The organism is Hydrogenophaga sp. FG152, assembly GCF_057809615.1.
The window spans coordinates 1-55,534 of record NZ_JBMDKH010000020.1 but is presented as its reverse complement, the minus strand read 5'-3'; the positions used below and the strand labels follow the sequence as shown (position 1 = coordinate 55,534).

The following is a 55,534-nucleotide window of genomic DNA, read 5'->3' as shown; positions in this document are numbered from 1 at the left end:
GCACCAGCGTCGGCGCACTCCACGGGTCCTGGTCGTCCATGATTTCATCCGCCCCCCACCGGGTGCGCATGCCTCAGGTTTCAAAGCCTAGGGAATTTCCGCCGAAATCGAGTCTTTCATGCGATCGCCCCAGTCCCATTTGGCTGCAAATGGCAAGCGCAACAGAGAGGCCTCGGCCAATGATTCTGTATGGTCGATGTGCGCGACCGTCAGGCGCGCTGCGAGGTCGACATTGCGATCGCGGATCGCCTCGTAGATGGCACGGTGCTGCTCCATAGATTCGCGCCGGTGCTGCCAATCGACGGCCACGAAGTACCGCTGCACGAGTTGCTCCAGCTTGGCAATGCTTTCACGCAAGAGGCTGTTGCCCGCCGCATCGGCCATCACGGAATGAATGCGCCGGTTGGCCTGGGTCACGGCAACCACGTCGATTGCCTCCAACGCCTTGTTGCTTTCGTCCAGCAAACGCTCCAGCTCCATCAGTTGGGCGTCGGTGCGGCGCAGGGCCGCCTGACCTGCGCTGTAAGGCTCCAGCAGCCGCCGCATTTCAAAGGTTTCCCGCAGTTCATCCAACGACAGTTCACGCACATAGGTGCCCTTGCGCGGCTGTGAGGTCACCCACCCGTCCACCTCCAGCGCCTTGAGCGCTTCGCGCACCGGAATCTTGCTCACGCCAAAGTGCTCGGCCACCTCATCCACCCACAACCGCTCACCCGGACGCAGCGTGCCGACAAGGATGCCCTCCAGCAATATCGACTGGACCTGTGAGGGCAAGTTCGACGCCCGCGGCGCGGTGGGAAGGCCCGAAAGACTGTCCAACACTTTGTTCATAGGCAAAAAATGGAACTCCCATGGGAAAACCCCAGTGTGTTGAGCGAATTTTGGCATGAACTTCGCAAAATTATTACGTATACTTGATACTTGATATCTGGCAAGAAGACTCCTTGAACTTGATGAAAGGTTGGCTCCCATGACACCCCTATGTAACTTGACCACTTCCTCGGTAGGCCGTCTGACACGCATCGTGGCGGGCCTGGCGATCTCCGCTTGCCTGACTCCGCTGGCGCACAGCCAAGCGTTCCCCAGCAAGCCCATCACCATCGTCGTGCCCTTTGCGGCGGGTGGTGCATCGGACGCCACGGCGCGCGCCATTGGCCAATCGATCTCCAAGACGCTCAACACGCCGGTGGTGGTGGACAACAAGCCTGGTGCCAACTCACAGATCGGCACCGCGCATGTGGTGCGGTCGGCGCCCGATGGGTACACGCTGCTGATGGGCACAACCTCGCTCATCAACAATGTGCACTTCTATCCCCAGATGCCCTACAGCGCCTCGCGGGACCTCATGCCCGTGGTGCACATCGTGGATGTGCCCGCCTTTCTGATGGTGGGGCCACGCGTCCAGGAAAAGACGGTCAAGGAATTCATAACGGCGGCCCGCAAGAACCCCATGCTGAACTACGCCTCTGCTGGCGCTGGCAGCACGCTGCATCTGGCCGCGGAGTGGTTCCAGTCAGCCACGGGCTTCAAGGCGCAGCACATCCCGATGCGAGGCAGCGGTCCAGCCGTCACTTCTGTCGCGGCCGGTGAGGTCGACTTCAGCTTTGAAAACCTGGGTCCGGCCCAGGCCCAGTTGGATGCGGGTCGCATGCGCGTGTTGGCCATTGCAGCGCCTCACCGCTTCCCCTCGTTGCCCAGCGTGCCGACCCTGAAAGAGGCCGGCCTGCCCGACAACGACCTATCGAGTTGGTTCGTGCTCATGGCGCCCACTGGCACGCCGGCCCCCGTCATCGCCACCCTCAACGGCGCCGTGAACAAAGCACTTAAAGAGAAAGACGTGAGCGATCGCCTCATCAGGCTGGGCCTGGTACCCGTCGGTGGCACGCCCGAAGAACTCGCAAAGCGCATGCAGCAGGACATGGGCAAGTGGGGTTCGATCATCCGCAGCGCCAACATCAAGCTCGACTGATTCAACGGATCGCAGCACGCGAAAAAGGCATCGCATGATGATCGGACAGCCGATTCCGCGCCTGGAGGATGCCCGTCACCTCCAGGGCCTCTCCCGCTACATCGCGGACACGACGGTGCCCGGTTGCGAGGAGGTTGTCTTCTTGCGCAGCCCGGTGGCGCATGGGCGCCTGCGTGGCGTGCGGCTCGCACCCAATGTCGCCCCCGACGTCGTGTGGGACTCCGCGCGCATTGCCCCGCTCACCCGGCCGATCGTGTCAAGCCTGCTCCGAAAAGGATTCAACGGCGCCCCTCTTCCGCTGCTCGCCGAGGAGCGCGTGCGTTTCGTCGGCGAGGCCATCGCCGCCATCACGGCGCGCACCCGCGCCGAAGCCGAAGACAAGCTCGAGCACTGTGTGCCGGACATCGAGGAGCTGCCTCCCGTCGTCGACGTGCTGAGCGAACTCACGCACCCGGGCATGCCCATTCATGGTCATCTGGACTCGAATGTGGTGCTGCACAGCGGGCGCACCATCGGCAACCCGGACGCATTCCAGGGGCGATCCGTCACGCGGCGCTTTTCCATGGCCCGCGTGATGGCATCGCCCATGGAAGGCCGGGGATGCCTCGCTTACATTGACGCATCCACGGGCGAGTTGGTGGTGCATGCCTCGCATCAGCGACCCCATCTGCTGCGCACCTTCCTGTCCGAACATCTGATCGGCATCGCAGAGGCGGACATCCGCGTCATCGTCCCGGACGTGGGTGGTGGTTTCGGCGCCAAGAGCAATCTCTACCCCGAAGAGCTGGTCATCGCTGCGATGGCGCTTGCAACGGGGCGCCCTCACCGCTGGATCGAGGACCGCTACGAGCATTTTGTGGCATCGAACCACAGTCGCCAGCACGAGCACGAGATCAGCGCATGGTTCGACGACAGCGGCCGCATCCATGCGGTAAATGCGCGAATTGTGGTGGATTCGGGCGCCTACTCGGCCAAGACTTCCACAGGGGCCATTGAGGCCAACATGGCGGCCAACGTGCTGCTCGGTCCTTACGACATCCCGAACTACCGCTTCGAAGCCACGGCGGTCTACACAAACAAGTCGCCCGTCGGTCCCTTCCGCGGCGTTGGCCGCCCGGCGGGCTGCTTTGCCATGGAGCGCATTCTGGACGAAGTCGCCCATGCGCTGGGCCAGGACCCGGTCGCTGTGCGCCGACGCAACTTGATCGGTGCCGAGCGTTTTCCCTTCACCACGGCCACAGGTCTTTACTATGATTCGGGCGACTACCACGCTTGCCTGAATGCGGCTGAGGCACATGCCAAAACCTGGCCCGCGCGAGCGAACGACGAACGCCATGTCCATGGCATCGGCTTCGCCATGTACGTGGAGCAGGCTGCCCACGGTTCTGTCGAATGGCATCGCCGTGGCTCAGCCTACATCTATGGACACGAAGCAGCGCGAGCAACGCTCACGCCTGGCGGCGAACTGATCTTTGACGTGGGCACGCTCAGCCACGGTCAGGGACACCACACCGCGCTGGCGCAGATTGCAGCCCAGATCACCGGGCTGCCACTGGACCAGATCCGCATCCGCCAGGGCGATACAGGGCGCGCGCCCTATGGCATGGGCAGCGTGGCCTCGCGCTCCATCGTCATGGCTGGCGGCGCCGTCACCCGTGCATCCAGAATGCTCCTGGAGAAGGCCCGCCGCGTGGCCTCAGCTGACCTGGGCTGCGAGCCCGATGAGTTGCGCCAGGACGGCACACACTTCATCGCCCCAGGCGGAAAGACGATCAGCTATGCCGAGATCGGCCGCCTGGCCGTGCTCGGCCTGCACCGCCTGCCACAGGACATTCCTCCAGGCATGTCGGTCGAGGGCATCTACCGGCCTCAGGTGGAGTCCGGCACCTTCTCATACGGTATCCACATGGCCCGCGTCTGCGTGGACACGGAAACCGGCTTCGTGCGCATCACAGACTACGCCGTGGTGGAGGACTGTGGCACTGTCGTCAACCCGCTGATCCTGGACGGCCAGATTCGTGGTGGCGTGGCCCAGGGCATCGGCCAGGCACTGCTGGAAGAAATGCGCTATGACAAAGACGGCCAGCCACTCACCGTGACTTTTGGCGACTACGCACTTCCCAGCGCGATGGAAGTGCCCCACGTCGACATCGTGCACCAGTGCACGCCCTCGCCTTTTTCCGAATTCGGGATCAAGGGCGCAGGCGAAGGCGGCTGCGTGGGTGGCCCCGCAGCCATCGGCAATGCCGTGCGCAATGCCCTGCTCGAGCGTGGTGTGGCCGTCGACCGCACACCCATCACGCCCGACTACCTGCTGGCCCAACTGCTTGGCGGCGGAGAGCACGCCGTCACCCAGCGCCCGCTCGCCCATCTGGAACTCGAATCATGAAACCGGCACCGTTTGAACTGCGCCGCCCGACAACACTTGACGAAGCGCTGGACCTGCTTGCAGCACTGGGCAGTGATGCCCAGGTGCTGGCCGGTGGCCAGAGCCTGCTGCCACTGCTGCGGTATCGCATGGCATCGCCTCACGCGCTGCTGGACATCAACCGCATCGAAGCGCTGGGACAGATGGAATGGCACCAGGGCCTTCGCATCGGCGCATTGGTGCGCCACTCGCAGCTCGCCGCCGTCCACTCCGCGCAGCATCCCGCAGCGGCGGCGCTGCTGGCCGCGCATGCCCGGCAGATTGCCTTTCCCGCCGTGCGCAACCGAGGCACGGCAGTTGGCAGCATCGTGCAGGCCGACCCCAAAGGCGACTGGCCATTGCTCTTTTGCGCATTGGGCGCACAAATTGAGCTGGTCAGCAAACGCGGCATGCGGCGCATGGCGGTCCACGACTTCATCCTGGGCCCACTCCACACAGCGCGCGCCGTGGACGAGCTGGCTGTGGCCCTGACGCTGGACACGGTCGACATCCAGCTGCACCGGTGGGGTCGCGCCAAGCTCATGCACCGGGCGGGTGAGTACGCCATGTGTTCGGCCATCGTCGTGCAACGCGCCGATGGTTGGCGCTGCTGGGTGGGCGCGCACGGCGAGCGTCCAGTGGCGCTGCCCACCCTTGCCGAAAGCCTGCAAACCTCAACCCGGATGCCGCGCGAACGGTGGATGGACCTGGCGCGTCAGGACATCGCCGCCGCGTGGCCGGAGTTGGGCCTTCTCGATGCGCATCGCCACGCCGTCAACGCCATCGATGCACTGCAACAAGCCCTCGCCCCGCAATCATGATGAATCTGGAAAAGAGCATTGTTCTCAACGGCCGCAAAGTGGCTCTGCACACGGAGCACCGCAGTTCGCTGGGCGACTTCGTGCGCGAATGCGGCACCCACTCGGTCCACCTCGCATGCGAGCACGGTGTCTGTGGCGCCTGCAACGTGATGGTCGGCAGCCGGTGCGTGCGCTCGTGCCTCACGTTGGCCCACAGCTGCGAAGGCGAAAGCATCACCACGCTGGAAGGATTGCAGGACGATCTGGCGCAGCGTCTTCGCACCGCCTTCAACGCCCATCACGCCCTGCAGTGCGGCTTCTGCACGCCCGGCATGTTCATGAGCGCCTACGAACTTCTCAACAGCGGCGAGGCGCTCGATGAGACCCGCGTGCGCGAGCACCTGGCGGGCAACATCTGCCGTTGCACCGGCTACCAAGGCATCGTCGAGGCCGTCCTCAGCGTTGCCCGGTCCCATCCCATCACCACGTCCTCCGGTTCGGGAGTCCAGCCTTGAACACCGTCTCCATCCACCACAAGCGCGCGGGTGTCGTCGCAGCAGCCGCCGTTCCTCACGCACCGCAATTGCTGTCACGCCCCGACACTGAAGACCTGGCCCAGGTCGATCGGGTTCACTTGCAATTGCGGGCCATTGGCCAAGTATTCCTGGCCAAGAAGGCGGACTGCGTGATCGTGATCTCCAACGACCATGGTGACCATTTCGTGACCCACAGCGTGCCTCCCTTCTGCGTGCACGCGGCCCGGCGCGCCGACGGTATGCACAAGCACCGGGGCGACTGGGCATTGGATGGCGACCTGGGCTACGCGCTCGTGCCAGAGATGGGCGCCCTGGGTTTCGATCTGGCCTTTACCCTCGACGCAAAACTGCAGACGGCCTTCACCATTCCCTACGAACAGATGGGCTTCACACGCGACATGCCGATGCTGGCCTTGTTCGTCAATGCCTACATGCCGCCCCAGCCCGCGCCCACACGCTGTTTCGCCTTCGGCCAGGCGCTGGAACGCGCGCTGTGCAAGCTGGGCAAGCGTGCCATCCTGATCGCCAGCGGCGGGTTGTCGCACTACCCCGGCACGCGCCACTACCCGAACCCCGACGTGGAAACCGACCGCGGACTCTACGACCGGCTGTGCGAAGGAGACCTGCAGCAACTGCTGGGTCTGAGCGAGCAATCGCTGGACCGCAGCGGCAACATCGAGCTGCGATCCACACTCATGCTCGCGGGCGCCATGGGCGACCGCAAACCGTTTGCGGCGCATTTTGAACCATCGTGGCACCACACCTACGCCACGCTGGCTTGGGATCTGGAAACCCCCAACCCGATCACCGAAGACCATGCCTTGATCTATCCCGCGCTGCCCAACGGGCGCGTGCCGCTGGTGCAGGCCCTGCTGCATTTGCGCACCTTGCCCGAGGAGGCTCGTCGCTTCATCGCCGACCCGCTGGCCTGGGCCGAGAACTATGCGCTGGCCGAAGACGAGCGCCAGGCGTTGGTCGCCTTCGACACTGAACGCCTGCGCGATGAGTTCCACATCCATGCACTGCTCACGGCGGGTGCAGCCACCCAGGTCAACCTACAGCGCAAGAAAAGCGCCTGAGCCGACGAAATCTTCACCAAGAGTCACTCTATGCCTCACATTAACTTTGACCTCACTTGTCCCACCACCACGCCGGCGACCAACCCGCGCAAGGAGGTGCAGGCATGAGCGCGCCACAACGCATGGCCGAGATCGCCGGCGGCGGCATTGGCGGCCTCGCAACCGCCGCCTTGCTGGCCCGCGATGGATGGAAGGTGCGTGTGCACGAACGCGGTGACCAGATCCGCGAAATCGGTGCCGGCATTTACATCAAGAACAACAGCATCGAGGTGTTGGAGCAATTGGGCGTCTTCGACGCCATGGCTCCACTTGGCCTGCAACTGCAACGTGCGGAGATCCGCTTCCCGGATGGCTCTTTGCGCCAGCAACGTTCGCTGGCAGGTCTGTCGCGCGTACATGTGTTCTCACGCCAGGCCGTGATTGAGGCTCTGCGCGACGTTGCCCTTGCCGAGGGTGCAGAAATCGTGACGGATTCCACCGTGACGGGCGTGACCGAGCAGGGCGGGCGCTACGCGCTGCGCACCCAGAAGGGTGCGGCTTCGACGGCCGACCTGGTTGTGGGCGCCGATGGCGTGAACTCGGCGGTCCGCAACTCCCTGCCCATGCGCAGCGGCTTTCGCGTGCTGCCCACCATCATCGACCGCTTCCTGATCCAGGGGCGCGAGTTCACGCCCGAGAACAAGACCGTGGAGCACTGGTCAGGCAACCGGCGCATTGGCGTGACCCCGGCAGGTCCTGATTCCACCTACGTGTACATGGTGGCCCCTGAGCGCGATGCCACAGCCAAGAAGCTGCCGCTGGACGCAGCCGACTGGTCCGCGCGCTTTCCCGAGCTTGCGGGCCTCATGCAGGCGTTGAGCCAGGCGCCGGCCACTCAATACAACTACGGTGTGGTCAACTGCCCGCACTGGGCCATGAAGAACGTCGCCATCCTGGGCGACGCGGCGCACGGTCTCCCTCCCACGCTCGGCCAAGGCGCGGGCCTCACACTGATCAACGCCTATGCCCTCGCGCATCACCTGCGACAGGAAGCCGACGTGGCGCGCGCCATCCGCCAATGGGAGCACAACGTCCGCTTTATCAGCGACCAGACCCAGACCTGGGCCTGCCGCTACGACTGGTTCTCGAGGCAATGGCCCACCAGCCTGGACGTGGCGCGGCCGCTGATCACCTGGGCCTTCGGGCGTTTTCGCTACCTCAACGACCGCATGCGCATCGCCGATCAAGGCCTGCGTCTGGCCGGCATCGACATGACACGGTAAGCACATGTTGATCGAAGGCACCAAAATTCTGGCCCGCCCCTTGGACGAGGTGTGGCAAGCCCTGAACAACACCGACTTCCTGGCCAGGGTGATCCCTGGCTGCAGCAAGGTGAGCGAGCCGGCACCCAACCAGCTCGCCCTCGTTCTGAGCGCGGCCGTGGGCCCCATCAAGGTCAGCTTCAGTGCGGAGGCGCAGCGCGAGGACGTGGTGCCCCCCACCTCCTTCGCCTTGTCAGGGCGCGGCTCCGCGGGCCCGGCCGGTGCGGCCAGCGGCCGCGTGAAAGTGCAATTGACGCGCGTGGAAGGCGGTACTCAGCTGGCCTACAGCGCCGACACCGAAATCACCGGCCGCATGGCACAGCTGGGTTCGCGCCTGATTGACAGCGCAGCCCGCAAATTTTCGGAGGAGTTTTTCGCCAATGTGGCGCGCGAGCTGGCGCAGCCCGCCCCAGCCCAGGCCACGACAGGACCTGCGGCGGCCCCCGCTGCGCCCCAGGGCGTGCCTGCCGCGACGGCCACCGTGCCAGACGTCATGGCCTGGCGCCTGGCGCTCGATGGTCTGGCCTGGCGCATGGCCGTGGGTTGCGCGGCCGGTTCGTTCATGGGCACGCTGGTGGCCATCCTCGCCTCGCGCGTCGCATGATCTGCAACGCAAGACCCAAAAGCGTTTTTGGGACGCAGGTGGCGCTGGCCAGCGGTCATCATCTGGCCTCGCAGCACGCCCTCCGTTGCCTGGCGGACGGCGGCTCATTGGTCGACGCCATGGTCAGCGCCTCGGCAACACTGGCCGTGGTGCTACCGCATGCCGGCTCGCTGGGTGGCTGCGGCATGATGATGTACTACGACGCGGCCACGGGCGAGGTGCATGCGCTCAACGCCAGCGGGCGCGCGCCGGGGTCGGCAAAGGTTGAACGGTTCACCAACGGCATGCCGCAACGTGGCACAAGCTCGGCGGTGGTACCCACACTGGTGCGCCTGTGGGCTCGCGCCCATGAGCGCTTTGGCCGCATCACGCTGCGCGAGCTTCTGGCTCCGGCCATTGCCTTGGCGCGCGATGGCTGCAACGTGGCCGAGGAACTGGCACGCAACCTCCGCCTGAGTGGACCACTTGTGCGAAGCCAGCCCGGCTTCGACACGCTCTTCATGCCCGGTGGCGCGCTGCTGGAAGCGGGTCAACGCATTCGGCAGCCCGCACTGGCGGAAGCTCTGAACGCCATTGCACATGAGGGAGAACGCGGCTTTTACGAAGGCGCCTCCATGCGAAGCCTGACGCGCTTCTCGCAGGGAACCAACGGGCTGCTGGATGCAATCGACTTCGCTCACGCGCAGGCGGACTGGGTTCAGTCCTGGACCTCGCCAACGGCCGGACACGCGGTGCATGTCATGCCGCCCAACTCGGTCGGCGTGCTCATGCTGCAACAACTGCAGCGCTGGGACCGCCATGGCTGCCAGCTCGGTGCCGAAGGCATGGCCCAAGACATCGAGCATGCCCTGGCCGTGATCGCCAAGGGCCGTACCCGCATCGGCGATCCGGCACAGGTGAGCGTTGCGGCCCTGGACGCCCGGTCCTTCGGCGTGGATACCGTTCGCGCCTCAGCAGAGTGGCGCGCCGCATTTGCCAACAGCCGGGCGGGCGTCGGCGACACCACGGGTTTCGTCGCCATGGATGCGCAGGGCAATGCCTTGGCCATGCTGCAAAGCGTGTTCCAGCCCTTCGGCAGCGGCGCAGTGGACCCTGGCACCGGCATCCTCCTGAACAACCGCATGTTTGATTTCGACACAGAACCAGGCAGCGTCAACTGCGTCGCCCCGCATCGCAGGCCCTCGCACACCCTGAACCCGTGGCTGCTGCTGCGCGACGGACGGGCCACGATGGCCGCAGTGTCACCGGGCGGCGTCAGCCAGACCACCACGGGCTTCCAGATCGCCACCGGTGCGCTGGGCGGCATGGTCACACTGGGCGAGCTGGTCGCACGGCCGCGCTGGAGCCTGGCGCGCGACGGCACCATCCTGCTGGAGCCCGGTCTTCCACAAGCCGTCGCCCATCTCCTGCGCGAACGCGGCCACTCCGTCGAAACCGACTCTCAACACGAGTTCTATTTCGGCTCGGTCAAGGCGGTGCGTCGCAACGCTTCGGGCAACCTTGAAGCCGCGGCCGATGCGCGGCGTCAGGCGGTGGCGCTCGGGTTCTGAAGAGTCAGGGACAGACACCCGGCACTCCACCTTCTCAATCAATTGTTCATCTCGTATGCGATTCACCACTTACCTCAGCCCCACCGGCCCCCGCCTGGGACTGGTCACCGACGACGGCTTGATCGACTTGGCCTCGGCCTGCCCTGAAGTGCCCAGCGACCTGCTCACGGCCCTCCGCCAGAACGTGAACCTGTCCGATGCGGCCGAGCGTGCCATCCATTCTTCTGCCCCGCGATTGCAGCCTGACGCGCAGCAATACGCGCCGGTCATTCCAGCGCCCGGCAAGATCATCTGCCTCGGCCTGAACTACTTCGACCATGCCAAGGAAGGCGGCCGGGACAAACCCGCGTACCCCTGGTTTTTCCTGCGCACAGCTTCGTCCCTGGTGGGCCACGGCCAGGATCTGTGGCTGCCGCGCGTCTCAGCACAGCTGGACTACGAAGCGGAGCTGGCGGTCGTCATTGGTCAACGCGTGCCCCGCCACATCGCTGCCGAGCATGCGCTTCCCTACGTGTTCGGCTACAGCTGTTTCAACGACGTCTCGGTGCGCGACTACCAAAAGAAGACGCCGCAGTGGACCATCGGCAAGAACTTCGATGCTTCCGGTGCACTCGGCCCCAACGTGGTGACCGCCAACGCGCTTCCTCCGGGCGCCACAAACCTGCGCATCCAGAGCCGCCTGAACGGCGCCGTGATGCAAGACGCAAACACCGCCGACATGATCTGGGGCGTGGCCGAAACCTTGGCGTTGCTGAGCACCGCCATGACGCTGGAACCTGGCGATGTCATTGCCATGGGCACACCTGCCGGCGTGGGCCAGTCGCGCCAGCCGCCCGTGTGGCTGCAGGCGGGCGACCACGTCGAAGTCGACATCGAAGGCGTTGGCCTGCTGAGCAACCCCGTACGACCTGAACCCTGAGTTTTCCCTTTGTATCCATCTTCGAGGAGTGATTCGATGACCCTTCCCGTTACCATCTTTGCACCTGGCGGCTACCGCTACATTCCTTCGGTCTTTCAGTACTCGGGCGGGGTGGCAGCTGAACCCGGATTTGCCCTGCAGCGCGTGCGCTTTATGCGCCAGCTTCCCATGAAGGAAGCTTTCGCGGCCGTCGAGGCACACCTGGCCAGCGTGGGCCGCCCCACCACAGCCATTGCCCAGTTCGAACTGCGCTCACCCGATCCGTTCAGCGATTCCGGCTTCAAGGAGTTCAACAGCCACTACGTGCAGACCCTGGAACGCTGGGGCCTGTACAAGGACGGCGTGAATCCTGTCGCGCGCACCAACGTCTGCCCGATGTACGACAAGCCGACAGAATCGCGCGTGTTCGGGTTTTGCTACACGGTGCCCGCCCAGCGTTCGCTGCCCAGCTTTCAGCTCTCGGGAAGCGCCGACGCGCGCACAGGCAACGAGCCCGCGCATGAGCGCAGCATCGCCTGGCAAGACACCTCTCCCGAAGGCCTGCGCACCAAGGTACGCTTTGTCGTTGACGAAATGGAGTTGCGCCTAAAGGCGCTGGGCGTGAGCTGGTCGGATGCCGTCTCGACACAGCTTTACACCGTGCAAAACATCGGCCACCTGGTCGGCGAGGAATTGGCCAAACGCGGCGCAGGCTCTGGTGGTTTGGTCTGGAACTACGCCCGTCCGCCAGTCGTCGGCCTTGAGTACGAAATGGACGTGCGCGGCCACGCTCATGAGATCGTTCTTTGAACTTGACAGAGGTGCCCCTCTCGGGTCGAAGATAACTGGAGTTCAATAGCAAGATCACAGGCTGTTCTGACCCAATAAAGTCGAAAACAGCCCCTAAGGATCCACGCGGGATCCAGAAGCAGCACTTGACGGGCGGCACCGAGCAAAGTCGAAAACTTCACACAAGTGCGAAGTCGACATAAGGCTCAATCGAGGATGGCAACCGCTCGCGTCCAGCCCGCAGAAGCAGCCTTGATCTTGACAGGGAAGCAGCAGACGGTGAATCCGTGCGCAGGCAGAGCTTCAAGGTTGTGCAGCTTCTCCAGATGGCAGTAGCCAATGTCTCTGCCCGCCTTGTGCCCCTCCCAAATGAGCGAGGTGTCCTTCGTCTCCTGCACCTTGCGCTGCGTGTACACGAATGGAGCATCCCAGCTCCACGCGTCAGTCCCGGTCAAGCGCACGCCTTGCTCGAGCAGGTACAAGGTGGCCTCGCGGCCCATGCCACAGCCTGCCTCGACGTAATCGTCATGGCCATAGCGCGATCCCGCTCGTGTGTTGACCACGACGATGTCGCCTGGCGCAATCTGATGCTCGATGCGGGCAAGCTCGTCGTGCACCTCTTGCTTCGTCACCACGTGGCCATCGGGTAGGTGTCTGAAATCCAGCTTGACCCCTGGCGCAAAGCACCATTCGAGTGGCACTTCGTCGATGGTCCACGCGCGCTGAGGCTCTCCCAAAGCATGATTCATCGTCGGGTGGAAATGGTACGGCGCATCCAGATGGGTGCCGTTGTGCGTGGTCAATTGCACTTTCTCCACCGCCCACCCGGCAGCATCCGGAAGGTCCTCCGGCTTGAGGTCGGGAAAGAAGGACTGCAGGCGCGGGATCGACTCCGTGTGCCCCAGGTAGTCAATCTTCGGCCGTGCAATGTCAGGATCGCTGCGCACGCCGTTCTCCAACGGCATGGAGATGTCAATGAAGATCTTCTTCATGCAATCACCATTCCAGTTTGATCGCGCGCTTCAACCCACCTCGCACGTGCAGTACCTGTATACCAGACAGGACCCGAGCTTGGGTCATGCGTGAAACTCGACATCATCGCTGGGCCTCATTCCACCTTGATATTGTTGGCACGGATCAGCGCCTCCCAGTCCTTGGATTCCTTCTCGATCCGGGCGGCCATCTGCTTGGGGCTGCTGGCGACCGGTGTACCCGATCGGCCCACGAGGCGTTCTTTGACCTCGGGGAGCTCATTGATCCGATTGATCTCGGCACTCACCTTTTCGATGATCGCGGCAGGCGTGCCCGCAGGTGCGTAAAAGCCGTGCCAGCCCTCAAGAACGACGCCGGGCACGGTCTCGGTGATCGTCGGCAGATTCGGAAATTCAGGGTGACGACGCGACCCGGAGTGAGCCAGGGCTTTTACCTTGCCGGCCCGGATCTGCGGGATGGCAGTCGCTGTTGGCTCTAGCAGAAACTGAATCCGACCCGTGATGAGGTCATTCATCGCGCCAGTGCGATATGGCACATGCAACATGTCGACGCCGGCTTTCTGCAAGAGCTGCACGAACACCAGGTGGGGATACCCCCCCACGCCGTAGGAGCCATACACCAGTTCGCCTTTGCGCGAGCGTGCAAGGTCGATCGCTTCTGCGACCGTGTTGGCGCCTACGTTATTGCTCGCCAACAGCATCGTCGTGGTGTTGACGGCCTCAGCCACCGGCACAAGATCCTTTCGAGGATCGAACGTGATACTGGTGTACAGGAACTGGTTCATCGTTGTCACGTTCGCGATCGCGTAGAGGAACGTGTAACCGTCTGGAGCCGACTTGGCTGCTGCGTCTGCACCGATGTTGCCGGCTGCGCCGCTGCGGTTGTCCACGACCACCGGAACCTTCAGCGCAGCGGCGAGCTGGTCGGCATAGATGCGCGCAAAGATATCGGGCTGCGTTCCCGCAGTGGCTGCCACGACGAGCTTGATCGGCCTGTCAGGCCACGTAGACGCTTTGGCGAAGAAAGGGACGGCGCCGAGTGCCAACATCGAACGGCGCGTGAGCAGGCTGAGGTCTTTCATGGTGTGGAGGGACTTGTCTCGTCGAGTTGTTGTCTTGAATCGGGCTGGTTGATGACGGTCGCCGGGCCGTGATGTCGGGCCCTGCAATTTGACATCGTAGTGCGCGCCCGCCCGAATTGCAACCATCGTTTCAAACGTGTGTTTGTTTTTTTGGCAACGAATGATGTAAACCCCGTCTGGCAGAATCTCCCACGCAACTCCTTTCCAACCATGGCATCAAGGCAAAACACCCCGAGCGAGGGCGCAACCCAGCAGAAGATCATCGATGCAGCCCTCGTGCTCTTTGCCGAGTACGGGATCGATGGCGTTCCCGTGCGGGCCCTCACCAGCCATGCCGGCGTGAACGTGGCGGCCATTCACTACCACTTCGGCGGCATGGAGGCGGTAGCGGAAGCGGTGTTCAACGAGCTCTCGGCTCGCATCAACAAGACCCGAACCAGCAAGCTCGAAGAAATCCTGGCCCGCGCGAAGGCCAAGCGCAGGAAGCCCAATGTGACCGAAATCGTCCTGGCCTTCATAGAGCCCTATGTGGACGACAACGCCACGACCGAGGGGCAACTGCTGGCCCAGCTGATCGTGAAGCACCGCCTGTCGCCCTCCCCGATGACGGAACAGGTGATCAAGAAACACTTCGACCCGATGGCCAAGCAGTTTGTGGCCGCGCTGCACGAGGCCGTTCCGTCGGTACCGTTGAGCCAGATGTACTGGCGTTACATGCTGCTCGTGAGCACCGTCGTGCTCTCCGTGAGCGCCCGTCGCGGCTCCAACCGGCTGCAGCGCCTGTCCAATGGCGAAGCGGATGGAGCCGACCTCAACGCCATGCGAGACGCACTGGTCGAATTCGTCATCGGTGGCATCCGCGCACCGCACCGCGTTACTTCGGCGCCCTAGCCTAGGCACCTCCACCTGCTTCTGCAGGACCGCTCCCGTCAGCTTGGTTTTCATTCGTTTCAAACAACTGTTTGGACGCGGCTATACTGCGACCTCCATCCCGCATGGCTGCACCCCCTTGTGAGGGCCTCGGGAAATACCGCATGCTGCTTGGCAAAAGGAGACAACTGTGATCTTCGAGAAGAACGTTGAGATCAAGGTGCGCGATGGCGCTGTTCTCAGGGCAAACGTGTTCCGCCCCGAAGGCGACGCACCCGTGCCGGTCCTCATGACCCATGGCCCATACGGAAAAGACGCGCACTTTGAGGACGCATTCAAGCCCCAATGGGATGAGCTCAAGCGCCTCTATCCCGGCATCGACACCGATGGCTCATCGGGCCACTATCTGCGATGGGAAGTGGCCGATCCCGAGCGCTGGATCCCCTTGGGCTACGCGATCGTCGTGGTCGACAGCCGTGGTGCCGGCGAGTCGCCGGGCAAGTTGCAGGTGTGGTCGCCGCAGGAAGTGGATGACTACCATGACTGCATCGAATGGGCTGGCACCCAAAGCTGGTGCAGCGGGAAAGTGGGCCTGCTGGGCATCTCCTACTACGCGATGAACCAGTGGCAGGTGGCTAAGCCCATTCGGCCCCCTCAATGTCCGCTTCCACCTAGGGCTTCTTCAAACTTGAATGCACGCGACAGTTCCACAACCCAGTTGAGCACGCCTGACTTCTCTATCTGAACTCCAACTCTTGGAAAGACTGCTTCGAAGTCTGTGGATTGCCTCCAAAGAGTAAGCGCAATGACCTGGCATTTTTCCAGGTCACCTCCAACATACCCGTCAACGAGGCCCTCCGATCCTTGAATGCTTTCAAGCACCGCCTGCATCGCTGTAACTGTTTCTTCGAAACGGTCTGACGAAGGATGATGGATAGCGAGGACTGAAAACATGTGTTCTTTCGTGGATATCAGGACTTATCCCGCAACATCTGGTTCAGCCGGTACAGGAAGCTGAACTCGCCTACAAACTGCTTGTCTAGATAGACCTGATTTCCGAACGGCGCACGAGCCTCTCTCCGAGCCACTGAAGCATCCTGCAGGGCCGTGACGCCCGCTTCAATTGGGTCGATACACGGTACACCCAGGTGACTAGACAGGACTTCACCATGAACACCCAGAGGGGCTCCTCCGGCCACCGAGGAGCTCAGACGGTTGACGCGGCGATTGAAGTCTCCGAACGTGACCGAGCGTCCATCCAGGGTCTGAAACGCTTCTCTTCCTGAGCGCACGGATGCGTTGGCGACCAGCACATCGCCAAGCGTGCGCACGTCTGCCAGCGTGTTCACAGGAAGAAGCGCGGCATGGCGGCAGAGAGCAAGCGGGCTAGATTGACTTTGGTCCGGTAGCCTGCAGCTTCGCGCCGAGCTCGCGCAAGACGCTTCTAGTCCACGAGATTGCGGGGTCGAGGGACTGATATCTGTGCCACTGCACCGCCGTGATGATGGGCGCAATAGGAATGGGACATGGCACGACCTTGACTGGCCATTGCTTGGTGAGCGATTTCGCCAGATGCGTCTGGAGAGTTCCGACTCGCTGGGTCCCAACTAGGTAGACAGGCATGGTGGTAAAGCTCGGGATTTGCACCTCTATGCGTCGAGTCAGGCCGAGTTCATCCATGGCAATTTGGTCCAGAGTGGGAACGCGACCGCGACCCAACAGAACGGCGACGTGTCCCGTTGCCAAGTACTGCGCTTTGCTCAAACGCCGTCCAATCTGCGTGTTTCCAGTCCATGCCAAACAAGAAAACGTGTCGCGAAAGACGATTTCGCTGGGATGCCGTTCGGAGACACCGGAGGCAAGCGAAACCACCAAGTCCACATCGCCCTGTTCGAGCTCTTCGCTGAGGTACCCGCTGATGGAACGAACCTCGAATCGAAGTCCAGGCGCCTCCCTTTCAGCGCGCTGGAAGAGAGGTGCCAACAGAACGTTCTGAATGTAGTCAGAGCCAACAATGGTTATCTGTCGCTCGATGCGCGAAGGCTCGATTTCTGGTCGTCGACGCGTCAAGGCCTGAACCTGCAAGAGCAAGTCCCGAACAGGTTCTGCGAGGCTATGCGCGAACGGAGTAAGAGTGAGTCGCCGCCCGTGCGGTACCAGAAGTTGGTCGCCAAAGTACTCGCGAAACTTCGCTAGCGCAGCACTCACGGCTGGCTGGCTCAGATGGACGAGGGTGGCAGCCTTACTGACGCTTGCCGTAGCCAGCATCGCATCCAACAGTACCAACTGGTTCAAATCCAGCTTGTTGACTCTCATCTTGGGTCTCCATGGAGCAACGGTGTGAGCCGCTGAACGACATATAAATGCGGCTGATAGGTTTCATCCGTAAGAATCATTTCTGAAGAATACCAAGTAGTGGCAGAGTCCGGTTGTAAGAGTGCCCGGAGTGCACTCACGGAGACGACATGAACGACCAAACCACACGCGAATGCCCACGGCTGCACCACTTCTCTAGCGAAGGCTTGCCACAAAGCGAGCAACGCGAGAGCGAATACAAGAGCACCGATGCGCTCCATCCAGCGACTTGAAACTTTCATCGCGCACCTCCTGCAGCTTCAACGCGTATCCGCCACAACTTCTGATTCGGTCTCCAAGGTTCAGGGCCAGCCGCGAAGAACGGCTGGCCCTTTTTTACTCAGCACAGCGCTTGAGATGCAATGGAAAACCTAGACCTCCATGTACTGAGAAGTCTTTTTCAATGGCGCCAATCAGGGAGATCTGCATTGCTCGCAACGGTCACGCGGACCTGGGGAAGATCGCCACGACCCGTCGGCTCCATCATGGCACTCAGTGAGAGCGGGTCGGTTGTCGGTTCAGTATCGGAAGGGTGCATCGCGGATGATCTGGTCTACCGATACCGAGACGGAATGTGCGATGGACCACCACAGCGCGTGAAATATGGCGTGTCCGCAGACGAGGCGCATCGTTTCGGCCTGCCTTGCGGAGGAACGCTCGAACTCTTGCTGGAGTTCAACCCGAGCGTCTTCGAACTGTCAGAGTTGGTGACGCGTCTCGCTTCAGGGGATTTGGTCCTGAGAAGAACGCACATCGGCTCTGGTCGGGTTGCTCTAGCGGACACTGATGCCGCCGCCGAGCTCGTCGAATCGGACGGATGGATGCCTGACGACGTGGTCAGCGCGTTTCGGGCAGACCAGCGCACTGCAATCGTCGCGCTTACACACGACCCGAAACTCGACGACCTCGCGTTGTTGGAGGCGCTCGACACCTCATCCTTCTATATCGGAGCTATCGGCTCGAGGCGCAACCAGAGCGCACGTCGCTCACGCCTGAAGGAACATTTTGAACAGACTGACGAGACTCTTGCGCGACTCCGAACAGGCGCCGCTGCGCCACCCCCTCACTCCACCGTCACACTCTTCGCCAGGTTGCGCGGCTTGTCCACGTCCGTGCCCTTGGCCAGTGCGGTGTGGTACGCCAGCATCTGCAGCGGCACCACGTGCAGCAAGGGGCTGAGCGCGCCGTAGTGCTCGGGCATGCGGATGACGTGGATGCCCTCGCTGCTGGCGATGCGGGTGTCGGCATCGGCCAGCACGTAGAGCACCCCGCCGCGCGCGCGCACTTCCTGCATGTTGCTCTTGAGCTTTTCCAGCAGCGCGTTGTTGGGCGCCACCGTCACCACGGGCATCGCCGCCGTCACCAGCGCCAGCGGGCCGTGCTTGAGCTCGCCGGCCGGATAGGCCTCGGCGTGGATGTAGCTGATCTCCTTGAGCTTGAGCGCGCCTTCGAGCGCGATGGGGTAATGCAGGCCCCGGCCCAGGAACAGCGCGTTGTCCATGCGCGCGAAGTCTTCGGCCCAGCTGATCACCTGCGGCTCGAGCGCGAGCACCGCCTGCAGGGCCACCGGCAGGTGGCGCATGGCCTTCAGGTGCTCGGCTTCGGCTTCTTCGCTCAGGTGCCCGCGCGATTGCGCCAGCGCCAGCGTGAGCAGGAACAGCCCGGCGAGCTGCGTGGTGAAGGCCTTGGTGGACGCGACACCGATCTCCACTCCCGCGCGGGTGATGTAGGCCAGCTCGCATTCGCGCACCATCGCCGAAGTGGCCACGTTGCACACCGTCAGTGTGTGCTTCATGCCCAGGCTCTGCGCGTGGCGCAGCGCGGCCAGCGTGTCCGCCGTCTCGCCGCTTTGCGTGATGGTCACCACCAGCGTGCGCGGGTTGGGCACGCTGGTGCGGTAGCGGTACTCGCTCGCCACTTCCACTTGCGTGGGAATCCTCGCAATCTCCTCCAGCCAGTACTTGGCGGTGCAGCCGCTGTAGTAGCTGGTGCCGCAGGCCAGGATGAGCACGTTGTCGATCTCTTTGAACACGCTGTACGCGCCGTCGCCGAACAGCTCGGGCGTGATGCCCTCCAGGCCTTCGAGCGTGTCGCCGATCGCGCGCGGCTGCTCGAAGATTTCCTTCTGCATGTAGTGGCGGTACGGGCCGAGTTCGGCCGCGCCGCTGTGGGCCTGCACGGTCTTCACCGGGCGCTGCGCGGCGCTCAAGGCGCGGCCTGCGCTGTCGAGCACCCAATAGCGGCCCAGCTGCAGGTCGACGAGGTCGCCTTCTTCGAGGTACACAATCTGGTCGGTCACGCCCGCCAGGGCCATGGCGTCGCTGGCGAGGAAGTGTTCCGCCCCGCCCTGCCCCACGCCGAGCACCAGGGGTGAGCCGGCGCGCGCGCCGACCACACGGTGCGGCTCGTCCTTGTGGAACACGGCCAGCGCATAGGCGCCGTGCAATTGCGCCACCGCGCCCTGCAGCGCGGCGAACACGTCGCCTTCGTAGAGTGAGTCGATCAGGTGGGCGATGACTTCGGTGTCGGTCTGGCTCTCGAACACGTAGCCCTTGGCCTGCAAAGCCGCGCGCAGTTCGTCGTGGTTTTCGATGATGCCGTTGTGCACCAGGGCCACGCGGCCGGCCGCGCCCGCGACGGCGCCAGGACCGTGGCTGAAATGGGGATGGGCGTTGTGCACCGCCGGGGCGCCGTGGGTGGCCCAGCGGGTGTGGGCGATGCCGGTGCCGCTGCCGATCGACTCCTGCTGCACCTGCTGCGCGAGTTCGGCCACGCGCGACGTGCTGCGCGCGCGCTGCAGGCCGCCGCTGTGCACGGCCACACCGCAGGAGTCGTAACCGCGGTACTCCAGCCGCTGCAGGCCCTGAACCAGCACGGGCACGATGTCACGCCCGGAAACCCCTGCCACGATGCCGCACATACGCTCTCCTGAAAAATGGAATGCGTGATGCTAAACACGGCCACAAGAAATTAATGATCAAACAATGATAAAAAGTGGCTGATAATTTCTCCACACTACAAAAACCGTCAAATATTTCACTGAACTCGATTTTATGGAACCGATCGACATCGACGAAGCCGATCTGCGGTTGCTGGAACTGCTGCAGGCGGATGCCTCGCGCAGCAACCAGGCGCTGGCCGAGCTGGCCCACCTCTCGCCGCCCACCAGCCTGCGGCGCGTCAAGCGGCTGCGCCAGCTCGGGCTGATCGAGCGCGAGGTGGCCTTGCTCAGCGCCGACCGGCTCGCCCCCCTGCTGGGCCACGGCCTCACGGCGCTGGTGGAAATCACCCTGGAGCGCCAGGGCGCGGAGCACCTGGACGCCTTCGAGGCCCGCGTGCTGCCCACGCCCGAGGTGCAGCAGTGTTACCGCGTGAGCCCGGGGCCCGATTTCATGCTGGTGGTGCACTGTGTGGACATGCCGGCCTACCTCGCGCTGGCCCAGCAGCTGTTCACCAGCGACGCCAACGTGCGCAACATCAAGGCCTTCTTCAGCCTCAAGCGCGCCAAGTTCGATCCCCGGCTGCCGCTGGGCCGGGTGCGCAGTGGCGGGGGCAATTGAATACCTTCGTAAACCACACCGGGCCGGATATTGATGCAAACCGCACAAAAAAGGACCTCGCATCTGTCCTGAGCGGTTGACGGCCCAGGGCACCTGTAACACGCTCCTAAAATCCCATCTCCCGATCCGCTCGGGTTCAAGGAGCTTGCATGGATGTTGTGACGATCGCGCTGCTGGTCGCCGCCTTGGTGGTGCTGGCGCTGTGCGCCTGGGCGGTCCGCCGCCTCAGGCGCCGCGAGTCGTCCGGCCGCGACGACCGGTACTCACCGGAGCGCATCCTCACGGCCGAACAGGCCCACATGCTGGACTACCTGCAGGACACCTTTCCGGGCCAGATCGTGCTGCCGAACATGATGCTCAAGGACATGCTGACGGTGCGGCGCGCGGCCGACCGCAGGCGCGCCGAAGAGCGGCTGTACGAACAGAAGGTGGATTTCGTGGTCTGCGGCCCGGACGGTCGCCCCAGCTTTGCCTTCGACGTGGAGCAGCACCACCTGAGCGATGCCAAGGCCAAGGCCTTCAAGGTCAAGATCAAGAACCGCATCCTCAAGACGGCGGGCGTGCGTTTCGTGTTCCTCAAGAACGGCATTCACCGCATGCCTTCACCGACCGATTTCCGGGCCCAGCTCAACCTGGCGGAACTGCCCAAGCCCAGGAGCCGCGAAGAACGGCGCGAGAACGCGCGCCAGCAGCTGGAAAGCCAGTTCTCCGGCTTCGACCAGCAGCACGGCAACACCGGCTTCCGCGAATCGGAAATCATGGGCATGAGCGGGCTGATGGACCTCAACCGCAATGGCCGCCGCGGTTTCGACGAGGCCCGGCTCAACGGCAACAGCGGCTTTGACAGCCACGAGCGCGGCGACAGCCGCTTCGACGGCAACTCGCAGGACGTGCGAGGGAGGTAGTAAACACCCCCGCCGCGCTGCGCGCGACCCCCTCCAGGGGGCGTGTCCTGCGGCCCGGCAAAGCCGGTTCCGCGGACACCCTGGACCAGTCGCTCCCTCGCGCCGGGTTTCAGCTCTTCTTGGTCGGGCGCTGCCAGCCGTCCAGCACCATCTGCTTGCCGCGCGCGACCGCGAGCGCGCCGGGCGGCGTGCTCTTGGTGAGGGTGGAGCCCCCACCCACCGTGCCACCCGCGCCGATGGTGATCGGCGCCACCAGCACGCAGTTGCTGCCCACGTGCACGTCGGCCTCGATCACCGTGCGGTGCTTGTTGGCACCGTCGTAGTTGGCGGTGATGCTGCCCGCGCCGTAATTCACCCGCTCGCCCACGGTGGCGTCGCCCAGGTAGGCCAGGTGGTTGGCCTTGGCACCCGCGGCGAGGGTGCTGTTCTTCACTTCCACGAAGTTGCCGATGTGCACCTCTTCGCCCAGCTGCGCGCCCGGGCGCAGCCGCGCGAACGGCCCCACCAGCGCGCCGCGCCCGACCGACACGCCCAGCTTCTCGCCATCGATGTGAGTGAAGGGATGGATCACCGCGCCCGCGTCGATGGCGGCGTTGGCGATCACGCAGTTCGCACCGATGCGCACGCCATCGCCGAGTTTCACGCGGCCTTCGAACACGCAGTTGACATCGATCTCCACGTCCTGGCCGCAGAGCAGTTCGCCGCGCACGTCCAGCCGCGCCGGGTCCGCCAGGCGCACGCCCTGCTCCATCAGGGCGTCGGCGAGCCGGCGCTGGTAGGCGCGCTCCAGCTCGGCCAGCTGCACCGGGCTGTTCACGCCCGCCACCTCGACCTCATCGCCCGTGGTCACGGCACGCACCACCAGGCCTTGCGCCACGGCATGTTTGACCACGTCGGTGAGGTAATACTCGCGCTGGCTGTTGTCGTTGGTCAGGCCTTGCAGCAGGGGCTTGAGCAGGGCAGCGGGCGCGGCCATGACGCCGCTGTACCACTCGGTGATGCGCCGCTGCGCCTCGTTGGCGTCCTTGTGTTCCACGATGGCATGCACCGAGCGGTCCGCATCCAGAGCGCGCACGATCCGGCCATAACCGGTGGCGTCACCACCCGTGTCCACGCTCAGCAGCGCGAGGTGCTGCCCGTCGCAAGCCTGCAGCAAGGTCTCCAGCGTGGCCTGTCCGATCAAGGGCACATCGCCGTTGAGGATCAGCACCACGCCATCGTCGGCCAGCACGGGCACCGCCTGCTGCACCGCGTGGCCGGTGCCCAGCTGGGGCTCCTGGCGCACGAAGCGCAGTTTCGGGGCGGCGCTGTCGCCGGTTGCCACGGGGGTCGTGAGGCCGGCCTCGACCTGCTCGGCGCCGTGGCCGGTGATCACCACCACCGATCGCGCGGACAACCGCGCTGCACAGTCGAGCACATGCTGGGCCAGTGCACGCCCGCCCAAACGGTGCAACACTTTGGGCCGAAGGCTCTTCATCCGCGTGCCTTTGCCGGCCGCCATCACCACCACATCCACAGGGAACGACATGAACACCTCTTGCAGAGACGGGTTGCACGGCGTTCTTGCCGGCCATCACCAGCCGGGCATTATCGCCCGCCGTGCGCTGCGCCTTGGCGCGCTGGTGACGCTGGCCATCCTCCTTGCTGCCTGCACCGCCACGCGCCTGGCCTACAACCAGGCGCCCACGCTGAGCTACTGGTGGATCGACCGCCACGTGGACCTGACGGACACACAGACCGCGCAGACGCGCGAAGACCTCAAGGCCTTCTTCCAGTGGCACCGTCGCCAGGAACTGCCCGTCTACGCCAGCCTGCTGCGCCAGTGGCAGACGATGGCGGTGGACCAGGTCTCGCCAGCGCAGGCCTGCGCGCAGTTCGAGGACATCCGCCAGCGGCTGGAGCGGGCCGCGGCCGAGACCGTGGAGCCGTTCGCGCGGCTGGCACTGCAGCTCACCCCGGATCAGTTGGAGAACCTGAAGAAGCAGCAGGCCGAGAGCAACGAGGAATTCGAGAAAGACTTCCTGCGCGGCAGCCCCGAGCGCCGCCTGAACAAGCGGCTGGACAAGGCCGTCGATCGCAGCGAATCGTTCTACGGCAAGCTCAGTCCGGCACAGCGCGACCTCCTTCGGGACTGGCTGCAGCAGTCGCCCTTCGACCCGCAACGCACCCAGGCTGAGCGCCTGCGCCGCCAGGCCGACCTGCTGCAGACGATCCGCGACGCGCAGGCCACGCCAGCCAAGGCAGAGCAACTGGTGCGCGAGCACATCGCGCGCATCCGCCAGTCGCCTGAGCCCGGCTACAACGCCTACAACCAGGCACTCGTGCGTCAGGGCTGCGCCCAGTTCGCCATGCTGCACAACGCCACCACGCCCGAGCAGCGCGCCAACGCCGTGCGCGTGCTCAAGGGTTATGAGGACGACCTGCGCACGCTGAGCGCGCAACGCTGAGCGCGCCAGTCCAGCCAGCACCAAAACCGCCCACGCCCGGCCCATCGGCCGGCGCGCTTTGGTGCGAGCCAGGCCTGCCGGCGCGCGTTGTGCGCACGCACCCGGTGCATCTGTCTTGCATACAAGGCTTGTATGGCCGTGGCACGGAATTCGCATGAAGAGGCCTCAAAGGTCTCTCATGGTCAGTTCCACCGACATCGCCCAACGCATCATCGAAGCCGTGCTGGCCCAGCGCCTGGCCCCGGGCACGCGCCTGGGCGAACAAAGCCTTTCGCTGCTGTTCGACTGCAGCCGAACGCTGGTGCGCGAAGCCCTGGTGCGGCTGGCCGCGCGCGGCATCGTCACCGTGAGTTCGCGCCGGGGCTGGTACGTGGTGCAACCCTCGCACGAAGAAGCGCGCGAGGCTTTCGAGGCGCGCCGGGTCATCGAGACCGGCCTGATCCGCAGCACGGTGCAGATCGACAAGGCCGCCCTCAGGCGCCTGCGCCAGCACCTCAAACAGGAGCAGGCCGCGCTCAAGGGCGATGACGTGGGCCAGCGCAGCTACCTGCTGGGCGACTTCCACGTCTGCCTGGCCGAATGCCTGGGCAACCAGCTGCTGGCCGACACGCTGCGCGACTTCACCGCGCGCACCACCCTCATCGCCATGCTCTATCAGAGCACCCACGACGCCGTGCAGTCCTGCCAGGACCACATGGACATCGTCACCGCGCTGGAGCGCGGCGACGCGGCCACCGCCGAGCGCCTGATGGCCGCGCACATCGGCCAGGTGCAGGCCGCCCTGCGCCTGGGCCCGGCAAGCGACCCGCTGGCCAACCTGCGCGAAGCCCTGGCACCGGTGCGCGAAGCCGGCGCACGCGGCAGGAAAAAACCCCCTTCATCCCCCCCGAGCGACACCTACCTAGGAGCCCTGCTATGACCGCCCTCACCAAACGCGCCCTTCTCGCCTCCACCGTGGCCCTCGCCGCCACACTCGGCCTGGGCCAGGCCCATGCCCAGACCGCGCTCGACACGGTGATGAAGAACAAGCTCATCAAGATCGCCATCCCGACCGACTTTCCGCCGTATGGCTTCGTCGGCATCGACCTCAAGCCCCAGGGCCTGGACATCGACACCGCCAACCTCATCGCCAGCAAACTGGGCGTGAAGGTCGAACTGGTGCCGGTGACCAGCACCAACCGCATCGCCTACCTGCAGACGAAAAAGGCCGACCTGGTGATCTCCACGCTGGGCAAGAACCCGGAGCGCGAAGCGGTGATCGACTTCACCGCGGCCTACTCGCCCTTCTTCCAGGCGGTGTTCGCCGCCAAGTCGATGAAAGTGGCCAGCTTCGCCGACCTCGCAGGCAAGTCTGTGGCCGTCACGCGCGGCGCCATCGAAGACCAGGAACTGAGCAAGGTCGCACCGCCCGCGGCCGACATCAAGCGCTTCGAGGACAACAACGCCACCGTCTCGGCCTTCGTCTCAGGCCAGACGCAGCTCATCGCCACCGGCGCCTCGGTGGCCGGCAACATGATGGCGCGCAACCCGCAGCTGGGCGCCGAATACAAACTGCTCCTCAAGGACAGCCCCAACTTCATCGGTGTGGCCAAGGGTGAAGACGCGCTGCGCCTGAAGGTCAACGAGATCCTGGCCAATGCCAAGAAGGCCGGCGACCTCGACACCCTGGCCAAGAAGTGGCTCGGCCGCCCCGCCGGCAACCTCCCTGAATAAGCACGCATCGAGACCCGCTTCATGGGCATCGAACTCGACTTCCCGGCCGTGCTCGCGCAGTGGCCGCTGCTGGCCAAGGGCGTGCTCTGGACGCTGGGCCTGACCGCCGTCTCGGCCGTGATCGGCCTGCTCGTGGGCACCGCCTGCGCGTGGGCGCGCAGCAGCGGGCCGCTGGCGCTGCGCTGGATCGCCGGCACCTACGTGGAGCTGATCCGCAACACGCCCTTCATCGTGCAGCTGTTCTTCGTGTTCTTCGGCCTGCCGGCCGCGGGCGTGAAGCTCACGCCCGAGATCGCCTCGGTCATCGCCATGGTGATCAACCTTGGCGCCTACGCGGCCGAGATCATCCGCGCCGGCATCGAAGCCACGCCCAAGGGCCAGTTCGAGGCCGCGGCCAGCCTGGCGCTCTCTCGCGTGCAGACATTCCTGCACGTGGTGCTGCCACCGGCGCTCAGGAAGGTGTGGCCCGCGCTCACCAGCCAGATCATCATCGTCATGCTCGGCTCGGCGGTGTGCGGCCAGATCTCCACCCAGGAGCTCAGCTACGCCGCCAACCTGATCCAGAGCCGCAACTTCCGGGCCTTCGAGGCCTTCATCGTCGCCACCGGCATCTACCTGCTGCTGTCGATTGGCGTGCGCGCACTGCTCAACTGGGCCGGGCCCCGCTACCTGTTCGGAGGAAGACGATGAGCCCCACACTCACTTCGTTCGTTGCCCCTCAGGGGCACGCCATGCCCTTCGGGCGGCCGGGCGGGCCTTGCCATGGTTGACTTCACCCTCTGGGACATCGTGCGCAACCTGCTCCTGGCCGCGCGCTGGACCGTGGCGCTCTCGCTGATTGCCTTCATCGGCGGCGGCATCGTGGGCATGGCCCTGCTGGTGGCGCGCACCGCGCGCTGGCCTGGCGCCGAAACCTTCGTGGCGGGCTACGTGCAGCTCTTCCAGGGCACGCCCCTGCTGATGCAGCTGTTCCTGGCCTACTTCGGCCTGGCCCTGTTCGGCTACGAGACCTCGGCCTGGACGGCGGCCTCCGTGGCACTCACGCTCTACACCAGTGCCTTCCTGGTGGAGATCTGGCGCGGCTGCGTGGCCGCTGTGCCCAAGGGCCAGTGGGAGGCGGCGCAAAGCCTGGCACTGAACTTCGGCGAGCAACTGCGCTACGTCGTGCTGCCGCAGGCCTCCCGCATCGCCATCGCGCCCACCGTGGGTTTCCTGGTGCAGGTGATCAAGGGCACGGCGCTGGCCTCGGTGATCGGTTTCGTCGAGCTCACCAAGGCCGGCACCATGATCACCAACGCGACCTTCGCGCCCTTCCTCGTCTACAGCTGCGTGGCCCTGATGTATTTCGCGCTGTGCTTCCCCGTGAGCCTGTATGCGCGCACCCTGGAAAGGAAACTGAATGCAAACAACCGCTGAAGCGCCCGCCACCACCGCTGTGCGCACCATCGTCGACATCAAAGCGCTGCGCAAGTCCTATGGCAGCAACGAGGTGCTCAAGGGCATCGACCTGCAGGTCAAGGCCGGCGAGGTGATCGCCATCATCGGCAAGAGCGGATCGGGCAAGAGCACGCTGCTGCGCTGCATCAACGGGCTGGAGGTGTTCCAGGCCGGCTCGCTCAGCGTGGACGACAGGCCCCTGCTGCACAAGGACGCCTCCGCCATGCGCGAACTGCGCCAGCACGTGGGCATGGTCTTCCAGAACTTCAACCTGTTCCCGCACCTGAGCGTGGGCCGCAACGTGATGCTCGCGCCCGGCCTGGTGAAAAAAGTCGCCAGCGCCGAAGGCGCCGAGCGCGCGCGGCAACTGCTGCACCGCGTGGGCCTGGGCGAGAAGTTCGATGCCTTCCCCGACCAGCTCTCCGGCGGCCAGCAGCAGCGCGTGGCCATCGCGCGCGCCCTGGCCATGCAGCCCAGCGTGCTGCTGTGCGACGAGATCACCTCGGCGCTCGACCCCGAGCTCGTGGGCGAGGTGCTGCGCGTGGTGGAGTCGCTGGCCGACGAGGGCATGACTTTGCTGATGGTCACGCATGAAATGGGGTTTGCGCGCAAGGTGAGCGACCGCGTGATCTTCATGCACCAGGGGCGGGTGCACGAGATGGGGCCACCCGCGAAGCTGTTCGGCTCACCCGAAACGCCGGAACTGCAGCAGTTCCTGTCGTCGATCCACGATTAGGAGGCCCAGCGCATCCAGCCCCACACCACGGCCAGCGTGAGCAGCGTCACCGGAATGCCGGTGACCGCGTGGCGCTTCCAGTCGATCACGATGCCTTGCTGGCGCGCCAGGTCGGCCACGATCAGGTTGGCGATCGAGCCCACCAGCAGCAGGTTGCCCGCGAAGGTGGTCACCAGCGCGAGCATCGCGCCGGCCTGCGCGCCGCTGCCGCCCAGGTGCGGCAGCAGCAGCATCACCGCCGGCACGTTGGACACCAGGTTGGACAGCACCGCGCTCACCACCAGCAAGGGCCCCGGCTCGGCCAGGTGCACGCCCTGCGTGCCCAGCCAGGCCACCGCCTGCGCGGCCAGGCCGGTGGTCTCGAACGCGTGGTTCACCACGAACAGGCCCATGAACAGCAGCAGCAGCGGCCAGTCGATCAGGCCCAGCACGTGCGAGGAATGCAGCCGCCGGCTGAGCAGCAACAGGCCCGCGCCCACCAGGGCCGCCACGTCGCGCGGCCAGTCGGTGAACAGGAAGATCAGCATCAGCGCGCCCGCCACCAGCAGGCCCTTGGTGGTCTGCCAGGCATCGAAGGCGGGCTCTTCGGGCGGCGCTTCGGCCACGGCAGCGAAAGACAGGCCGGCCGCCTCGGGCGCGGACGCGGTGCGCGCACCGGGCCCGAAGGCGAGCCAGAGCCACAACAGCAGCAGGCTGATCAACACCGGCGCCAACGCCTGCCGCACATAACCGCCAAAAGGCAGCTGCAGCACCGAGCCGATCAGCATGTTCTGCGGGTTGCCGATCAGCGTGGCGGCCGAGCCGATGTTGGCTGCGCAGGCCAGGCCGATGAGGAATGGCAGCGGGTTGATGCCACGCTGCAGGCACAGCCGCGCCACCACCGGCGTCATGGCCAGGCAGATGATGTCGTTGGAGAACACCGCCGAGAGCGCGCCCGAGACCACGATCAGCGCGGCCAGCAGGCCATTGCGTGACAGCGGCAGCGCGCCCACCCGCCGCGTCACCGCACCATAGAAGCCGCCCAGGCGCATCTGCGCCGAGACCACCATGAACGCGAACAGCAGCACGATGGTGGGCAGGTCCACCGAGCGCGCCGCGTCCTCCACCGGCAGGCCGCTCAGGCCAATGACCGCGATGGCGCCGAGCAGGGCCACGCCCGAGCGGTCCAGCTTCAGGCGCGGCAGGCCGCCCAGGAACATGCCCAGGTAGACAACGGCGAAAACCGCGACGATGCCCCAGTCGGTGGCGGTGTGGTGAAGAGCGGAAGTGGTCGGCATGCCCTGCGGATCGTAGCTCGAGCGGGCCGGCGCTCAGGTGGCGCGCGGCACCACGCGGATCGCGCCCGGGTAACTGGCCGGGGCCATGCGCCCGTACAGCAGCGCGACGATGGCCACGCAGGCCAGGTGCATCAGCCAGCCGGCGCGAAAGCCTCCCGTCGCGTCGCGCAGCAAGGCGATGACCCAGGGCGGGCTCGCGGCGATCAGGAAGCCGCCGCCCTGCATCAGCGCCGACAGCGCCCCCGCCTGCCCGGGATCGGGCAGGTGCTCCAACGCCACGATCAGGGACAGCGCGAAGCAGCCCCCCAGCCCCGCGCCCAGCAGCACCACCCAGGCCAGAGGCGCCGCATCGGGCCACAGCGCCAGCGCGGCGAAACCGATGGCCTGCAGGGCCAGCGTGAACCACAGCCAGGGCCGGCGGTCTTTGTGCCGGCCAGCCAGCATCGGCAGCCCCAGGGCCGCCAGCGCCTGGCTCAGCGCGAGCACGGCCAGCAGCGTGCCGCTGCCGGCCGCGCTCCAGCCATGCTCTTGGTAAAACGGCGCCAGCCAGGCCACAACCGTCGAATAGCCGCCGTTGACCAGGCCGAAACACAGCATCAGCAGCCAGACGCGCGGCCGCCGCAGGTAGGCCGTCACGGCCAGGCTGTTCTGGTGGTCCGGGGCGTCGGGCGGCAGGCTGCGCGCCGCCAGCGCCACGGCGAGCAGCGCGGGCACGGCCATCCAGGCCAGGCCCCAGTGCCAGTCGCCGCCGGCCGCCGCCGCCAGCGGCGCGACCTGCGCACCCAGCGCGCCGCCGCCCATCAGCATCGCCGAATACAGGCCCATCACCACGCCGACATGGCGCGGGAACTGCCGCTTGACGATGCCGGGCAACAGCGCCTGCACCACCGCCGCACCCAGCCCCAGCACGGCGGCGGTGCCCACCAGTTGCCAGCCGCTGTGGGTGAAGAGGCGAAGCGCGGAGCCCACGGCCAGCAGGATCAGCGCGGCCACCACGGCGCGCCGGGCACCGAAGCGACCCTGCAGCCAGGGGCCCGCAAAGGCGAACACCCCCATCAGCAGCATCGGCACCAGCGTCAGCAGCGCCAGGCCTCTGAGGCCGAGCCCGGTGTGCCGGCCGATGTCGGCCGCCAGCGGCCCGATGCCGGCCATGAACGGCCGCAGGTTGAGCGCGATCAAGGCCACTGCCAGGAGCAGCCAGCGGGCGTTCACCTTCACGGGCCTAGGCCTTCCGGGTCTGCGCCTGCGCCCATTGCGCATACAGATCAGGGCGCGGCAACGGCAGGTGGCGAATGTGCATGGACTGCTCGGCCAAGGGCTTGGCGAGGTCTTCGTAGATCGCCGCCGAGGACAGCCCGTACGGCGCGCCCTCCTCGTTGGAATAGGCGTAGGCGACCCGCACCACGCCGGCCAGCCGCATCGCCGCTAGGCACATGGGGCAGGGGTGGCCGCTGGCGTAGACGGCGCAGCCGCTCAGGTCGGGCGATCCGAGCCGGCGGCTGGCGGCGCGAAGGGCCGACATCTCCGCGTGGGCCGTCGGGTCGTGGGTGGCCATGATCTCGTTGACGCCGGTGGCCAGCACCTCGCCACCGCGCACCACCACCGCGCCGAACGGGCGGCCGCCCTGGGCAATGTTGTCGCGCGCCAGTTCGATGGCCTGGTGCAGGAAGCGGGTATCTGTGTCGCTCATGAGGCTTCAGCGCGCGTGGGCGGCCAGCAGCATCGCTTCGATCGGCTTCTGGCCTTTGGTGCGGGCATGGCGCAGCGGCGTGACGCCGTCCTTGTCCGCCAGGTTGACATTGGCGCCGGCCTTCACGAGCAGGGCCACGATCTGCTGGTGGCGCTCGCCACCGTCGCCCAGGATGATGGCCTCCAGCAGCGCGGTCCAGCCGAGCCGGTTGACGTGGTCGACCACGACACCCGCCTCGATCAGCGTGCGCACCGTCTCCACATGGCCGCGCTCGGCCGCCGGAATGAGCGCCGTGCCGCCGTAGCGGTTGGTGCTCTTGAGATCGGCGCCGTGCGACAGCGTCATCTTCAGGATGGCCAGGTGCCCCCGGGCTCCCGCGTAGAGATAAGGGCTGTCGCTGATGCCGTCCTTGGCATTGACGTCGGCGCCGGCCTCGATCAAGGCGCGGGCCGCCTCGACCTGGTTGGCGTGGGTAGCGACCAGCAGCGCGGTCGCGCCACTGCCGTCGCGCGCGTCGATCGGCGCGCCCTCGGCCAGCAGCCGGCGGATGCCGGCGGCGTCGTTCCGGCTGGCCGCGGCGTGCAAGGGGAGCACACTCCCGGACTCGCTCCCGGACGAAGCAAACGGAAGTGCGGCGAAAGAGGCAAGCAGGGATCGGCGAAGCATGGGCGCACTGTAGGCAACACCGCCAACATTTGGAAGTTAAATGTTAGGATGAATTGCATCCATTTTCTGAATACCCATGCTCGACCCCCGCCTGCTGCGTGCTTTTGCCGCCATCGTCGATGCGGGCAGCTTCACGCTCGCGGCCGACCGTTTGAGCATGACGCAGTCCACCATCAGCCAGCAGCTGGCCCGGCTCGAAGACGCCGTCGGCCAGGTCTTGATCGATCGCACCGCGCGGCCCATCCAGCCCACGGCGCCCGGTGAGCGGTTGCTGGGCTACGCCCGCAGGATCCTCGCCCTGCAGCAGGAGGCTGCCTCGGCGCTCGGCGACCCGGCGGGCACCGTGTCCCTTCGCATCGGCGTGCCGGAAGACCTCGTCAGCGCCGCGATGGCACAGGCGTTCGCCGATTTCGCACGGCGCCACCGCGAAATCCACCTGGACGTGACGGCCGGCCTGAGCCGCGACCTGATCCGGCGCTACCGCGCCGGTGAGCTGGACACCGCCATCGCCAAGGAGCCCGTCGCCGGCGCCGATCACCGCGCGAGCTTTCCCGAACCCATGGCGTGGTTCGAGAGCGCCGATGCTCCGCCGGCCTGGCCCCACCCGCTGCCGCTGGTGGCCTTTCCGCCGGGCGGCCTCTACCGGGAGGCCATGTTCGAGCGCGTGGAGCAGGAACAGCACCGCTGGTACCTCGCCTTCACCGGCAACAGCCTGCACAACGTGCTGGTGGCCGTAGAGGCCGGGCTCGGCCTGTCACTGCTGCCCGTGAATGCGGTGGCCGGCTACCGCGTGCGGCGCAGTGCGGCATTCCAGGGCGAGCCGCCCATCGCAGTCTCCATCTACGCCCGGGAGGGCACGGGTCCCCTGTCCGAACTGGTCGACCAGATGGCCGCCGTGCTGGCCGCCCGATGCGGGCAGCACGGCTAGGCGTGCATCAGCCCTGCAAGGCGCTTTGCGCTTGTAGGTCTGCCCGCTTCGCGGTCAGCCCTGCAAGGCTGCCCACATTTCCTTGTCGCGCTCGGCCGTCCAGATGCGCGGGTTCTTGATGCCCTTGGCTTCGTCGTAGGCGCGGCTCACGTCGAACGGCAGGCAGTGTTCGTAGATGAACACATGGCCGAACACCGGGTCCATGCTTTTGCGGGTGTGGGCCATGGCGGCCTTCAGGTCCATGCCGGCGGCGGCGGCTTCCTTGCCGGCCTGGAACAGCGTGGTCACCCAGCGCTTGGTGTAGTCCAGCGCCTTGTCCACATCGGCGCGGCCCTTCATGGCTTCACCACGGCCGGGCACGATGGCCTCAGCCTTGAGTGCGCGCAGGGCTTCGAGCGTGGCGGGCCATTCCTCCAGCTGCGCGTCGCCGGTGTACACGCCGGCTTCGTATTCCACCAGGTCGCCGCTGAACAGCACCTTTTCTTCTTCCACCCAGGCGATGGTGTCACCGCGCGTGTGGCCCTGGCCCGGGTGCCAGATCTCAACCTTCACGCCGCCCAGGTCCACCGTCAGCGAACCCTGGCGGCCCGGCTGGCCATCGCCCACCACCAGCGTCGGCCAGGTCAGGCCGGGCACGCTCTCGGAGCCCCGGAACAGGCGCGGGAAACGCTCCATCTCGCTCTGCATGTCCTCGGCGCCGCGCTCCACGATGAGTTCGTAGGTGCCGCGGCTGGCGATCACTTCGGTCGCGCCCTCGGCCACATAGGCGCTCGCACCCAGCACGCGCACCGCGTGGTAGTGGGTCAGCAGCACGTACTTGATGGGTTTGTCGGAGACGGTGCGGATCTGCCTGATCAGGTCCTGCGCCATGGCCGGCGTGGCCGTGGCGTCGCTCACCATGATGAACTTCTCGCCAATGATCACGCCCGAGTTCGGGTCGCCTTCGGCGGTGTAGGCCCAGCAATGTTTGCTGAGCTGTTCGAAAGTGGTTTTCTTGTCGTCCAGGTCGGCCTGGGAGGCGAAGGCTTTGCTCATGGGGGGTCTCCTGTGGGGAAGCACAGATTTTACCTAAACGAAATCAATTACGCATGCGTAAATCATGATGCCCCCGTGGGGCCACCGGACAAACCCCGTTCCAGCATCTGCACCACCTCCTCGGCGAAGGCGCTGTAGCTCATGGGGCCGCCCGGGCGCAGCCAGGTGAAGGTCCAGTTGATCATGCCGAACAGCATCATGGTCAACGCGGTCTGGTTGTCCGGGGTCACGCGCTCGGGATAGGCGCGGATGATGAAACGGGTGAACGCCGCCACCACATCGCGCTGTCGGTTGACGATCAGCATGCGCTGCACGGGGCCGAGGAACTTGGTGTCGGACACCAGGGCGATGTGGCGCGTGGCCGAGGTTTCGTACTCGGCCAGGAAGGCCCGCACCAGCTCGCTCAGGGCGTCGCGCTCGCTCAGGTTCTTGCGTTGCGCGCGCGCCTCGGCCTCGCCGATGAGGGCGAGCAGGCGCTGGGTGTAGCGGTCGAGCAGGTCGAACAGGATCGCTTCCTTGCTCTCGTAATAGTGGTAGAGCCGCGCCTTGCTGGTGCCGCAGGCGGCGGCGATCTCGTTCATGCTGGTGGCGGGAAAACTCTGCGCGGCGAAGCAGCGCGCCGCGACGTTCTGGATTTCGTCGCGCCTGAGCTCGTGGGATGCGGATTTTGGTCGGGCCATCGGCGCATTCTGCCGGATGGCGCCCTAAGATCCGGCCATGGTCAAACCCGTCGATCCCTTCGCCCAACACGCCTGCGAACTGCTCTCGGGCGTGGGGCCGTGCGTGCCCAAGCGCATGTTCGGCGGCTGGGGCATTTCCACCGACGGCATGAACATCGCCATCATTGCCTGGGACACGCTGTTCCTCAAGACCAACGCCGAAACCGAGCCGCGCTGGCTGGCCGCCGGCGGCCGGCCCTTCGTGTACGAATTCAAGGGCAAGCCCGGGAAACTGAACTACCACACGCCGCCGGACGAGGCGCTGGAGTCACCCGCGCTCATGCTGCCCTGGGCGAGGCTCGCGCTGGAAGCGGCCGTGGCGGCGCGCAAACCCAAAAAACAAAGGCCGCGCAAATAGGCGCGGCCTTTTGAGGGCGCAGGGGTGCCAGCGCTCAGGAGCGGTGGGACTCGCAGGTCGCCGGCACGCGGCTGCGGCCCGTCACCAGGTACCCGCCGTAGCCGAACAGACCGCGCATCAGCCGAGCCAGGGCCCAGCCGGCCTGGCTCAGGGCCAGCGCGAGTTCGCGCGACGGCGCCACCACCTCGCGGCCGAAGCGGTCGGGTCGGGTCACCGCCTGGGCCTGGGGCTCGGCGAACCAGTCGAAGCGCACCGGGCCGGCACTGACCGGCTGCCAGGGCTCCATCACCAGCCGGGCACCGGCCGGCACCACCAGGCTTTCGCCCGCGGCCAGCATCACGTCACCCGACTCGTTGCCCGCACCCTGGTGAGGCAAACCCAGCGTCACCCACGCCCGGCCCTGCGTGATGTGCAGGCGGCTCGACACCTGCGGGCGCAGGGTCATCGCGCGGCGCGCGTCGAGGCGCCAGCCGCGCATGGCGGCAGGGCAGGCAACGCGATCGGACACAACGGCAACAGGGATGGAAACGGTGTTCATGAGAGGCTCCTGGGGTAGGGACGATGGCTCATCCTGGGAATGAATGTTCGGGCCGAACGCCCTCTGCGTCCAATGAATACGCAGTAAGCTATTGATTCGCTAACCGCATCAATGCCCGGAGCCCCCATGCAGCTCACCAGCAGCCACCCCCGCACCCGCCCCATTGCAGCCGGGCACCTGCGCGCCTTCGAAGCCGTGGCCCGCCACCTCAACTTCCGCGCCGCCGCCGAAGAACTCTCGCTCACGCAAAGCGCGGTCAGCCGGCAGATCCAGGCGCTCGAAGACGAGGTCGGCACCGCCCTCTTCCTGCGCCACACGCGCGCGGTCGAACTCACCAGCGCGGGCTCGCAACTGCTGCGCGCCTCCAGCATGGCGCTGGAGCGCATCGACGCGGCCGTGCGGCAGATCCGCCAGAGCGCGGGCCGCAAGGGCGTGGCCATCACCACCTGGGCCTCATTCGCCTCCATGTGGCTGATCCCGCGCCTCGAAGCCTTCCAGCGCGACCACCCCGACATCGACATCCGCATCGACGCCACCGACAACGCCGTGGACCTCGCCACCTCCGACGTGGACCTCGCCCTGCGCTACGCCGTGCCACAGGCCATGCCCGCCGACGCGCAGCGCCTCTTCGGCGAACAGCTCACGCCCGTGGCCAGCCCCTGGCTGCTCAAGACCCAGCCCATCCACAGCATTGAAGACCTCTCGCGCTGCGCCCTCATCGAGGCCGGTGACGCGCACCGCACGCGCCACCTCGAATGGCTCACCTGGCAACGCTGGCTCGACACCTTCGGCAACAAGCCCACCGCCCCGGCCGGCAAACGCGGCGGCCGCGCCACGCCGGCCAAACTCTCGCCGCAGCGCTGGATGTATTTCAACTACGCCAACCAGATCGTGCAGGCCGCGCTCACCGGCCAGGGCGTGGCGCTCGCACGCCTGCCGCTGGTGGCCGAGAGCCTGGCCAGCGGCGCCCTGGTCGAGCCCCTCCCCCACACGCGGCTGGACTCGCCGCTGGTGTACTGGCTGCTGGTCGCGCCGCGCAGCGCGCAGCGGCCCGAGGTCAAGGCCTTCTGCGAATGGCTGCTCAAGCAGGCCGCCGAGACGCGCGAAGCCATCGGCGATGTGCCCGACCCCGACACAGTGGACCAGATGGACTGAGGCGCGGTGGTGCCTGCGCGATTGCGCGCGCTCAGGCACACTCCGGCGCTTTCCCATCCGAAGTCTTCATGTCGTCCTCTCAGCACCTCGCCGCCGGCAACCTGCGCAGCATCACCTTCATGCTCGTGGCCGTGGGCTTCTTCGCGTTCATGGACGCGGTGCTCAAGACCCTCTCCGCCACCTACCCGGTGCTGCAGATCGCCGCGCTGCGCGGCCTCACCGCCCTGCCGCTGGTGCTGCTTTACATCGCGTGGCGCGGTGGCTGGCACACCTTGCTCAAGGTCCGCTGGCCGCTGCACCTGCTGCGTGGCGTGCTGGGCATCACCATGCTGGCGCTGTTCACCCTGGGCGTGCGCGAGCTGCCGCTGTCGGCCGCATACACGCTGTTCTTCATCTCGCCGCTGCTCATCACCGCACTCTCTGTGCCCGTGCTCAAGGAGCGCGTGCCCAAGGCGCACTGGTGGGCGATTGCCATCGGCTTCGTGGGCGTGCTCATCGCGCTGCGCCCCAGCGGCGGCGACCTGCAGGCCGGCTTCGTCACCCTCGGCGGCCTCGCCACGCTGGGCGCGGCCCTGTGCTACGCGATCTCGGCCGTGGTCGGGCGCCTGGCCACCCGCACCGACAGCAGCGAGAGCATGGTGTTCTGGATGATGGTGTTCATGGCCCTCGGCGCGGGCGCGCTCTCCTGGGCCGAGTGGGTGCCGATCCGGCGCAGCGACGCGCTGTTGCTGGTGGCCCTGGCCGTCACCGGCTTCTGCGGCCAGCTCGCCATCACCGAGGCCTTCCGCCACGGCCAGGCCTCGGCCGTGGCCCCCTTCGAGTACAGCGCGCTGGCCTGGGGCCTGGGGCTGGACTGGCTGATCTGGCACACCCTGCCCAGCGCGCACACCTGGGTGGGCGCTGCCATCATCGTGGGCAGCGGGCTGTACCTCGTGCGGCGCGAGAAGCGCATCACCGAAGTACACGCGAACGCCGGCCACCCCTGATCAGCCGGGGCAAGCGCCCTCGTCCACTAGACACCCACCTGTTCCAGCAGCGTCTGCACCAGCATCCTTTGCTCGAAGGGAAGCTGGCCGGCGGCATTCGAAAGCGCTTCATGCGCCACCATCCTCGCCTCGCTGCCCAGGCCATACAGGCCAAGGATCAACGTCTTCAAGACCTCTTCCTGCCTTTCGACCATGGGATCGACCGCGGCCAGAAGCGCATGGAGCACCCGAAGTTTCGACAGATCGTCGGGCAGCAAGCCCAGCCCCCCGGCCAGCGCAACCAGCGGCTGCGCCTGCTGGATGCCAGGCAGTTCCTTGATGCTCTCCAACACCACATCAAACGCTTCCATGCGGAGATCATCGGAAAGGCTGCGCAGACTCCTGGCCAAGCAGGTCATAGGCCCGCTGCGCAGCCCGGCTGGCGCCTCGCGCACCATGGCCAGCAGCGTGTGGAACCGGTCTGGCAACGATTCTTCCGAAAGCGCCGCCAATGACGCGACCAGTTCGACGACAACCAGCCATCGCTCATGGGGCGGCATTTGCTTGGCGAGGGTCAGGGCGGTATCGAATAGATCGTCCCGGTCTTCTCGCGATATTTCCGAGAAGCAGTCCAGAAGAGCGATCAGTGGCGGGCGCTGGAAATGCACCGGCATCATCTCGATGAGCACACGGCTCTGGTCAACCACACGCATTCTGTCCTTCAGATCGAAGAGGCGGCTCAGCTTCTCCAACAAGACGGCCAAAGGATGTCCCTGCATGTATCCGCCGAGGTTTCCGATCCGGGCCAGAAACTCCTGAAACGCCGACATCACTTCACTTTGCGGCCGCAACACCGAGAAGTGGCGCCGGATGTCCAGGGCCAGCCGCCGATCCTCGGTGACCTGTCGAAATGAGCGGTTGACGGCCCCCGCCACCCGCACGTCCTCATCGGCGAGGTAGCTCGCGATCTGGCGGACCAGCGGCCGGGGCAAGGTCTGGAGCCCGGCAACGCGGGTGTCGGCAGTTGCACCCATTGAGGTATTCAGGGGATTCATGTTCAAACAGTCTTTGATGCCCAGCATGGCGCTGGAAGACATGAGTGATCCACCCCCTCTCCAAGTTCGCCGTGCGACCGGCACGGCGCCCTTCGTCAGCGCTCAGGCCACATCACGCCCGTGTCGCTCAGAATCGCGTCCAGCGGCACATCGTGGATCTCGGGCTTGAGGTAGGGCAACCAGCCGAAGTCGTACCCCAGGCCCACCGTGAAAGGCTTGGGTTTCAGGCTGGCGAGCGTGCGGTCGTAGAAGCCGCCGCCGTAGCCCAGCCGGAACCCGCCGGGCCCGTAGCCCACGCAGGGCACGAAGATCAGCGAGGGCTGCACGATCTCGGTGTCCTTCGGCTTCGGAATACCGAAGGCGTCCTCCTCCATCGGACAACCCGGGTACCAGGTGTAGAAGGTCAGCGTCTTGTCCACCTTGTTCACCACCGGCAGGCCGATGCGCCGGTGCTGCTGCTGCCCTTGCGCGTCCTCCTCCAGGCCGGCCTCCTGCCAGCGAAACAGCGCCGGCAGCGGATCGAACTCGCCCTTGATCGGCCAATACGCGCCGATGACGGTGTCGGGCCGGTGGATCAGCCACACGCGCATGACCCGCTGCAGCAGGTCGTTGCGCCAGGCGCGATCGGCCAGGGACTGTCGTTTTTCAATCAGCGATTTGCGCCATTCGACCTTCAGCGCAGCCGCCGATCCGTCGCCCGGCGAAGCGTGGGGTTTGTGGGGACTCTGACCGTCTTTGTTGTCCATAATCGACACATGAATCTGGTTGATGAGAAACAGGGCAGCGCGCGGCGAATCGGTCGACGCCTGCAAGGGCTGGGACTGCGGCTCATTATGGCGGCGCTCGTGACACCGGGCCTTGCGCTGGCACAAGCCACCAGCGGCGGCGGCGATGCCGCACTGCTGGAGATGCGCTCGGCCTATTCGCGCGGCAACAGCTTCCAGCTCGCCAACCTGCTGCCCACCGTGCGCGGCCACGCGCTGGAGCCGCTGGCGAACTACTGGAGCATCCGCTCGCGGCTGGACATCGCCACGCCCGCGGACATCCGCACCGCGCTCGACCGCATGGCGGGCACCTACTGGGAAGACCGCCTGCGCAACGACTGGCTGCTGCAGTTGGGCAAGGCACGCGACTGGGCCAACTTCGACGCCGAGCTGCCACGCTTTCGCATGAACGACGACCGCCAGGTGCGCTGCTACGCACTCATGCGCGACGTGATGACAGGCCGCGCGGCCGGCGAGGCCGTGGCGCCCGTGGTGCAGGCCAACTGGCACGCGCAGCGCGAGGCCGAAGACGGTTGCGCGACCGCCGCCAAATTCCTGCTCGACGCCGGGCAGCTCAAACCCCAGGTGGTGTGGCAGCGCGCCCGGCTGGCCATGGACGCCAACCGCGCGCGCGTGGCCACCCAGGCCGTGGCCATGCTGGACCCGGACCTGAGCATCACGGTCGACAGCATCGCCAGCGACCCCGCGAAGTACCTGGACGAAAAACTCACCGCGATCCGCCCGCGCACCAAGGAACTGGTGACGCTGGCCATCATCCGCCTCGCCGCCAACGACCCCACCGCCGCCGCGCTGGAGATGGACCGCACGCGCTGGAAGGCCCAGCTCACCAAGGAAGAGCGCAGCTGGACCTGGGGCGTGATCGGCAAGCGCTCGGCGCAGAAGCTGCAGGCCGAGGCGCTGGGCTACTTCGCCAACGGCGAAGACCGCCACATGCACGACGAGCACCTGGCCTGGAAAGCGCGCGCGGGCATGCGCGCGGGCTCCTGGAGCGCCGTGCACGATGCCGTGGCCGCCATGAGCGAGGCCCAGCAGAGCGACCCGACCTGGGTGTACTGGGAAGCGCGCGCGGTGCAGGCGCTCAAGCTGCCCGACCCGGTGGCCGCCTCGGCCAAGGCGCGCGAGCTGTTCGAGAGCATCGCCTCCACCCGCGACTTCTACGAACAACTGGCGATGGAAGAACTCGGCCGGCCCATCACCGTGCCGGCCGCGCCCGCACCGCTCACCGCCGAGGAAGTCGCCGCCGCGCAGAACAACCCCGGCCTGCGCCGCGCGCTCATCGCCATCCGCCTGGGCCTGCGCAGCGAAGGCGTGCGCGAGTGGAACTACACCGTGGGCCTGCACACCCCCGGCGGCATGGGCGAGCGCGAGCTGCTGGCCGCCTCGGCCCTGGCCTGCCAGCACGAGCTGTGGGACCGCTGCATCAACACCAGCCTGCGCACGCCCGAATCGATGGACCACGCGCAGCGCTTCCCCACGCCGCACCGCGCCCAGGTGGTCAGCCGCGCCACCGAGATCGGCCTGGACCCGGCCTACGTGTACGGTCTGATCCGCCAGGAAAGCCGCTTCATCACCGACGCCCGCTCGGGCGTGGGCGCTTCCGGGCTCATGCAGGTGATGCCGGCCACCGCGCGCTGGACCGCCAACAAGATCGGCCTGACCAACTTCAAGCCCGCCCAGATCACCGAGCGCGACACCAACATCCAGATCGGCACCGCCTACCTGAAGTTCGCGCTCGACGACTTCCAGGGCTCGCTGCCCCTGGCCGCCGCCGCGTACAACGCCGGGCCCGGCCGCTCGCGCCAGTGGCGCAACGGGCCGGTGCTGCCCGGCGAGGTCTGGACCGAGAACATCCCGTTCGAGGAAACGCGCGACTACGTCAAGCGCGTGCTGGCCAACACCACCAACTACGCCGCGCAAATCACCGGCCAGCCACAGTCGCTGCGCGCGCGGCTGGGCACCGTGGGCCCGCGCCCGGTGAACGCCCCCACCGTCAACCCCGACCTGCCCTGACGCCCATGAAGAACGTTCTAGTCCTCGGTGGCACCGGCTTCATCGGCCGCCACGTCTGCGAAAAACTGCACCGCCAGGGCTGGCGCATCACCGTGCCCACCCGCCGCGCCCTGAACGCCGCGCACGTGCAGCACCTGCCCCGGGTGACGGTGCTCGAAGCCGACGTGCACGACCCAGGGCAACTGCTCAGCCTGCTGGACGGGCACGACGCGCTCGTCAACCTCGTGGCCATCCTGCACGGCAGCGAAGACGACTTTGAGCGCGTGCACGTGGAACTGCCGCTCTCGCTGGCCGAGGCCTGCGCGGCCGACGGCATCCGCCGCGTGGTGCACGTGAGTGCGCTGGGGGCGAGCCTGGACGGCCCGTCGCGCTACCAGCGCAGCAAGGCACGCGGCGAAGAGATTCTGCGCGGCGCCGGCCTGGACCTCACCATCCTGCGGCCCAGCGTGGTCTTTGGCGAGGGCGACCGCTTTCTCAACCTGTTCGCGCGCCTGCAGGCCGTGCTGCCCGTGGTACCGCTGGCCGGCGCGAACGCGCGCTTTCAGCCCGTGTGGGTGGAAGACGTCGCCCAGGCGGTGGTGAACTGCCTGCGCGACCGCGACCTGCCCATGAGCAGCGCGGGCCAGACGTTCGAATGCGTCGGGCCCGAGGTGTTCACCCTGGCCGAACTCGTGCGCATCGCCGGGCGCCATGGCAGCCGACAGCGCCCCGTGCTGCCGCTGCCCGCACCACTGGCGCGGCTGCAGGCCATGGTGATGGAGGCCATGCCCGGCCACCCGGTGATGAGCCGCGACAACCTCGATTCGATGACGGTGGACAACGTGGCCTCGCGGCAATGGCCCGACCTTTCGGCGCTGGGCATCCGGCCCGCCAGCGTGCACAGCGTGGCGCCGACCTACCTCGGCGACCGCGGCGGGCGCAGCCAGCTGTTGGATTACCGGCACGGCGCCGGTCGCTGAGCCGAGCTTCGGGCTTTTTTGGGGGCGGGGGTATTTTTTTGGCACACTCCGCGTGTGGCAGAAATGAATACCTTTAACCGACAGGAGCCCCAATGGCCGCACCCGTTCTCAAAAAGCCCAACCGCCGCCTCGCCCCCCCCGCCCCTCCCGCGCCTCCCGCGCCCCTGCCCGAGGAAGACTCGAGCTACCGCCCCGAGCATCACCGCGATGTGGTCAACCGGCTCAAGCGCATCGAAGGCCAGGTGCGCGGCCTGATCGAGATGGTTGAGAATGGCCGGGGCTGTGAGGACGTGGCCCAGCAGATGTGTGCCGCGCGCAAGGCGATGGACAAAGCCTTCTACCGGATGATGGCCTGCTCGGTCATGGAAGCGGTATCGGAATCGGACTCCGAAATCAACACCTTCCTGCAAGTGGAGCGCTCGACGCGCATTCTTGAAAAATACGCCTAAAGCATTCATGCCGATCCGGCGATGAATGCCGATGGCAGCGCGCCGTCCCGACCCGACCGCCTGTCTCCCCAGCGCGCCCGCGCTGCGGTTTTCCCCCAGCGACCAGAACCAAATGCCTCTGCGGCCCCACTGCCGCCAAGTGGGGCAGTGCCGGTCAGCGCTTGCGTTGAGAACTCGACACCCGCCCCCTCCCCCCGGCCGCACCTCAACCTCTGCCCTCCACCATGAAATTCACACGCCACCTAGCCTGCTTGGGATCGATTCTGGTCAGCACGGGCGCCGCACATGCCGGCGCCTTTTCAATGGAGGGCTCCAGCCCATCGGCACTGGGCAACGCGTACGCCGGATCGGCCGCAGGCAGCCATGACAACTCGGACATGTTCTTCAACCCGGCCACGCTGCGCAACAACCCGGCGACGCAAGTCCACCTCGGCCTGACCAGCGTCGACACCCGCATTGACGCCACCGTCTACAGCTCCACCTTCAGCGACAACATCCCCCGCGCGGGGCAGTCCCAGGCCTCCGGCGGCCGAAATGTCTCGGCGCCGTCCATCTACGTCTCTGCCCCCATCAACGCCGACTGGACGTTTGGCGCGAGCGTGACATCCCCGCTCAAGATCCGCACCACCTACCCCGAAGGTTGGCTGGGCCGCTTTCACGCGCTCGACACCGACATCAACACCCTCAACGCCACCGCGCAACTGGCCTACCAGGTCAACGACGCCCTCGCGCTCGGTGTCGGCCTGCAATACGAGCAGATGACCACCACGGTCTCGCGCAACACCTCGCCCACCACCTACGGGGTGTACCGGGGCAAAGACCATCAACACGGTTTCACCCTGGGTGTGCTCGCGCAACCCACGCCCGACCTCAAGCTCGGCCTGGGCTACCGCTCCGCCATGCGGTACAGCCTGCGAGGCGATGTGAACCTCACCAGCCTGCCCACCAGCACCCTCACCACCGTGCCAGGCCAAGTGGACTGGACCATGCCCGACGTGCTCACCCTGGGCGCCGCCTACCAGGCCAATGAAAAGACCGAATGGGTTGGCGACGTTCGCTGGACCCGCTGGTCCCGCATCTCGGTCTTCCGCATCCAGCTCATCCGCCCCGCAGGGGGATCCATCGAAGTGCCACTGCCGTTTCGCGACAGCCTGCTCACATCGATCGGCATGAACTACCGAATGAACGGCCAATGGCTGCTGCGCGCCGGCCTGGCCCATGAAAAAGATGCTGTCACCGACGACATGCGCAACCCCCGCATCCCCACCGGAGACCGCTCCTGGGCCAGCCTCGGCCTTCAATACAAGCTCAATGACAACGCCAGCGTGAACCTGGCCTATGCCCGGCAGTTCTTCAAGAACACACAAAGCAACTTCGCGGCCAGTGCCGCCAGAAACTCGGCCAGCCTGGATGCGAGCTACAAGCTCTCGCGCGACCTGCTGGGCGCCAGCCTGGTGTACGCGTGGTGATGCGCCCATGAGGATTGTGGGAATGGCAGCCACGCTGCCCTCGCGGGTCGTCAGCAATGAAGACGTGCTCGAACTCATTGAGCACCACTCAAGACACACCTTCACCGGCGACCTGCCCAAGACGCTGCGCACCATTGGCCGGCTGCTGGAGAGAAGCGGGTTCAAGTCCAGGCGCTGGCTCGCCGAAGGGGAGCACCCCATCGAGCTGATGAAGGCCACTTTCGACCAGGCCTTGCAGCAGGCCGGCATGGACAAGGACGAGATCGACCTGCTGATCTACACCGGCGTCGCACGGGGGTTCGTTGAGCCCGCCAACAGCTGCTTTGTCGCCCACAGCCTCGGCTTGAAATGCCGGAACTTCGACGTGCTCGATGCCTGCATGGGGTGGGTCACCAGCATGGACATCGTCAACGACAAGATGAAAGCCGGGGCGATCAGGAAAGCGGCCATCGTGAACATGGAGTTCAACCTCGTGGAGGGTGGGCACATCTTTCCCAAGAACTTCGTGCTGAACGACCCCGAGGAGCTGGCCTACAAGTTCCCCAGCTTCACCGTGGGCGAGGCCACCACGGTCACGCTGTTGAGCCACGAGGACCCGGACAACTTCCGCTTTTCGTTCATCAGCCGGCCGGACCTCAGCGACTTGTGCACGATTTCATTGCCGGGTTGGGAATCGTTTTGCGAGTCCACGCCAGCAATGCATTCGACGGGGGGGAAGTACCAGTTCAACTCTCAGGGCAGTGCGCTGCATGAAGTTGCGGCCATCGAAGCCGTGAATGTTTTCAATCAACGCCCTCCTACACATATTGATATCGACTTGGTACTTCCACATACATCATCGCCAAAGCAATGGGCTGAGTATGGAGAAAAAATTGGAATCTCAGAGAAAATTTTACAGATTTCACAAAAAACCGGAAACATCGTAACCGCTTCGATTCCAACGGGAATTTCGATAGCTCTACAGCAGGGAGTCTTACAAAGAAAACATTCTATCCTCGGTTGGCAAGGAAGTGCTGGCATGGCGTTCGCCGCGATGGAATTTGAATTCTGAAAACCAAACATCATTCGGAAAGCGTATGGCCAATACCTTACACAAGCTCATTCGGAAATTTTCAGAGAGTAACAACCTCGGGTTTTCAATTTTCCAGAAGAACCTCTTCTCCATGGGATGGATCGGTGCACTGGGACATCCACTCTACTGGTACATCTGGACTTACGTCTTTCCTCAGCCTCACGAAAGCCTGCGATTCAGGCTGTTGGCGGCATTGGCATGTGCCCCATTAATATTTCATGAACGGCTTCCGAAATTTCTGGACAAATGGAAGCCATTGTATTGGTACATCACGGTCACATTGGCGTTACCCACTGTCTTTACGTATCTTTTGTTGATGAATGACTTCAACCATGTCTATATGACATGCCAAGTCATGCTCATATTTTTGCTGACCACATTTTTGCCGGGCATCGTTTCGGTAACTGTGTCTCTGTGCACAGGCATCGCAGTTGGTTCATTGATATATTTTTGGGCGATCCCCGTGGACCAAACATTGGAAAATCTAGGTACATTGATTGAATTCTCGCCTTTGCTGCTATTTGCATTGCTGGCGGGAAGTATCTTCAGTGGCTCGTTCAAAGAAAGCATTGAACTTACTCAAACGCGAATCGCCGCCCAAGAGCAAGAAAAAAACCTCAAAGCGCTCGCCGGCTCCATCGCCCACGAAATGCGCAACCCCCTGGGGCAGATCCGTTTCAGCCTGCACGGCATCCGCAACCTGCTGCCCCGCCCCGTGGCCCATGCAGATGCGCACGCGGCGCCCCCCACCCTGAGCGTGCCCGACCTCAACATGCTCTACACCCATGTGGCCCACGGCGAAACCTGCATCGACCGCGGTCTTCAGATCGTCGCGATGACGCTGGACGAAGTGAGCGGCAGGCCGATCGACCAGGCCAGCTTTGAATACCTTTGCGCGAGCAAGGCCACCCGCAAGGCCCTGGAGGAATACAGCTTCGACACCCCGGGCGAACGCGCCAAGGTGGCGGTACAGGTCCACAACGACTTCACGATCAAGGTCAACGAGACCGCCTACGTCTTCATCCTGTTCAACCTCATCAAGAACGCGCTCTACTACTTCAAGCAGCACCCGCAGGCCACCATCACGATCACGGTGGATGCGCCCTGCGTGACGGTGCGCGACACCGGGCCAGGCATTCCCCCCGAGGTGCTGGCCACGCTCTTTGGCTCTTTCGTCACCTCGGGCAAGGCCGGTGGCACGGGCCTGGGCCTGGCGTACTGCCAGCGCACCATGCAGGCTTTTGGCGGTGACATCGTTTGCGCTTCGGTGCTGGGGCAATACACCGAGTTCACCTTGCTCTTCCCGCCCATCGACGAGGCTGAAATCGAGCAGCAGGAGCGCGAGGTATTCAGCCGGGCGGTGCCCTTCTTCCAGGGCAGGCGCATCCTGGTGGTGGACGACCAGCCCCTCCTGCGCAAATCGACGCGCGCCATGCTCTCGGGCCTGGGCGCCCAGCACGACGAGGCCGAAGACGGCTTGCAGGCCATTGCCAAGCTCAGGGAAGGCACCTACGACCTGGTCATCATGGACCTCGACATGCCCGTGCTCGACGGCTATGCGGCAGCCGAGCAGATTCGCCAAGGCGCAGCGCCCGGGCGAGAGGACGTGGCCATCGTGGCCTACACCGCCGAGTCGGCCTACATGGCGCACGTGAAAACCGAGAAGGTCGGCATGAACGGCTTTGTGAGCAAGCCCTGCACCCAGCTGGAACTCATCAAGGCCTTGCAGACGGGCATGGAGGCGGCTGCGGAGAGGGCCCGGCTGCATGGTGCCGCCGCCCACGTGCTGCTGGGCAAAAAGGTGTTGGTCACCGACGACTGCGCTTTCAACCGGAAGATCGCCATCGCCCATCTGCGCACCATGGGCATCGAGGCCGAGGAAGCGGAGAACGGGCGGGCGGCGGTGGAGCGGTTGAGCCAGGACGACAGCATCGACGTGCTCCTGATCGACATGGAAATGCCCGTGATGGACGGCATGCAGGCCGCGCGTGAACTGCGCAACGGCGAAACGGGAGGTCGGCGCCTGCCCATCATTGCCCTGACCGGCCATTCTGGCGACGAACATGTGGCAAAAGTGCTGGAGGCGGGCATGGACGACTTCATTTCCAAGCCCTTCTCGGTCGAGGACCTGCGTGCGAAGCTGGTCAAGGTGCTGACCCGCCGGGGTGCACATTCCATCGGTTCGGGCGAGCAGAACGGCGCGCCGGCGGCCACCGATACCGGCGTCCCTTTGATCCATGCAGAGCAGCTGGAGCGCATGTGCAGGCTGAACAACACGCTTCTGGTGGAGTGCCTGACGGCCTACATCGAGCAAATGCGGGAGCGTTTTGACCGGCTTGAGGAGCAGATGGCACAGGGGAATTTCACCGGTTTTCGCACCCAGCTGCACAAACTGTTGGGCGATGCGGGCGAAGCAGGGTTTTACGCCCTGCACCAGTACCTGAAAAACGAGGTCTACCCGACCGTTGTCGACCACCAGCAATGGCCTGAGCCGCAGGGCTGGCTCACCACCTCGAAAGACCTGTACGCCCAGACGGTGCATGCCATGCGCAAGACGTATCTGGCCAACGCACCGGCCTGAGGCGGGCGGCCTTCCGCGCGAATCAATCGCGCGGCGTTTTCGCATCAATGCGCGGCCGACGACGCCTTACCATGGGCAGTTCTTTCAGGAGATCCATTTCATGGCACTGCAGCTCTACGTCGGCAACAAGAACTACTCGTCCTGGTCCATGCGCCCCTGGGTGCTGATGAAGCAGGCAGGCATTGCGTTCGAAGAGAAGATGATCCGGTTCGACTCGTTCGACGTGAATTCGGTCTTCAAGAAGGAGCTGCGCGCGGTCAGCCCGGTGGCCAAGGTGCCGGTGCTGGTCGACGACGGCTTCGCGATCTGGGACACGCTGGCGATCGCCGAGTACCTCGCCGAGCGTTTTCCCGAGAAGCAGCTCTGGCCGCAGGACGTGCGCGCCCGGGCGCGGGCGCGCAGCGTCTGCGCCGAGATGCACAGCGGTTTTGGCGCGCTGCGCAACCACTGCCCCATGAACATCGAGGCCTCATTGCCCGAGATCGGCCGCCTGATCTGGCGCGACAAGCCGGACGTGCGCGCCGACGTGGCCCGCCTGTGCGGCCTGTGGAGCGAGCTGCTGGCGGCCCAGCCGGCCGGGGCCCTGCTGTTTGGCGCGTTCAGCATCGCTGATGCGTATTTCGCGCCCGTGTGCATGCGCATCGCCACCTACGAGCTGCCCGTGCCGGCCGACCTCGCGGCCTACGTGGCCCGCGTGCGCGCGCTGCCCGGGGTGAAGGCTTGGGTGGACGAGGCGCTGGCCGAGCACGACTTCATCGACTTCGACGAGCCGTACCGGCTGGGCAGGTGAAGCCGGTCAAGGCCCGCCTTGCGGCCGCAAGGGAGGCGAAATGTGTTGCGACTTCCCGACAGCGCAACACCCTATGCCGGACTTCCCGCTGCGGGCGCCTATTCGCGCTTCGATATAGGGCGGTGAATTCGATCATCGAACTGCGTTTTTAGAGGAATGAGTTGTGGTTCTGGCGCGGTGACGGCATTCGCGGTCATTCGTCAATCCAGTGAAGTCCGACCTTGGATGAACCGTTGAGGGTGGCCGAGCATGCGTCGCCATCCCAACGAGAACATTCAGGAGGAGTTCCATGACCCCATTCACCCCCCGGCGTGGGCTGACGATCCGCAGCGCGGCGCTTCCCGAGGTCAACGGCGCGCCGTTGCTGGAGCCCTTGAAGCTCGAAGGCGAAGAGGGCATCAACCAGCTGTTCGAGTACCGGCTGGTGCTGCAAAGCGCGGAGGACGGCGCCCCCCTTGAACTCGACACCTTCATCGGCCGCGAGCTGACCTGCTGCCTCGAACTCGAAGGCCAGGGCAGCTTCGTGCCCGGGATGCCCGCCGGAGCTGGCGCCAACCAGGGCGCGGGGGTGCGGGAGATCTCGGCCCTCATCACCGAAGCCCGGTACATCGGCGAGTCCGGGCGCCATGCGCTGGTTGAATTCACCCTGAGGCCCTGGCTGCACCTGGCCACCCTCAGCACCGACTGCAAGGTCTTCCAGGACCAGAGCGTGGTGGAGATCATTGAAGCGGTGCTGGGGGCGTACCTTCTGGGTTTGGAGTTGAATGCGGGGGCGGAATCGCCCGCCGATTACCGTCGAGCACTGGAGGTCATGCACGAAGGCGTTAAACGAGGAAACGAAGATTGTGCGAACTACCTGTTCGCATCGTTCCGTGGAGGAGACCCTCTTGTCGGTCACGCCAAAGACCCATCCCGAGAGGACCGCTATCACGCCATCTCCGAACGCCTGCGCCGAGACCACCACCTCAAACTGCCGAACCTGGACCGCGTGCTGCCCCTGCCACCGGCCCCCTTGCCGCACTGGAACAGCGACCCCGACACCCTGATCGACGCTGCCAAGGGCGTGCGCGTCACCCCTCAGCCGGTGACCACGTCGGCCCACCAGCTCCCGCCCCACCACCGCGCCCACATCCCGCCCGGCCACATGCTGCAGGTGCCCGCTGGCCGGGCCCACCTCGCCCGCCGCCCTCCCATGCCCGGCCTGGGCAACATCCTGGCCGAGGGCCCCTTCACCCCCGGCCTGGTCCGCGCCCCGGTGGCGGGCTACTGGCAAGCCCGGGCACTGCCCGCCCATCCCAGGGACGAGCCCTACACCGCCCACCTGCGCCGGGAATTCAGCGACCTGCTGCCCATGCACTTTCAAGACCCAGCGCGCGCAGCTCATCAAGGGCGACGCGAAAGCTTCGCGGCTCAGGGCGACATCGACATCCAGGCGCTCAAGAAGCGCCTGAACCTGCTGGCCAAGCTGGACATCTCAATGGCTGCTGATCGCATCACGCTCAGCGCGAAGGAAGAATGGGTCATCAACGGCGGGGGCAGCTACACGATCTGAGGGAGCGATCGCATCCGCAGCGCGACCACCGGCCCATGGGTGCAACAGAATGGCCGTCGCGCAACAACGCCTAAACTCTTCCCATGAAAACCTATCTCGTGGGCGGTGCGGTGCGCGACGCGCTGATGGCGCGTGCCTCGAACGCGCCCGCCGCCGTCTCGCACGCGGACCGCGACTGGGTGGTGGTGGGCGCCACGCCCGAAGCCATGGCGGCCGAGGGCTTCCTGCCGGTGGGGCGCGACTTTCCGGTCTTTCTTCACCCGGAGACCAAAGAGGAATACGCGCTGGCGCGAACCGAGCGCAAGACCGCGCCGGGCTACCACGGCTTCGCTTTCCACACCGAGGCCGGCGTCACGCTGGAAGACGACCTCGCGCGGCGCGACCTCACCATCAACGCCATGGCGGTGGCCGCCGAGCACGCGGACGACCCGGCGCGTGCGCCCTTGATCGACCCGCACCACGGCCAGCGCGACCTGCGCGATCGCGTGCTGCGCCACGTGACCGGGGCCTTCGCGGAAGACCCGGTGCGCATCCTGCGCCTGGCCCGCTTCGCCGCGCGTTTTCCCGATTTTTCGGTGGCGCCCGAGACTTTGGCGCTGATGCGCGAGATGGTGGCGAACGGCGAGGCCGACCACCTGGTGGCCGAGCGCGTGTGGCAGGAGCTGGCGCGCGGCCTGATGGAGCAACGCCCCAGCCGCATGCTGGAGGTGCTGCGCGACTGCGGCGCCCTTCAGCGGTTGTTGCCCGAGGTGGACCGGCTCTGGGGCGTGCCGCAGCGCGCCGAATACCACCCCGAGGTGGACACCGGTGTGCACCTGATGATGGTGCTGGACATGAGCGCGCGCCTGGCCGCGCCACTGACGGTGCGCTTCGCCTGCCTGTGCCACGACCTGGGCAAGGGCACGACGCCGGCCGACGTGCTGCCGCGCCACATCGGCCATGAGGAGCGCAGCGCGCGCCTGCTCAAGGGCGTGTGCGAGCGGCTGCGCGTGCCCACCGATTGCCGCGAACTCGCCGATGTGGTGGCGCGCGAGCACGGCAACATCCACCGCAGCGGTGATTTCAGCGCGGGCGCGGTGGAGCGCCTGCTGGAGCGCTGCGACGCGCTGCGCAAGCCGGCGCGTTTCCATGAAGTGCTGCTGGCCTGCGAATGCGACGCGCGCGGCCGCCTCGGCCTGGAAGAAGAACCCTACCCACCGCGCGAGCGGCTGGCGCTGGCGCTGTCGGCCTCACGCTCGGTGGACACGGCCGTGGTCGCGGCCCAGGCCCAGGCCGACGGGTTGAGTGGCCAGCGCGTGGGCGAGCGCATCCACCGCGCGCGCGTCACCGCCGTTTCGCAGGCCCTGGGGGCTTCGGCGCCCGAAGCGACAGGCGATTGAGCACATCCGCGCGCCGTCAACCGGCGCCGGAGTCTCTCACCGACGAGGTGGGTTAAAACCATTTTTCACGCCATGAGACCGCTCACCCTGTTACGGTAGGGGCCAATGAGCACACTGCCAAGACTGCTGACCGAGCGCTCCGCGCTGTTCCTGGACTTCGACGGCACGCTGGCCGATCTGGCCGGCAGGCCCGATGCGGTGGAGATCCCGCCGGCGCTGGTGACCTTGCTGAATGGCCTGCACCAGCGGCTGGATGGCGCGCTGGCGTTGGTGACCGGGCGGGCCCGCGAAGACCTGGAGCCCATGCTGGCCTCGCCCTGGCCGTGGCCGGCGGCGTTCGAGCACGGCGCGGTGCGCCTGTCGCCCCAGGGCGGTGCGGCCACCACGCGGCCGAGTGGGCTGGCGCGCGCGATCGCGGCGGCCGAACAGCTGGTGGCGCGCCACGCCGGCCTGCTGCTGGAGCGCAAGCAGACCTCGATGGCCCTGCACTACCGCCAGGCGCCCATGCTGGAAGCGCTTTGCATGAGCACGCTGACGCAGGCCATCACCGACGAGCCCGGGCTGCAATTGCTGCACGGCAAGGCCGTGGTGGAAGTGAAATCCGCCCGCGTGAGCAAGGGCGCTGCCATCGAGGCCTTCATGCAGGAAGCGCCCTTTGCGGGCCGCGTGCCGGTGTTCGCGGGCGATGACGTGACCGACGAGGCCGGCTTCGACGTGGTGCAGCGCCTGGGCGGCGAAGGCATCAAGGTGGGCGAAGGCCCGAGCCTGGCGCGCCACCGTTGCCCCACCCCCGAGGCCCTGCGCGCCTGGCTGGCCGATGCCCTGTCCCTCTCCAGCCCACGCCCATGAGCCCCACCCCCGGTTTTTCCCCACCCGCCGCCGCCTCGCTGTCGCTGGGCATGGTCGGCAACTGTTCCTTCAGCGCGCTGATCGACCCGCATGGCCGCGTGGTCTGGAGCTGCCTGCCGCGTTTCGACGGCGACCCGGTGTTCCACGCCTTGCTGGGCGGGGACGATGCCGAAAATGGCGCCTTCGCGATCGAGATCGAAGGCCTGGCCGAGGCCACCCAGCGCTACGAACACAACACCGCCGTGCTGGTGACCGAGCTCTGGGACCACGACGGCAACGGCCTGGCCATCACCGATTTCGCGCCGCGCTTCCTCTCGCGCGGGCGCTACTTCCGACCCACCCAGCTGGTGCGCCGCGTGCGCCCGCTCAAGGGCGTGCCACGCATCCGCGTGAGCCTGCTGCCGCGCTTTGACTGGGGCCGCGTCACACCCACCATCACCTCGGGCAGCAACCACATCCGTTATGTCGGTGAGGGGCAGACGCTGCGCCTGCACACCGATGCCTCCATCAGCCACGTGCTTTCGCGCGAGCCTTTTCTGCTCACGCGGGAATGCAACTTCCTGTTCGGCCCGGACGAGACGCTGGAGACCGGCATCGGCGACACCGCCCGCCACTTCGAGCAGGAGACCCTGTCTTACTGGCGCAACTGGAGCCGGCGCCTGGCGGTGCCGCTGGAGTGGCAGGAGGCGGTGATCCGCGCGGCCATCACGCTCAAGCTCTCGCTGTTCGAGGACACGGGCGCCATCGTCGCGGCCATGACCACCAGCATCCCCGAGGCGCCAGGCACCCAGCGCAACTGGGACTACCGATACTGTTGGCTGCGCGACGCCTTCTTCGTGGTGCGAGCGCTCAACAGCCTGTCCGAGGTCGGCACCATGGAGGACTACCTCAGCTGGCTGGCCAACGTGGTGGTGGGCGCGGGCGGCGGCCACATCCAGCCGCTGCACGGCATCGGCCTGGAGCGCGAACTGCCCGAGAGCATCCGCGACACGCTGCCGGGCTACCGGGGCATGGGGCCGGTGCGCGTGGGCAACCAGGCGCAGGAGCATTTCCAGCATGATGTGTACGGCAACATCGTGCTGGCCGCCGCTCAGGCCTTTCACGACGCGCGCCTGCTGCACCCGGCGGGGCTGGCGGAATTCGAACAGCTCGAAGCGGTGGGCGAGCGCGCGCTGCGCATCTACGACCAGCCCGACGCCGGCATGTGGGAGCTGCGCACGCGCGCGCGCGTGCACACCAGCTCGGCGCTGATGTGCTGGGCCGCCTGCGACCGGCTGGCCAAGATTGCGCACACGCTGGAGATGCCCGGGCGCGCGACCTACTGGGCGACCCACGCCGAAACCATGCGCGAGCGCATCCTGCGCGAGTCCTGGAGCGAGGAACGCCAGGCCTTTGCCGAGAGCTTCGGCGGTCGCGACCTGGATGCCAGCGTGCTGCTGATGGTGGAAGTGGGCATGATCGACCCGATGGACCCGAGATTCCTCTCCACGCTGGACGCGCTGGAGAAACACCTGTGTGACGGTCCCTTCATGCGGCGCTACGAGGCCGCCGACGATTTCGGCAAGCCCGAGACGGCCTTCAACATCTGCACCTTCTGGCGCATCGATGCGCTCGCGCGCACCGGCCGCGCCGATGAGGCCCGCGCCATCTTCGAGACCATGCTGGCCGCGCGCAACCCGCTGGGCATGCTGTCGGAAGACACCCACGCCACCACCGGCGAGATGTGGGGCAATTTCCCACAGACCTACTCGATGGTGGGCATCATCAACGCTGCGGTGCGCCTCTCGGCCCGCTGGGACTCGGTGATCTGATGAGCCGTCTTGTTGTCATTTCCAACCGCATCGCCGACCCGCGCAAGACCGCCTCGGGCGGACTGGCCGTGGCCCTGGGCCAGGCGCTCGAAGCCTCGGGCGGCTTGTGGTTCGGCTGGAGCGGCAAGGTGGTGGAGGATGGCACGCCCGGCGAGGGCGATCTGCATGTGCAGAACGCGGGCAAGGTGCAGCTGGCCACGGTGGACCTCAGCCGCGAGGACCACGACAGCTACTACCTGGGTTACAGCAACGGCGTGCTCTGGCCGGTGTTCCACTACCGGCTCGATCTGGCAGACTTCGACGCCGGCTACATCGGCGGCTACCGGCGCGTGAACCAGATGTTCGCGCACAAGCTCAAGGCCCTGCTGCGGCCCGACGACATCATCTGGGTGCACGACTACCACCTGATTCCGCTGGCGGCCGAGCTGCGCGCCATGGGCTGCGAGCAGCGCATGGGCTTCTTCCTGCACATCCCGCTGCCGCCCCCGCTGATGCTGGCCGCCGTGCCCGAGCACGACTGGCTGATGCGCTCGCTGTTCGCCTACGACCTGGTGGGCTTCCAGAGCGAGGCCGACGTGTCGCACTTCGCGCGCTACGTGGGCACCGAGACGCCGGCCGACATCCTGGGCGAGCACGAGTTCCGCGCCTTCGGCAAGACGCTGCGCGCCCAGGCCTTTCCGATCGGCATCGACGTGGACGAGTTCATCGAACTTGGCAAGGGCCGCGAGTCGCAGGACATGTACGAGCAGATGCGCAAGGAGTATTCGCGCCGGCGCCTGTTGCTGGGCGTGGAGCGCATGGACTACTCCAAGGGCCTGCCGCAACGGCTCAAGGCTTTCCGCCAGTTGCTGCAGGCCTACCCGGAGAACCTGGGCAGCGCCACGCTGATCCAGATCGCCGCGCCCAGCCGCGAGACGGTGGACGCCTACGCCGCGCTGCTGCAGGAGCTGGAAAGCCTGTGCGGCGCCATCAACGGCAATTTCGGCGAGCTGGACTGGATGCCGGTGCGCTACATCCACCGCAACGTGGCGCGCAAGCGCCTGCCCGGGCTGTACCGCGCCGCCAGCGTGGCGCTGGTGACGCCGCTGCGCGATGGCATGAACCTGGTGGCCAAGGAGTTCATCGCCGCGCAGGACCCGGACGACCCGGGGGTGCTGGTGCTCTCGCGGTTTGCCGGCGCGGCCGAGCAGATGCGCGAGGCCTTGCTGGTGAACCCCTACGACACCACGCGCACGGCCGAGACCGTGCAGCGCGCCCTGCAGATGCCGCTGGAGGAGCGCCAGCGCCGCCACCAGGCGCTGCTGCAGGGCATCCGCGAGCAGGACGTGCACTGGTGGCGCGAGCGCTTCCTGGCCGCGCTGGCGGCCGTTCCCAACCCGTAAACCCTTTCACGGCGGGGGGGGGGGGGGGGG

Annotated in this window: 53 protein-coding genes and 1 pseudogene; 38 read left to right on the top strand and 16 right to left on the bottom strand. The window is 65.9% G+C overall.

What is annotated here, in order from left to right; genetic code table 11:
* Window positions 1-87: 87 nt before the first annotated feature.
* Window positions 88-831, bottom strand: coding sequence for a GntR family transcriptional regulator (locus ACODTB_RS21490; protein WP_291114604.1), 744 nt, complete (start codon window positions 829-831; stop codon window positions 88-90).
* Between the two features lie 157 nt (window positions 832-988).
* On the opposite strand from ACODTB_RS21490, the gene ACODTB_RS21485 reads away from it, so the two are divergent.
* The 10 genes from ACODTB_RS21485 (at window position 989) to cnbZ (ending at window position 11,954) form a co-directional block, all read left to right on the top strand.
* Window positions 989-1,969, top strand: a complete 981-nt coding sequence (locus tag ACODTB_RS21485; RefSeq protein WP_488929719.1) for a Bug family tripartite tricarboxylate transporter substrate binding protein — start codon at window positions 989-991, stop codon at window positions 1,967-1,969.
* Between the two features lie 34 nt (window positions 1,970-2,003).
* Complete coding sequence (locus tag ACODTB_RS21480; RefSeq protein ID WP_488929718.1) at window positions 2,004-4,358, top strand: xanthine dehydrogenase family protein molybdopterin-binding subunit; 2,355 nt, start codon at window positions 2,004-2,006, stop codon at window positions 4,356-4,358.
* A complete protein-coding gene (locus ACODTB_RS21475; protein WP_291114600.1) occupies window positions 4,355-5,197 on the top strand; it encodes an FAD binding domain-containing protein in 843 nt (280 codons plus the stop codon). Before ACODTB_RS21480 ends, ACODTB_RS21475 begins: the two co-directional genes overlap by 4 nt.
* Window positions 5,194-5,691: a (2Fe-2S)-binding protein gene (locus tag ACODTB_RS21470; RefSeq protein WP_291114598.1), complete on the top strand. Its 498-nt coding sequence runs from the start codon at window positions 5,194-5,196 to the stop codon at window positions 5,689-5,691. The genes ACODTB_RS21475 and ACODTB_RS21470 overlap by 4 nt, the downstream gene beginning before the upstream one ends.
* Complete coding sequence (locus ACODTB_RS21465; RefSeq protein WP_291114596.1) at window positions 5,688-6,791, top strand: DODA-type extradiol aromatic ring-opening family dioxygenase; 1,104 nt, start codon at window positions 5,688-5,690, stop codon at window positions 6,789-6,791. Before ACODTB_RS21470 ends, ACODTB_RS21465 begins: the two co-directional genes overlap by 4 nt.
* A gap of 104 nt (window positions 6,792-6,895) precedes the next feature.
* Entirely contained in the window at window positions 6,896-8,053 is a 1,158-nt protein-coding gene (locus ACODTB_RS21460; RefSeq protein WP_488929717.1) for an FAD-dependent oxidoreductase, read from the top strand.
* A gap of 4 nt (window positions 8,054-8,057) precedes the next feature.
* Window positions 8,058-8,696, top strand: a complete 639-nt coding sequence (locus ACODTB_RS21455; protein WP_291114593.1) for an SRPBCC family protein — start codon at window positions 8,058-8,060, stop codon at window positions 8,694-8,696.
* The gene (locus tag ACODTB_RS21450; protein WP_291114592.1) at window positions 8,693-10,246 is read left to right on the top strand and encodes a gamma-glutamyltransferase family protein; all 1,554 of its coding nucleotides are present in this window, start codon (window positions 8,693-8,695) and stop codon (window positions 10,244-10,246) included. Before ACODTB_RS21455 ends, ACODTB_RS21450 begins: the two co-directional genes overlap by 4 nt.
* 55 nt (window positions 10,247-10,301) lie before the next feature.
* On the top strand, window positions 10,302-11,165 hold the full coding sequence (locus tag ACODTB_RS21445) for a fumarylacetoacetate hydrolase family protein (protein ID WP_291114590.1): 864 nt from the start codon (window positions 10,302-10,304) through the stop codon (window positions 11,163-11,165).
* Between the two features lie 36 nt (window positions 11,166-11,201).
* Window positions 11,202-11,954: a 2-amino-5-chloromuconate deaminase CnbZ gene (gene cnbZ / locus ACODTB_RS21440; protein WP_291114588.1), complete on the top strand. Its 753-nt coding sequence runs from the start codon at window positions 11,202-11,204 to the stop codon at window positions 11,952-11,954.
* Window positions 11,955-12,139: 185 nt separating this feature from the next.
* On the opposite strand, the gene ACODTB_RS21435 is transcribed toward cnbZ, so the two are convergent.
* A complete protein-coding gene (locus tag ACODTB_RS21435) occupies window positions 12,140-12,925 on the bottom strand; it encodes a cyclase family protein (protein ID WP_291114586.1) in 786 nt (261 codons plus the stop codon).
* A gap of 116 nt (window positions 12,926-13,041) precedes the next feature.
* Window positions 13,042-14,007, bottom strand: coding sequence for a Bug family tripartite tricarboxylate transporter substrate binding protein (locus ACODTB_RS21430; protein ID WP_291114584.1), 966 nt, complete (start codon window positions 14,005-14,007; stop codon window positions 13,042-13,044).
* Window positions 14,008-14,217: 210 nt separating this feature from the next.
* Here ACODTB_RS21430 and ACODTB_RS21425 point away from each other — a divergent pair, with 210 nt between their 5' ends.
* Window positions 14,218-14,898, top strand: a complete 681-nt coding sequence (locus ACODTB_RS21425) for a TetR/AcrR family transcriptional regulator (RefSeq protein WP_291114582.1) — start codon at window positions 14,218-14,220, stop codon at window positions 14,896-14,898.
* Between the two features lie 169 nt (window positions 14,899-15,067).
* Window positions 15,068-15,622, top strand: a complete 555-nt coding sequence (locus ACODTB_RS21420) for a CocE/NonD family hydrolase (RefSeq protein ID WP_488929716.1) — start codon at window positions 15,068-15,070, stop codon at window positions 15,620-15,622.
* A gap of 226 nt (window positions 15,623-15,848) precedes the next feature.
* On the opposite strand, the gene ACODTB_RS21415 is transcribed toward ACODTB_RS21420, so the two are convergent.
* Both ACODTB_RS21415 and ACODTB_RS21410 read right to left on the bottom strand, forming a co-directional pair.
* The gene (locus tag ACODTB_RS21415; protein WP_488929715.1) at window positions 15,849-16,226 is read right to left on the bottom strand and encodes a hypothetical protein; all 378 of its coding nucleotides are present in this window, start codon (window positions 16,224-16,226) and stop codon (window positions 15,849-15,851) included.
* A gap of 37 nt (window positions 16,227-16,263) precedes the next feature.
* Window positions 16,264-17,193: a LysR family transcriptional regulator gene (locus ACODTB_RS21410; RefSeq protein ID WP_488929714.1), complete on the bottom strand. Its 930-nt coding sequence runs from the start codon at window positions 17,191-17,193 to the stop codon at window positions 16,264-16,266.
* Window positions 17,194-17,342: 149 nt separating this feature from the next.
* Between ACODTB_RS21410 and ACODTB_RS21405 the strand changes: the two genes are divergently transcribed.
* Complete coding sequence (locus ACODTB_RS21405; protein WP_488929713.1) at window positions 17,343-17,465, top strand: hypothetical protein; 123 nt, start codon at window positions 17,343-17,345, stop codon at window positions 17,463-17,465.
* Between the two features lie 129 nt (window positions 17,466-17,594).
* A pseudogene (locus ACODTB_RS21400) lies at window positions 17,595-18,272 on the top strand (XdhC family protein); the annotation flags it as partial.
* Between the two features lie 23 nt (window positions 18,273-18,295).
* On the opposite strand, the gene glmS reads toward ACODTB_RS21400, so the two are convergent.
* The gene (gene glmS / locus ACODTB_RS21395; RefSeq protein ID WP_291121611.1) at window positions 18,296-20,152 is read right to left on the bottom strand and encodes a glutamine--fructose-6-phosphate transaminase (isomerizing); all 1,857 of its coding nucleotides are present in this window, start codon (window positions 20,150-20,152) and stop codon (window positions 18,296-18,298) included.
* Window positions 20,153-20,285: 133 nt separating this feature from the next.
* Between glmS and ACODTB_RS21390 the strand changes: the two genes are divergently transcribed.
* The gene (locus ACODTB_RS21390; protein WP_291121612.1) at window positions 20,286-20,792 is read left to right on the top strand and encodes an Lrp/AsnC family transcriptional regulator; all 507 of its coding nucleotides are present in this window, start codon (window positions 20,286-20,288) and stop codon (window positions 20,790-20,792) included.
* Window positions 20,793-20,941: 149 nt separating this feature from the next.
* A complete protein-coding gene (locus tag ACODTB_RS21385; RefSeq protein ID WP_291121613.1) occupies window positions 20,942-21,697 on the top strand; it encodes a DUF2726 domain-containing protein in 756 nt (251 codons plus the stop codon).
* A 109-nt stretch (window positions 21,698-21,806) separates the two neighbouring features.
* On the opposite strand, the gene glmU is transcribed toward ACODTB_RS21385, so the two are convergent.
* Complete coding sequence (glmU, locus tag ACODTB_RS21380) at window positions 21,807-23,225, bottom strand: bifunctional UDP-N-acetylglucosamine diphosphorylase/glucosamine-1-phosphate N-acetyltransferase GlmU (protein ID WP_291121909.1); 1,419 nt, start codon at window positions 23,223-23,225, stop codon at window positions 21,807-21,809.
* On the opposite strand from glmU, the gene ACODTB_RS21375 reads away from it, so the two are divergent.
* The 6 genes from ACODTB_RS21375 (at window position 23,224) to ACODTB_RS21350 (ending at window position 28,030) form a co-directional block, all read left to right on the top strand.
* The gene (locus ACODTB_RS21375; protein ID WP_291121907.1) at window positions 23,224-24,144 is read left to right on the top strand and encodes a DUF6279 family lipoprotein; all 921 of its coding nucleotides are present in this window, start codon (window positions 23,224-23,226) and stop codon (window positions 24,142-24,144) included. The two genes, glmU and ACODTB_RS21375, sit on opposite strands and share 2 nt — an antisense overlap.
* Window positions 24,145-24,322: 178 nt before the next feature.
* Window positions 24,323-25,063: a GntR family transcriptional regulator gene (locus tag ACODTB_RS21370; RefSeq protein ID WP_291121905.1), complete on the top strand. Its 741-nt coding sequence runs from the start codon at window positions 24,323-24,325 to the stop codon at window positions 25,061-25,063.
* A complete protein-coding gene (locus ACODTB_RS21365) occupies window positions 25,060-25,857 on the top strand; it encodes a transporter substrate-binding domain-containing protein (RefSeq protein ID WP_291121903.1) in 798 nt (265 codons plus the stop codon). Before ACODTB_RS21370 ends, ACODTB_RS21365 begins: the two co-directional genes overlap by 4 nt.
* A gap of 21 nt (window positions 25,858-25,878) precedes the next feature.
* Window positions 25,879-26,547, top strand: coding sequence for an amino acid ABC transporter permease (locus tag ACODTB_RS21360; RefSeq protein WP_291121901.1), 669 nt, complete (start codon window positions 25,879-25,881; stop codon window positions 26,545-26,547).
* Window positions 26,548-26,619: 72 nt separating this feature from the next.
* Window positions 26,620-27,273 carry an amino acid ABC transporter permease gene (locus ACODTB_RS21355; RefSeq protein WP_291121900.1) on the top strand — a complete coding sequence of 218 codons (654 nt, stop codon included), beginning with the start codon at window positions 26,620-26,622 and terminating at the stop codon, window positions 27,271-27,273.
* Window positions 27,257-28,030, top strand: a complete 774-nt coding sequence (locus ACODTB_RS21350; RefSeq protein WP_291121899.1) for an amino acid ABC transporter ATP-binding protein — start codon at window positions 27,257-27,259, stop codon at window positions 28,028-28,030. The genes ACODTB_RS21355 and ACODTB_RS21350 overlap by 17 nt, the downstream gene beginning before the upstream one ends.
* Here the strand turns inward: ACODTB_RS21350 and ACODTB_RS21345 are convergent.
* From ACODTB_RS21345 to ACODTB_RS21330, 4 genes are read right to left on the bottom strand one after another with little or no spacing between them, the layout of a single operon-like run.
* Window positions 28,027-29,307 (bottom strand): SLC13 family permease, encoded by a 1,281-nt coding sequence (locus ACODTB_RS21345; RefSeq protein ID WP_291121898.1) that lies wholly within the window; start codon window positions 29,305-29,307, stop codon window positions 28,027-28,029. The two genes, ACODTB_RS21350 and ACODTB_RS21345, sit on opposite strands and share 4 nt — an antisense overlap.
* A gap of 33 nt (window positions 29,308-29,340) precedes the next feature.
* Window positions 29,341-30,525: a cyanate transporter gene (locus tag ACODTB_RS21340; protein WP_291121897.1), complete on the bottom strand. Its 1,185-nt coding sequence runs from the start codon at window positions 30,523-30,525 to the stop codon at window positions 29,341-29,343.
* Window positions 30,526-30,529: 4 nt separating this feature from the next.
* On the bottom strand, window positions 30,530-30,997 hold the full coding sequence (locus tag ACODTB_RS21335) for a nucleoside deaminase (protein ID WP_291121896.1): 468 nt from the start codon (window positions 30,995-30,997) through the stop codon (window positions 30,530-30,532).
* A 6-nt stretch (window positions 30,998-31,003) separates the two neighbouring features.
* Window positions 31,004-31,663, bottom strand: coding sequence for an ankyrin repeat domain-containing protein (locus ACODTB_RS21330; protein ID WP_291121895.1), 660 nt, complete (start codon window positions 31,661-31,663; stop codon window positions 31,004-31,006).
* Window positions 31,664-31,739: 76 nt separating this feature from the next.
* Here ACODTB_RS21330 and ACODTB_RS21325 point away from each other — a divergent pair, with 76 nt between their 5' ends.
* Entirely contained in the window at window positions 31,740-32,591 is an 852-nt protein-coding gene (locus ACODTB_RS21325) for a LysR family transcriptional regulator (RefSeq protein ID WP_291121894.1), read from the top strand.
* Window positions 32,592-32,645: 54 nt separating this feature from the next.
* Here ACODTB_RS21325 and ACODTB_RS21320 read toward each other — a convergent pair whose 3' ends face one another.
* Window positions 32,646-33,626 carry an MBL fold metallo-hydrolase gene (locus tag ACODTB_RS21320; protein ID WP_291118778.1) on the bottom strand — a complete coding sequence of 327 codons (981 nt, stop codon included), beginning with the start codon at window positions 33,624-33,626 and terminating at the stop codon, window positions 32,646-32,648.
* A gap of 62 nt (window positions 33,627-33,688) precedes the next feature.
* Entirely contained in the window at window positions 33,689-34,306 is a 618-nt protein-coding gene (locus tag ACODTB_RS21315) for a TetR/AcrR family transcriptional regulator (RefSeq protein ID WP_291118781.1), read from the bottom strand.
* Between the two features lie 37 nt (window positions 34,307-34,343).
* On the opposite strand from ACODTB_RS21315, the gene ACODTB_RS21310 reads away from it, so the two are divergent.
* On the top strand, window positions 34,344-34,703 hold the full coding sequence (locus ACODTB_RS21310; protein WP_291118784.1) for a TfoX/Sxy family protein: 360 nt from the start codon (window positions 34,344-34,346) through the stop codon (window positions 34,701-34,703).
* A gap of 34 nt (window positions 34,704-34,737) precedes the next feature.
* On the opposite strand, the gene ACODTB_RS21305 is transcribed toward ACODTB_RS21310, so the two are convergent.
* Window positions 34,738-35,241: a DUF2917 domain-containing protein gene (locus tag ACODTB_RS21305; RefSeq protein WP_291118787.1), complete on the bottom strand. Its 504-nt coding sequence runs from the start codon at window positions 35,239-35,241 to the stop codon at window positions 34,738-34,740.
* A gap of 126 nt (window positions 35,242-35,367) precedes the next feature.
* Between ACODTB_RS21305 and ACODTB_RS21300 the strand changes: the two genes are divergently transcribed.
* Together ACODTB_RS21300 and ACODTB_RS21295 are read left to right on the top strand one after the other, a co-directional pair.
* Entirely contained in the window at window positions 35,368-36,396 is a 1,029-nt protein-coding gene (locus ACODTB_RS21300) for a LysR substrate-binding domain-containing protein (RefSeq protein ID WP_291118790.1), read from the top strand.
* Between the two features lie 68 nt (window positions 36,397-36,464).
* Window positions 36,465-37,382 carry a DMT family transporter gene (locus ACODTB_RS21295; RefSeq protein ID WP_291118793.1) on the top strand — a complete coding sequence of 306 codons (918 nt, stop codon included), beginning with the start codon at window positions 36,465-36,467 and terminating at the stop codon, window positions 37,380-37,382.
* 26 nt (window positions 37,383-37,408) lie between these two features.
* Here ACODTB_RS21295 and ACODTB_RS21290 read toward each other — a convergent pair whose 3' ends face one another.
* Entirely contained in the window at window positions 37,409-38,458 is a 1,050-nt protein-coding gene (locus tag ACODTB_RS21290) for an F-box protein (RefSeq protein ID WP_291118796.1), read from the bottom strand.
* Between the two features lie 53 nt (window positions 38,459-38,511).
* Window positions 38,512-39,162, bottom strand: a complete 651-nt coding sequence (locus ACODTB_RS21285) for a 5-formyltetrahydrofolate cyclo-ligase (RefSeq protein WP_291118799.1) — start codon at window positions 39,160-39,162, stop codon at window positions 38,512-38,514.
* Window positions 39,163-39,249: 87 nt separating this feature from the next.
* Here ACODTB_RS21285 and ACODTB_RS21280 point away from each other — a divergent pair, with 87 nt between their 5' ends.
* The 12 genes from ACODTB_RS21280 (at window position 39,250) to otsA (ending at window position 55,504) form a co-directional block, all read left to right on the top strand.
* Complete coding sequence (locus tag ACODTB_RS21280; RefSeq protein ID WP_291118804.1) at window positions 39,250-41,211, top strand: lytic transglycosylase domain-containing protein; 1,962 nt, start codon at window positions 39,250-39,252, stop codon at window positions 41,209-41,211.
* A gap of 5 nt (window positions 41,212-41,216) precedes the next feature.
* Complete coding sequence (locus ACODTB_RS21275) at window positions 41,217-42,170, top strand: complex I NDUFA9 subunit family protein (protein ID WP_291118801.1); 954 nt, start codon at window positions 41,217-41,219, stop codon at window positions 42,168-42,170.
* Between the two features lie 92 nt (window positions 42,171-42,262).
* Window positions 42,263-42,619, top strand: a complete 357-nt coding sequence (locus ACODTB_RS21270) for a metal-sensitive transcriptional regulator (RefSeq protein ID WP_488929712.1) — start codon at window positions 42,263-42,265, stop codon at window positions 42,617-42,619.
* Between the two features lie 224 nt (window positions 42,620-42,843).
* Window positions 42,844-44,088 carry an OmpP1/FadL family transporter gene (locus ACODTB_RS21265; protein WP_488929711.1) on the top strand — a complete coding sequence of 415 codons (1,245 nt, stop codon included), beginning with the start codon at window positions 42,844-42,846 and terminating at the stop codon, window positions 44,086-44,088.
* Between the two features lie 22 nt (window positions 44,089-44,110).
* Window positions 44,111-45,139: a 3-oxoacyl-[acyl-carrier-protein] synthase III C-terminal domain-containing protein gene (locus tag ACODTB_RS21260; RefSeq protein ID WP_488929710.1), complete on the top strand. Its 1,029-nt coding sequence runs from the start codon at window positions 44,111-44,113 to the stop codon at window positions 45,137-45,139.
* A gap of 337 nt (window positions 45,140-45,476) precedes the next feature.
* Window positions 45,477-47,741 (top strand): ATP-binding response regulator, encoded by a 2,265-nt coding sequence (locus ACODTB_RS21255; protein WP_488929709.1) that lies wholly within the window; start codon window positions 45,477-45,479, stop codon window positions 47,739-47,741.
* Between the two features lie 100 nt (window positions 47,742-47,841).
* Complete coding sequence (locus ACODTB_RS21250; RefSeq protein ID WP_291121718.1) at window positions 47,842-48,531, top strand: glutathione S-transferase family protein; 690 nt, start codon at window positions 47,842-47,844, stop codon at window positions 48,529-48,531.
* 289 nt (window positions 48,532-48,820) lie between these two features.
* The gene (locus ACODTB_RS21245) at window positions 48,821-50,083 is read left to right on the top strand and encodes a contractile injection system protein, VgrG/Pvc8 family (RefSeq protein ID WP_291121717.1); all 1,263 of its coding nucleotides are present in this window, start codon (window positions 48,821-48,823) and stop codon (window positions 50,081-50,083) included.
* Window positions 50,084-50,166: 83 nt separating this feature from the next.
* Window positions 50,167-51,462: a multifunctional CCA addition/repair protein gene (locus ACODTB_RS21240; protein ID WP_291121716.1), complete on the top strand. Its 1,296-nt coding sequence runs from the start codon at window positions 50,167-50,169 to the stop codon at window positions 51,460-51,462.
* 105 nt (window positions 51,463-51,567) lie between these two features.
* Window positions 51,568-52,311 carry a trehalose-phosphatase gene (otsB, locus tag ACODTB_RS21235; protein WP_291121715.1) on the top strand — a complete coding sequence of 248 codons (744 nt, stop codon included), beginning with the start codon at window positions 51,568-51,570 and terminating at the stop codon, window positions 52,309-52,311.
* Window positions 52,308-54,122, top strand: a complete 1,815-nt coding sequence (locus ACODTB_RS21230; RefSeq protein WP_291121714.1) for a glycoside hydrolase family 15 protein — start codon at window positions 52,308-52,310, stop codon at window positions 54,120-54,122. The genes otsB and ACODTB_RS21230 overlap by 4 nt, the downstream gene beginning before the upstream one ends.
* On the top strand, window positions 54,122-55,504 hold the full coding sequence (otsA, locus tag ACODTB_RS21225; RefSeq protein ID WP_291121713.1) for an alpha,alpha-trehalose-phosphate synthase (UDP-forming): 1,383 nt from the start codon (window positions 54,122-54,124) through the stop codon (window positions 55,502-55,504). Before ACODTB_RS21230 ends, otsA begins: the two co-directional genes overlap by 1 nt.
* The last annotated feature ends 30 nt before the right edge of the window (window positions 55,505-55,534 follow it).

Bases quoted from the DNA above. Each gene is read 5' to 3' on its own strand.
- ACODTB_RS21490 (WP_291114604.1), bottom strand. From the start codon at position 831: ATGAACAAAGTGTTGGACAGTCTTTCGGGCCTTCCCACCGCGCCGCGG.
- ACODTB_RS21480 (WP_488929718.1), top strand. From the start codon at position 2,004: ATGATGATCGGACAGCCGATTCCGCGCCTGGAGGATGCCCGTCACCTC.
- ACODTB_RS21475 (WP_291114600.1), top strand. From the start codon at position 4,355: ATGAAACCGGCACCGTTTGAACTGCGCCGCCCGACAACACTTGACGAA.
- ACODTB_RS21470 (WP_291114598.1), top strand. From the start codon at position 5,194: ATGATGAATCTGGAAAAGAGCATTGTTCTCAACGGCCGCAAAGTGGCT.
- ACODTB_RS21460 (WP_488929717.1), top strand. From the start codon at position 6,896: ATGAGCGCGCCACAACGCATGGCCGAGATCGCCGGCGGCGGCATTGGC.
- ACODTB_RS21455 (WP_291114593.1), top strand. From the start codon at position 8,058: ATGTTGATCGAAGGCACCAAAATTCTGGCCCGCCCCTTGGACGAGGTG.
- ACODTB_RS21450 (WP_291114592.1), top strand. From the start codon at position 8,693: ATGATCTGCAACGCAAGACCCAAAAGCGTTTTTGGGACGCAGGTGGCG.
- ACODTB_RS21445 (WP_291114590.1), top strand. From the start codon at position 10,302: ATGCGATTCACCACTTACCTCAGCCCCACCGGCCCCCGCCTGGGACTG.
- cnbZ (WP_291114588.1), top strand. From the start codon at position 11,202: ATGACCCTTCCCGTTACCATCTTTGCACCTGGCGGCTACCGCTACATT.
- ACODTB_RS21435 (WP_291114586.1), bottom strand. From the start codon at position 12,925: ATGAAGAAGATCTTCATTGACATCTCCATGCCGTTGGAGAACGGCGTG.
- ACODTB_RS21430 (WP_291114584.1), bottom strand. From the start codon at position 14,007: ATGAAAGACCTCAGCCTGCTCACGCGCCGTTCGATGTTGGCACTCGGC.
- ACODTB_RS21425 (WP_291114582.1), top strand. From the start codon at position 14,218: ATGGCATCAAGGCAAAACACCCCGAGCGAGGGCGCAACCCAGCAGAAG.
- ACODTB_RS21410 (WP_488929714.1), bottom strand. From the start codon at position 17,193: ATGAGAGTCAACAAGCTGGATTTGAACCAGTTGGTACTGTTGGATGCG.
- ACODTB_RS21405 (WP_488929713.1), top strand. From the start codon at position 17,343: ATGAACGACCAAACCACACGCGAATGCCCACGGCTGCACCACTTCTCT.
- glmS (WP_291121611.1), bottom strand. From the start codon at position 20,152: ATGTGCGGCATCGTGGCAGGGGTTTCCGGGCGTGACATCGTGCCCGTG.
- ACODTB_RS21390 (WP_291121612.1), top strand. From the start codon at position 20,286: ATGGAACCGATCGACATCGACGAAGCCGATCTGCGGTTGCTGGAACTG.
- ACODTB_RS21385 (WP_291121613.1), top strand. From the start codon at position 20,942: ATGGATGTTGTGACGATCGCGCTGCTGGTCGCCGCCTTGGTGGTGCTG.
- ACODTB_RS21375 (WP_291121907.1), top strand. From the start codon at position 23,224: ATGAACACCTCTTGCAGAGACGGGTTGCACGGCGTTCTTGCCGGCCAT.
- glmU (WP_291121909.1), bottom strand. From the start codon at position 23,225: ATGTCGTTCCCTGTGGATGTGGTGGTGATGGCGGCCGGCAAAGGCACG.
- ACODTB_RS21370 (WP_291121905.1), top strand. From the start codon at position 24,323: ATGGTCAGTTCCACCGACATCGCCCAACGCATCATCGAAGCCGTGCTG.
- ACODTB_RS21365 (WP_291121903.1), top strand. From the start codon at position 25,060: ATGACCGCCCTCACCAAACGCGCCCTTCTCGCCTCCACCGTGGCCCTC.
- ACODTB_RS21360 (WP_291121901.1), top strand. From the start codon at position 25,879: ATGGGCATCGAACTCGACTTCCCGGCCGTGCTCGCGCAGTGGCCGCTG.
- ACODTB_RS21355 (WP_291121900.1), top strand. From the start codon at position 26,620: ATGGTTGACTTCACCCTCTGGGACATCGTGCGCAACCTGCTCCTGGCC.
- ACODTB_RS21350 (WP_291121899.1), top strand. From the start codon at position 27,257: ATGCAAACAACCGCTGAAGCGCCCGCCACCACCGCTGTGCGCACCATC.
- ACODTB_RS21345 (WP_291121898.1), bottom strand. From the start codon at position 29,307: ATGCCGACCACTTCCGCTCTTCACCACACCGCCACCGACTGGGGCATC.
- ACODTB_RS21335 (WP_291121896.1), bottom strand. From the start codon at position 30,997: ATGAGCGACACAGATACCCGCTTCCTGCACCAGGCCATCGAACTGGCG.
- ACODTB_RS21330 (WP_291121895.1), bottom strand. From the start codon at position 31,663: ATGCTTCGCCGATCCCTGCTTGCCTCTTTCGCCGCACTTCCGTTTGCT.
- ACODTB_RS21325 (WP_291121894.1), top strand. From the start codon at position 31,740: ATGCTCGACCCCCGCCTGCTGCGTGCTTTTGCCGCCATCGTCGATGCG.
- ACODTB_RS21320 (WP_291118778.1), bottom strand. From the start codon at position 33,626: ATGAGCAAAGCCTTCGCCTCCCAGGCCGACCTGGACGACAAGAAAACC.
- ACODTB_RS21315 (WP_291118781.1), bottom strand. From the start codon at position 34,306: ATGGCCCGACCAAAATCCGCATCCCACGAGCTCAGGCGCGACGAAATC.
- ACODTB_RS21310 (WP_291118784.1), top strand. From the start codon at position 34,344: ATGGTCAAACCCGTCGATCCCTTCGCCCAACACGCCTGCGAACTGCTC.
- ACODTB_RS21305 (WP_291118787.1), bottom strand. From the start codon at position 35,241: ATGAACACCGTTTCCATCCCTGTTGCCGTTGTGTCCGATCGCGTTGCC.
- ACODTB_RS21300 (WP_291118790.1), top strand. From the start codon at position 35,368: ATGCAGCTCACCAGCAGCCACCCCCGCACCCGCCCCATTGCAGCCGGG.
- ACODTB_RS21295 (WP_291118793.1), top strand. From the start codon at position 36,465: ATGTCGTCCTCTCAGCACCTCGCCGCCGGCAACCTGCGCAGCATCACC.
- ACODTB_RS21290 (WP_291118796.1), bottom strand. From the start codon at position 38,458: ATGTCTTCCAGCGCCATGCTGGGCATCAAAGACTGTTTGAACATGAAT.
- ACODTB_RS21285 (WP_291118799.1), bottom strand. From the start codon at position 39,162: ATGGACAACAAAGACGGTCAGAGTCCCCACAAACCCCACGCTTCGCCG.
- ACODTB_RS21280 (WP_291118804.1), top strand. From the start codon at position 39,250: ATGGCGGCGCTCGTGACACCGGGCCTTGCGCTGGCACAAGCCACCAGC.
- ACODTB_RS21275 (WP_291118801.1), top strand. From the start codon at position 41,217: ATGAAGAACGTTCTAGTCCTCGGTGGCACCGGCTTCATCGGCCGCCAC.
- ACODTB_RS21270 (WP_488929712.1), top strand. From the start codon at position 42,263: ATGGCCGCACCCGTTCTCAAAAAGCCCAACCGCCGCCTCGCCCCCCCC.
- ACODTB_RS21265 (WP_488929711.1), top strand. From the start codon at position 42,844: ATGAAATTCACACGCCACCTAGCCTGCTTGGGATCGATTCTGGTCAGC.
- ACODTB_RS21260 (WP_488929710.1), top strand. From the start codon at position 44,111: ATGGCAGCCACGCTGCCCTCGCGGGTCGTCAGCAATGAAGACGTGCTC.
- ACODTB_RS21255 (WP_488929709.1), top strand. From the start codon at position 45,477: ATGAATGACTTCAACCATGTCTATATGACATGCCAAGTCATGCTCATA.
- ACODTB_RS21250 (WP_291121718.1), top strand. From the start codon at position 47,842: ATGGCACTGCAGCTCTACGTCGGCAACAAGAACTACTCGTCCTGGTCC.
- ACODTB_RS21245 (WP_291121717.1), top strand. From the start codon at position 48,821: ATGACCCCATTCACCCCCCGGCGTGGGCTGACGATCCGCAGCGCGGCG.
- ACODTB_RS21240 (WP_291121716.1), top strand. From the start codon at position 50,167: ATGAAAACCTATCTCGTGGGCGGTGCGGTGCGCGACGCGCTGATGGCG.
- otsB (WP_291121715.1), top strand. From the start codon at position 51,568: ATGAGCACACTGCCAAGACTGCTGACCGAGCGCTCCGCGCTGTTCCTG.
- ACODTB_RS21230 (WP_291121714.1), top strand. From the start codon at position 52,308: ATGAGCCCCACCCCCGGTTTTTCCCCACCCGCCGCCGCCTCGCTGTCG.
- otsA (WP_291121713.1), top strand. From the start codon at position 54,122: ATGAGCCGTCTTGTTGTCATTTCCAACCGCATCGCCGACCCGCGCAAG.